Origin of the sequence: Yoonia sp. TsM2_T14_4 (genome assembly GCF_049602355.1) — a bacterium.
Classification (GTDB): Bacteria; Pseudomonadota; Alphaproteobacteria; order Rhodobacterales; family Rhodobacteraceae; genus Yoonia; species Yoonia vestfoldensis_A.
In genome coordinates this window covers 2,696,658-2,754,328 of the sequence record NZ_CP187137.1, presented here as the reverse complement: position 1 = coordinate 2,754,328, position 57,671 = coordinate 2,696,658, and the positions used below count along the sequence as shown (strand labels likewise).

Annotated in this window: 53 protein-coding genes (2 of these 53 cut by a window edge); 24 read left to right on the top strand and 29 right to left on the bottom strand. The window is 59.1% G+C overall.

The features are described from left to right. On the top strand, positions 1-267 hold the 3' portion of the coding sequence (locus tag ACPF9B_RS13685) for an SCP2 sterol-binding domain-containing protein (RefSeq protein WP_424178075.1). The gene continues 21 nt to the left of window position 1, outside the view; 267 of the gene's 288 nt are visible here — the last part of the coding sequence; its start codon lies off the left edge, out of view; the stop codon is at positions 265-267. A 25-nt stretch (positions 268-292) separates the two neighbouring features. On the opposite strand, the gene ACPF9B_RS13680 is transcribed toward ACPF9B_RS13685, so the two are convergent. The 4 genes from ACPF9B_RS13680 to ACPF9B_RS13665 are packed head-to-tail and all read right to left on the bottom strand — an operon-like array spanning position 293 to position 5,027. Then, entirely contained in the window at positions 293-1,000 is a 708-nt protein-coding gene (locus ACPF9B_RS13680; protein WP_424178073.1) for an HAD family hydrolase, read from the bottom strand. Next, positions 997-1,896, bottom strand: a complete 900-nt coding sequence (locus ACPF9B_RS13675; RefSeq protein WP_424178071.1) for a D-amino acid aminotransferase — start codon at positions 1,894-1,896, stop codon at positions 997-999. Before ACPF9B_RS13675 ends, ACPF9B_RS13680 begins: the two co-directional genes overlap by 4 nt. Positions 1,897-1,899: 3 nt before the next feature. Continuing rightward, on the bottom strand, positions 1,900-2,772 hold the full coding sequence (locus ACPF9B_RS13670; RefSeq protein ID WP_424178069.1) for a ribokinase: 873 nt from the start codon (positions 2,770-2,772) through the stop codon (positions 1,900-1,902). Beyond that, positions 2,772-5,027, bottom strand: a complete 2,256-nt coding sequence (locus tag ACPF9B_RS13665) for an NADP-dependent malic enzyme (RefSeq protein ID WP_424178067.1) — start codon at positions 5,025-5,027, stop codon at positions 2,772-2,774. The genes ACPF9B_RS13670 and ACPF9B_RS13665 overlap by 1 nt, the downstream gene beginning before the upstream one ends. A 121-nt stretch (positions 5,028-5,148) precedes the next feature. Here ACPF9B_RS13665 and mutS point away from each other — a divergent pair, with 121 nt between their 5' ends. Beyond that, the gene (gene mutS / locus ACPF9B_RS13660; protein WP_424178065.1) at positions 5,149-7,764 is read left to right on the top strand and encodes a DNA mismatch repair protein MutS; all 2,616 of its coding nucleotides are present in this window, start codon (positions 5,149-5,151) and stop codon (positions 7,762-7,764) included. A 9-nt stretch (positions 7,765-7,773) separates the two neighbouring features. Here mutS and ACPF9B_RS13655 read toward each other — a convergent pair whose 3' ends face one another. Together ACPF9B_RS13655 and hrcA are read right to left on the bottom strand one after the other, a co-directional pair. Next, complete coding sequence (locus ACPF9B_RS13655) at positions 7,774-8,328, bottom strand: nucleotide exchange factor GrpE (protein WP_007206308.1); 555 nt, start codon at positions 8,326-8,328, stop codon at positions 7,774-7,776. Positions 8,329-8,340: 12 nt separating this feature from the next. Then, a complete protein-coding gene (gene hrcA, locus ACPF9B_RS13650; RefSeq protein ID WP_040483278.1) occupies positions 8,341-9,405 on the bottom strand; it encodes a heat-inducible transcriptional repressor HrcA in 1,065 nt (354 codons plus the stop codon). Between the two features lie 115 nt (positions 9,406-9,520). Here hrcA and rph point away from each other — a divergent pair, with 115 nt between their 5' ends. The 3 genes from rph to hemW are packed head-to-tail and all read left to right on the top strand — an operon-like array spanning position 9,521 to position 11,977. Next, entirely contained in the window at positions 9,521-10,228 is a 708-nt protein-coding gene (gene rph / locus ACPF9B_RS13645; protein ID WP_007206310.1) for a ribonuclease PH, read from the top strand. Next, complete coding sequence (gene rdgB / locus ACPF9B_RS13640) at positions 10,228-10,836, top strand: RdgB/HAM1 family non-canonical purine NTP pyrophosphatase (protein ID WP_007206311.1); 609 nt, start codon at positions 10,228-10,230, stop codon at positions 10,834-10,836. Before rph ends, rdgB begins: the two co-directional genes overlap by 1 nt. After that, complete coding sequence (gene hemW / locus ACPF9B_RS13635) at positions 10,829-11,977, top strand: radical SAM family heme chaperone HemW (RefSeq protein WP_424178061.1); 1,149 nt, start codon at positions 10,829-10,831, stop codon at positions 11,975-11,977. The genes rdgB and hemW overlap by 8 nt, the downstream gene beginning before the upstream one ends. Here hemW and ACPF9B_RS13630 read toward each other — a convergent pair. From ACPF9B_RS13630 to hemJ, 7 genes are all read right to left on the bottom strand, one after another. Next, positions 11,974-12,861: a ParB/RepB/Spo0J family partition protein gene (locus ACPF9B_RS13630; RefSeq protein WP_424178059.1), complete on the bottom strand. Its 888-nt coding sequence runs from the start codon at positions 12,859-12,861 to the stop codon at positions 11,974-11,976. The genes hemW and ACPF9B_RS13630 overlap by 4 nt on opposite strands. Before the next feature lie 4 nt (positions 12,862-12,865). Continuing rightward, positions 12,866-13,663 carry a ParA family protein gene (locus ACPF9B_RS13625; protein ID WP_424178057.1) on the bottom strand — a complete coding sequence of 266 codons (798 nt, stop codon included), beginning with the start codon at positions 13,661-13,663 and terminating at the stop codon, positions 12,866-12,868. Further along, positions 13,653-14,267, bottom strand: coding sequence for a 16S rRNA (guanine(527)-N(7))-methyltransferase RsmG (gene rsmG, locus ACPF9B_RS13620; protein WP_424178055.1), 615 nt, complete (start codon positions 14,265-14,267; stop codon positions 13,653-13,655). Before rsmG ends, ACPF9B_RS13625 begins: the two co-directional genes overlap by 11 nt. A gap of 4 nt (positions 14,268-14,271) precedes the next feature. Beyond that, a complete protein-coding gene (gene mnmG, locus ACPF9B_RS13615; RefSeq protein WP_424178053.1) occupies positions 14,272-16,143 on the bottom strand; it encodes a tRNA uridine-5-carboxymethylaminomethyl(34) synthesis enzyme MnmG in 1,872 nt (623 codons plus the stop codon). Between the two features lie 12 nt (positions 16,144-16,155). Further along, complete coding sequence (gene mnmE / locus ACPF9B_RS13610; protein WP_424178051.1) at positions 16,156-17,436, bottom strand: tRNA uridine-5-carboxymethylaminomethyl(34) synthesis GTPase MnmE; 1,281 nt, start codon at positions 17,434-17,436, stop codon at positions 16,156-16,158. Positions 17,437-17,466: 30 nt separating this feature from the next. Then, entirely contained in the window at positions 17,467-18,738 is a 1,272-nt protein-coding gene (rho, locus tag ACPF9B_RS13605; RefSeq protein ID WP_040482961.1) for a transcription termination factor Rho, read from the bottom strand. 116 nt (positions 18,739-18,854) lie between these two features. Beyond that, complete coding sequence (gene hemJ, locus ACPF9B_RS13600) at positions 18,855-19,304, bottom strand: protoporphyrinogen oxidase HemJ (protein WP_424178048.1); 450 nt, start codon at positions 19,302-19,304, stop codon at positions 18,855-18,857. Positions 19,305-19,713: 409 nt separating this feature from the next. On the opposite strand from hemJ, the gene ACPF9B_RS13595 reads away from it, so the two are divergent. From ACPF9B_RS13595 to dnaQ, 4 genes are read left to right on the top strand one after another with little or no spacing between them, the layout of a single operon-like run. After that, the gene (locus ACPF9B_RS13595) at positions 19,714-20,313 is read left to right on the top strand and encodes a Maf family protein (RefSeq protein ID WP_424178046.1); all 600 of its coding nucleotides are present in this window, start codon (positions 19,714-19,716) and stop codon (positions 20,311-20,313) included. Beyond that, a complete protein-coding gene (locus ACPF9B_RS13590; RefSeq protein WP_424178044.1) occupies positions 20,310-21,137 on the top strand; it encodes a shikimate dehydrogenase in 828 nt (275 codons plus the stop codon). Before ACPF9B_RS13595 ends, ACPF9B_RS13590 begins: the two co-directional genes overlap by 4 nt. Beyond that, positions 21,134-21,712, top strand: a complete 579-nt coding sequence (coaE, locus tag ACPF9B_RS13585; protein WP_424178042.1) for a dephospho-CoA kinase — start codon at positions 21,134-21,136, stop codon at positions 21,710-21,712. Before ACPF9B_RS13590 ends, coaE begins: the two co-directional genes overlap by 4 nt. Positions 21,713-21,715: 3 nt before the next feature. Further along, positions 21,716-22,402, top strand: a complete 687-nt coding sequence (dnaQ, locus tag ACPF9B_RS13580) for a DNA polymerase III subunit epsilon (protein ID WP_424178040.1) — start codon at positions 21,716-21,718, stop codon at positions 22,400-22,402. Here dnaQ and secB read toward each other — a convergent pair. Both secB and ACPF9B_RS13570 read right to left on the bottom strand, forming a co-directional pair. Further along, a complete protein-coding gene (gene secB / locus ACPF9B_RS13575) occupies positions 22,399-22,905 on the bottom strand; it encodes a protein-export chaperone SecB (RefSeq protein WP_424178038.1) in 507 nt (168 codons plus the stop codon). The genes dnaQ and secB overlap by 4 nt on opposite strands. Positions 22,906-22,963: 58 nt before the next feature. Then, positions 22,964-23,443: an FxsA family protein gene (locus ACPF9B_RS13570; RefSeq protein ID WP_424178036.1), complete on the bottom strand. Its 480-nt coding sequence runs from the start codon at positions 23,441-23,443 to the stop codon at positions 22,964-22,966. A gap of 111 nt (positions 23,444-23,554) precedes the next feature. Between ACPF9B_RS13570 and ACPF9B_RS13565 the strand changes: the two genes are divergently transcribed. The 3 genes from ACPF9B_RS13565 to ACPF9B_RS13555 are packed head-to-tail and all read left to right on the top strand — an operon-like array spanning position 23,555 to position 25,800. Further along, complete coding sequence (locus tag ACPF9B_RS13565) at positions 23,555-24,214, top strand: Tim44/TimA family putative adaptor protein (RefSeq protein WP_040482962.1); 660 nt, start codon at positions 23,555-23,557, stop codon at positions 24,212-24,214. A 42-nt stretch (positions 24,215-24,256) separates the two neighbouring features. Continuing rightward, positions 24,257-25,216 carry a murein transglycosylase A gene (locus ACPF9B_RS13560; RefSeq protein WP_424178033.1) on the top strand — a complete coding sequence of 320 codons (960 nt, stop codon included), beginning with the start codon at positions 24,257-24,259 and terminating at the stop codon, positions 25,214-25,216. Continuing rightward, positions 25,216-25,800, top strand: coding sequence for a Smr/MutS family protein (locus ACPF9B_RS13555; protein WP_424178031.1), 585 nt, complete (start codon positions 25,216-25,218; stop codon positions 25,798-25,800). The genes ACPF9B_RS13560 and ACPF9B_RS13555 overlap by 1 nt, the downstream gene beginning before the upstream one ends. On the opposite strand, the gene ACPF9B_RS13550 is transcribed toward ACPF9B_RS13555, so the two are convergent. From ACPF9B_RS13550 to hslV, 4 genes are all read right to left on the bottom strand, one after another. Then, positions 25,783-27,018 (bottom strand): MFS transporter, encoded by a 1,236-nt coding sequence (locus ACPF9B_RS13550; RefSeq protein WP_424178029.1) that lies wholly within the window; start codon positions 27,016-27,018, stop codon positions 25,783-25,785. The genes ACPF9B_RS13555 and ACPF9B_RS13550 overlap by 18 nt on opposite strands. 62 nt (positions 27,019-27,080) lie before the next feature. Next, the gene (gene hslU / locus ACPF9B_RS13545; protein ID WP_007206330.1) at positions 27,081-28,379 is read right to left on the bottom strand and encodes an ATP-dependent protease ATPase subunit HslU; all 1,299 of its coding nucleotides are present in this window, start codon (positions 28,377-28,379) and stop codon (positions 27,081-27,083) included. Further along, positions 28,376-29,455: a hypothetical protein gene (locus ACPF9B_RS13540; protein ID WP_424178026.1), complete on the bottom strand. Its 1,080-nt coding sequence runs from the start codon at positions 29,453-29,455 to the stop codon at positions 28,376-28,378. The genes hslU and ACPF9B_RS13540 overlap by 4 nt, the downstream gene beginning before the upstream one ends. Further along, positions 29,452-30,006, bottom strand: a complete 555-nt coding sequence (hslV, locus tag ACPF9B_RS13535) for an ATP-dependent protease subunit HslV (protein WP_040483280.1) — start codon at positions 30,004-30,006, stop codon at positions 29,452-29,454. The genes ACPF9B_RS13540 and hslV overlap by 4 nt, the downstream gene beginning before the upstream one ends. Positions 30,007-30,107: 101 nt before the next feature. On the opposite strand from hslV, the gene ACPF9B_RS13530 reads away from it, so the two are divergent. Beyond that, positions 30,108-31,025, top strand: coding sequence for a hypothetical protein (locus ACPF9B_RS13530; RefSeq protein ID WP_424178024.1), 918 nt, complete (start codon positions 30,108-30,110; stop codon positions 31,023-31,025). A 3-nt stretch (positions 31,026-31,028) separates the two neighbouring features. Here the strand turns inward: ACPF9B_RS13530 and trxA are convergent, their stop codons facing one another. The 8 genes from trxA to regB form a co-directional block, all read right to left on the bottom strand. Beyond that, positions 31,029-31,349 (bottom strand): thioredoxin, encoded by a 321-nt coding sequence (gene trxA / locus ACPF9B_RS13525; RefSeq protein WP_007206334.1) that lies wholly within the window; start codon positions 31,347-31,349, stop codon positions 31,029-31,031. A 59-nt stretch (positions 31,350-31,408) separates the two neighbouring features. Next, complete coding sequence (addA, locus tag ACPF9B_RS13520) at positions 31,409-34,750, bottom strand: double-strand break repair helicase AddA (protein ID WP_424178021.1); 3,342 nt, start codon at positions 34,748-34,750, stop codon at positions 31,409-31,411. Next, positions 34,747-37,671, bottom strand: a complete 2,925-nt coding sequence (addB, locus tag ACPF9B_RS13515) for a double-strand break repair protein AddB (protein ID WP_424178019.1) — start codon at positions 37,669-37,671, stop codon at positions 34,747-34,749. Before addB ends, addA begins: the two co-directional genes overlap by 4 nt. Next, positions 37,664-38,335 (bottom strand): nucleotidyltransferase family protein, encoded by a 672-nt coding sequence (locus ACPF9B_RS13510; protein WP_424178017.1) that lies wholly within the window; start codon positions 38,333-38,335, stop codon positions 37,664-37,666. The genes addB and ACPF9B_RS13510 overlap by 8 nt, the downstream gene beginning before the upstream one ends. Further along, complete coding sequence (locus tag ACPF9B_RS13505) at positions 38,332-39,300, bottom strand: aminoglycoside phosphotransferase family protein (RefSeq protein WP_424178015.1); 969 nt, start codon at positions 39,298-39,300, stop codon at positions 38,332-38,334. The genes ACPF9B_RS13510 and ACPF9B_RS13505 overlap by 4 nt, the downstream gene beginning before the upstream one ends. Then, positions 39,293-39,757, bottom strand: coding sequence for a tRNA (adenosine(37)-N6)-threonylcarbamoyltransferase complex ATPase subunit type 1 TsaE (tsaE, locus tag ACPF9B_RS13500; RefSeq protein WP_007206339.1), 465 nt, complete (start codon positions 39,755-39,757; stop codon positions 39,293-39,295). Before tsaE ends, ACPF9B_RS13505 begins: the two co-directional genes overlap by 8 nt. A 41-nt stretch (positions 39,758-39,798) precedes the next feature. Next, on the bottom strand, positions 39,799-41,352 hold the full coding sequence (locus tag ACPF9B_RS13495; protein WP_424178013.1) for a PAS-domain containing protein: 1,554 nt from the start codon (positions 41,350-41,352) through the stop codon (positions 39,799-39,801). Positions 41,353-41,425: 73 nt separating this feature from the next. Further along, positions 41,426-42,829 (bottom strand): sensor histidine kinase RegB, encoded by a 1,404-nt coding sequence (regB, locus tag ACPF9B_RS13490; protein ID WP_040483281.1) that lies wholly within the window; start codon positions 42,827-42,829, stop codon positions 41,426-41,428. A 143-nt stretch (positions 42,830-42,972) separates the two neighbouring features. On the opposite strand from regB, the gene ACPF9B_RS13485 reads away from it, so the two are divergent. Beyond that, positions 42,973-43,524 (top strand): ActR/PrrA/RegA family redox response regulator transcription factor, encoded by a 552-nt coding sequence (locus ACPF9B_RS13485; protein ID WP_040482963.1) that lies wholly within the window; start codon positions 42,973-42,975, stop codon positions 43,522-43,524. A gap of 55 nt (positions 43,525-43,579) precedes the next feature. Further along, positions 43,580-44,035, top strand: coding sequence for a copper chaperone PCu(A)C (locus tag ACPF9B_RS13480; protein ID WP_424178010.1), 456 nt, complete (start codon positions 43,580-43,582; stop codon positions 44,033-44,035). Here ACPF9B_RS13480 and ppsR read toward each other — a convergent pair. Together ppsR and ACPF9B_RS13470 are read right to left on the bottom strand one after the other, a co-directional pair. Beyond that, positions 44,029-45,456 carry a transcriptional regulator PpsR gene (gene ppsR / locus ACPF9B_RS13475; RefSeq protein ID WP_424178008.1) on the bottom strand — a complete coding sequence of 476 codons (1,428 nt, stop codon included), beginning with the start codon at positions 45,454-45,456 and terminating at the stop codon, positions 44,029-44,031. The genes ACPF9B_RS13480 and ppsR overlap by 7 nt on opposite strands. A gap of 35 nt (positions 45,457-45,491) precedes the next feature. Beyond that, entirely contained in the window at positions 45,492-46,292 is an 801-nt protein-coding gene (locus ACPF9B_RS13470; protein WP_424178006.1) for a cobalamin B12-binding domain-containing protein, read from the bottom strand. A gap of 265 nt (positions 46,293-46,557) precedes the next feature. On the opposite strand from ACPF9B_RS13470, the gene bchF reads away from it, so the two are divergent. The 9 genes in view from bchF to puhB are tightly spaced (at most 54 nt apart) and all read left to right on the top strand, a layout consistent with a single transcriptional unit that may run on beyond the window. Further along, positions 46,558-47,070 carry a 2-vinyl bacteriochlorophyllide hydratase gene (bchF, locus tag ACPF9B_RS13465; RefSeq protein WP_424178004.1) on the top strand — a complete coding sequence of 171 codons (513 nt, stop codon included), beginning with the start codon at positions 46,558-46,560 and terminating at the stop codon, positions 47,068-47,070. Then, positions 47,067-48,347: a ferredoxin:protochlorophyllide reductase (ATP-dependent) subunit N gene (locus ACPF9B_RS13460; RefSeq protein ID WP_424178002.1), complete on the top strand. Its 1,281-nt coding sequence runs from the start codon at positions 47,067-47,069 to the stop codon at positions 48,345-48,347. Before bchF ends, ACPF9B_RS13460 begins: the two co-directional genes overlap by 4 nt. A gap of 46 nt (positions 48,348-48,393) precedes the next feature. Continuing rightward, positions 48,394-49,917, top strand: a complete 1,524-nt coding sequence (bchB, locus tag ACPF9B_RS13455) for a ferredoxin:protochlorophyllide reductase (ATP-dependent) subunit B (protein ID WP_424178000.1) — start codon at positions 48,394-48,396, stop codon at positions 49,915-49,917. Then, positions 49,907-53,449: a magnesium chelatase subunit H gene (locus ACPF9B_RS13450; RefSeq protein ID WP_424177998.1), complete on the top strand. Its 3,543-nt coding sequence runs from the start codon at positions 49,907-49,909 to the stop codon at positions 53,447-53,449. The genes bchB and ACPF9B_RS13450 overlap by 11 nt, the downstream gene beginning before the upstream one ends. 37 nt (positions 53,450-53,486) lie before the next feature. Beyond that, positions 53,487-54,383 carry a ferredoxin:protochlorophyllide reductase (ATP-dependent) iron-sulfur ATP-binding protein gene (gene bchL, locus ACPF9B_RS13445; protein WP_424177996.1) on the top strand — a complete coding sequence of 299 codons (897 nt, stop codon included), beginning with the start codon at positions 53,487-53,489 and terminating at the stop codon, positions 54,381-54,383. Next, on the top strand, positions 54,383-55,075 hold the full coding sequence (gene bchM, locus ACPF9B_RS13440; RefSeq protein WP_007206351.1) for a magnesium protoporphyrin IX methyltransferase: 693 nt from the start codon (positions 54,383-54,385) through the stop codon (positions 55,073-55,075). Before bchL ends, bchM begins: the two co-directional genes overlap by 1 nt. After that, positions 55,072-56,502, top strand: a complete 1,431-nt coding sequence (locus tag ACPF9B_RS13435) for a PucC family protein (RefSeq protein ID WP_424177994.1) — start codon at positions 55,072-55,074, stop codon at positions 56,500-56,502. Before bchM ends, ACPF9B_RS13435 begins: the two co-directional genes overlap by 4 nt. 18 nt (positions 56,503-56,520) lie before the next feature. Then, the gene (puhA, locus tag ACPF9B_RS13430; protein ID WP_007206353.1) at positions 56,521-57,294 is read left to right on the top strand and encodes a photosynthetic reaction center subunit H; all 774 of its coding nucleotides are present in this window, start codon (positions 56,521-56,523) and stop codon (positions 57,292-57,294) included. Positions 57,295-57,348: 54 nt separating this feature from the next. Then, a protein-coding gene (gene puhB / locus ACPF9B_RS13425; RefSeq protein ID WP_007206354.1) for a photosynthetic complex putative assembly protein PuhB crosses the window boundary here: on the top strand, positions 57,349-57,671 show its 5' portion. Its footprint extends 319 nt past the window's final position; 323 of the gene's 642 nt are visible here — the first part of the coding sequence; its start codon is at positions 57,349-57,351; its stop codon lies beyond the right edge, outside the window.

Sequence of the window (57,671 nt, the reverse complement as noted above, 5' to 3'; positions counted from 1 at the left end):
GCCTTGCTGCAACGGGGCGTCGATCACGCGCCGTTGCAGGGGTCGCTGAAATTCGATTGCGGGGCTGACGGGGTCGTCGTGCTGGAAAACAACACGACATCGAACACCGACCGCCCCGCCAATTGCACCATCCGCATCACGCTGGACAATCTGGCGAAGCTCGTCAAAGGCAAGCTGAACCCGATGACAGGGGTCGTCACCGGCAAGCTGAAAGTGTCCGGCGACGCACGCATTGCGCTGAAACTGGGCGAGTTGCTGAAGGGCTAAAGCGGCAATTTTTTCAAATGTTTCTCTAAACGCTTGAAAGCCTGACGGCGGCCAGTTTCTCATAGAACGGCATGGCGTCGCGGCACAGCTGCGCTGCCTCGCCAGCGAGTTCCGGCAAATCCCCCTCTGCCCCGGCAAAGCCTGTGCTTTGATGCACGGCGTTATACCAGTGGCTGGCCCATATCCCGTCTTCGGCCTTGGGGCCTGCGGGCCAGTTCAGCATCGCGGGATCGAACGCGAGATCAATCGCGGTACAGAGTTTACGCAGCATGCCTTCGGGATCGGCGCGGATATCGGCGCTGTCGATCACAACGCCGCCCAGACGGTCATAAAGCGCGGCTTGCTGCGGGTAGCCGATATCCTCCAGCGTCATGTGATCCATCTTGGCACCATAGCTCGCAATCACCCGTGCGGGATGGCGGATCAAATGCACGTTCACACATTGCGACGCCCAGTCGAGCGGGAAACCCGCGATCATGTGATGCGGCATATGTTTCATGTAGAAATGCGGCTTATGGGCCGAAATAGTGTCTAAACAGCGCCGCCCGACCTCAGCAGGGTTGGTTTCATGCTCAGCGATGATTGCGTTCTTCATCGGATGGTCAGCCCCCGTCGCCGCCAGATAGGGTGCATAGAACGGTTCATCCCAGATCGCGCAATCAGCGCGGTTGCCAAATGCATACATCATCGCGGTGGACAAGTTCCGCGGGCCGGACCACATAGCGATCCTCATGATGTGGCGACCAGATCTTTGTAGAGCGCGCGCAAACGGGTCGTGACGGGGCCAAGTTCGCCGGTGCCGATAACACGCCCGTCAATCATGCTGACGGGGGTTTGCGCGCCGAAGGTGCCGGTCAGAAACGCCTCATCCGCGCTGTAGGTGTCGACAAGGCTGAAATTGCGTTCAAAAACAGGGATGTCATTGGCGCGACACAGGTCGATGACCTTTTGGCGGGTGATTCCGTTCATGCAATAATCGCCCGTGCTGGTCCAGACCTGCCCCTTTTTCACGATAAAGAAGTTGCAGGCATTGGTCGTGTTCACGAACCCATGCACATCGAGCATCAGCGCCTCGTCCGCGCCCGCCTTTTGCGCGGCGATGCAAGCAAGGATGCAGTTCAGCTTGGAATGGCTGTTCAATTTGGGGTCTTGGGTCATCGGCAAACCACGCATGTGCGGGACGGTGGTCAGCGTGATCGGGCGGGGTATTTTCGGGCGCGAATGTTCCATGATGATGACAAACGTCGGCCCCTGCTGCGACAGGTTCGGGTGTTGGAAAGGCCGCGTTTTCACCCCCCGCGTGACCATCATGCGCGCATGGGCGTCGGTGGTCATGCGATTGGCTTTTTGCGTGTCTAACAAAGCAGAAATGACACCTTTTCGGTCCAACCCGACATCCAGATCAATGGCTTTCGCAGCCTCGAACAGCCGGTCGTTATGGTCGTCTAGAAAGGCCCATTTGCCGTCATAAAGCCGCAACCCTTCCCACACACCATCGCCCAGCATGAAACCGCTGTCATAGACACTGATAACTGCCTGCGCCTTGGGGACGATGCGACCGTCAACATAGATCAGGATCGCGTCGTTACGGGCGTCTTGTTCGGCCTGATGGGTGGTGACGTCGGACATGGTTCAACCTCTGGACTGGAATGCCTGCACTTCGGACAGATCGGGGATCACATCGGCTGTGCCATGGCGCATGACCATCAACGCAGCCGCGCGCATCGCCTGCCCGATCGCCTGCGCCATCGGCATGCCACGATCCAGGCCCGCAAGGACATAACCGGTAAACGTATCGCCTGCACCGGTGGTATCGACAGGATCGACCTTGATCGCAGGGAAATGCTGGTGGCCAGCAGTCCCATACCAATCGGCGCCATTTGCGCCCAAGGTTACGATCACATCAGCCACGTCCAGATCGGCGGGCGTCTTGCCCGTGGCTTGGCGCAGCTGGTCGGCCTCGACTGCGTTCAGGATCAAGAAATCAAGATAGGGCAGCACTGCCAACACCCTGTCCGCATCAAAAGGTGCTGCGGCATAGGCAACGCGCAACGCCATCTTGCGACCCAGACTGGCGGCGGTTCGTTGCAGGTTGGTTTCGTTCTGGATTACCAGCCAATCACCTGTCTGCGCTTCGGCCATCGCGTTTTGCAAGGTGGTCTGCGGGATTTCGGCATTCGCCCCCGGATGCAGCAGGATCGCGTTTTCGCCCGCAGGGTCCACCATGATGACCGCCTGCGCAGTTTCAGTGTCTAACACGGCGATATTACGGGTATCCACGCCATATTCCAGTAGACGTTCTACCGCCCATAGCCCGTCATTTCCCACCGCGCCGATGTGATGCACGCGCGCCGCGGCGCGGGCAGCGGCGACGGACATATTCGCCCCTTTGCCACCAAGGAACATCTGGCGGCCTGTCGTGCTTATCGTCTCGCCGGGCGCGGGAATATGCGGCACAGCATAAACGACATCGGCATTGATCGACCCAAGGTTCCAGATGGCCATCAATCAATCCCGCAGGCGGCGATCACAGCCATGTTCAAAATATCGTTCACAGTGGACACCGTGGAACAGATCTGCACCGGCTTGCCCACGCCTGACAGGATCGGGCCGATCACGGTCGCGCCGGCCATTTCCTGCATCAATTTTACGGAAATTGACGCAGAATGTCGCGCTGGCACCACAAGCACATTGGCGGGGCCAGTCAGGCGCGAAAATGGGTAGTTTTCCTGCGCCCGTGGATTCAGCGCAACATCCACGGTCATTTCGCCTTCGTATTCGAAATCGACGCAGCGGTTGTCCAGAACAACGGGGGCCTTGCGCATCTTTTCAGCACGCTCGGACACAGGCGACCCAAAGGTGGAAAATGACAAAAACGCCACGCGCGGTTCCAACCCCAGATCGCGGGCCACGGATGCGCCGCGTTCGGCAATATCGGCCAAATCGTTTTCATCCGGCCATTCATGAACCAGCGTATCGGTGATCAGCACGATCCGCCCCTTGTGCAGCACGGCAGTCACACCGACAGCACCATCATGCGGCTGTGCGTCGAAAACATGGTTGATCAGTTCCAGCACATGGGCCGATTTCCGGGTCGCCCCTGTCACCATGCCATCGGCATGCCCATGCGCCAGCATCAGCGCGGCAAAAACATGCCGGTCGCGCGCGGCAAGCCGGTGAATATCCTGCGCATCGAACCCGTTACGCTGCAGGCGTTTGTAAAGAAACGCCTTATAGGTTTCCAGATGGGTGGTGTTGGCGGCGTTCACCACGTCGATTTCATCGACAGCCTCGGCCAGACCTTCGGCGGTCAGCTTGGCGCGGACATCGTCGGACCGGCCCACGACCAGCGCCTTGCCCATGCCGGCGCGCTGGTACAGTACGGCGGCGCGCAACACGCGCGGATCATCACCTTCGGCAAAAACCACTGTCGATTGCGCGGCACGCGCCCGTGCGTTCAGGCTGCGCAGGATTGATGCTGTCGGGTCCATGCGGGATTTCAACGAAAGCTCATAGGCGTCCATATCCACGATGGGCCGCCGCGCGACGCCGGTTTTCATGCCAGCCCGCGCAACAGCGGTCGGAATCCGGTGGATCAGGCGGGGATCAAAGGGTGTGGGGATGATGTAATCACGCCCAAACGAAAGTTTCTTGCCATAGGCCATGGCGACCTCGTCCGGCACATCCTCGCGCGCCAATGCGGCCAAGGCTTCGGCGCAGGCGATCTTCATCTCGTCGTTGATGGCGCGGGCGTGAATATCGAGCGCACCACGGAACAGATAGGGAAAGCCCAGCACATTGTTGACCTGATTGGGGTAATCGCTGCGACCCGTGGCGACGATGGCGTCAGGGCGGACGGCATGCGCCTCCTCGGGAGTAATCTCGGGATCGGGATTCGCCATTGCGAAAATCACGGGGTTCGGGGCCATGCTGGCGACCATGTCCTGCGTGACGGCCCCTTTGGCGCTGACGCCAAGGAAAACATCGGCATCTTTCATCGCATCGGCAAGGCTGCGGGCATCCGTTACCACGGCGTGGGCAGATTTCCACTGGTTCATGCCCTCGGTGCGGCCTTGATAGATCACGCCCTTGGTATCGGCCATGATACAGTTGTCATGCCGCGCGCCCATCGATTTGAGCAGTTCCAGACAAGCGATCCCTGCTGCCCCCGCACCATTCAGCACGATTTTGACATCTTCGATCTTTTTGCCTGACAGATAGAGCGCGTTCAAAAGGCCCGCAGCACAGATCACAGCAGTGCCGTGCTGGTCGTCGTGGAACACCGGGATGTCCATTTCTTCCTTCAGCCGCTGTTCGATGATGAAACATTCAGGGGCTTTGATGTCTTCCAGATTGATCCCGCCAAAGGTCGGCCCCATCAGGCGAACAGCGTTGCAGAACGCATCGGGGTCTTCGGTGTCCAGTTCAATATCGATGGAATTGACGTCGGCAAAGCGTTTGAACAGGACGGATTTGCCCTCCATCACCGGCTTGGACGCCAACGCACCCAAATTGCCAAGGCCCAGCACAGCCGTACCGTTCGAGATCACAGCGACCAGATTGCCCTTGTTGGTATAATCATAGGCAGTGGCCGGGTTGGCAAAGATTTCCTCGCACGGGATCGCCACTCCGGGGGAATAGGCCAGCGACAGGTCACGCTGCGTGGTCATCGGCACCGTGGCCTGAATTTCCCATTTGCCGGGTGTCGGCTGCATGTGAAATTGCAACGCATCTTCGCGGGTAAGTTTGTTCTTGGCCATGTGGTTCCCCCTCTGTCCGCCATTCATAGCGGGTTCCGCCCGACACCCGCAACGGGTACATTTCGGGGTTTCGCCGCAAGGGTGCGCTGGGTAGTGTGCAGCGACGGTGCGCGGGGGCAAAATGAACACGACAGCCACACCCATGATGGCCCAATACCATGAAATCAAGGCACAGCATCCTGATGCCTTGCTGTTCTATCGCATGGGCGATTTCTATGAGATGTTTTTCGACGATGCCGTCGCCGCCGCAGACGCGCTGGATATCGCGCTGACCAAACGCGGCAAGCATGAGGATGAGGACATCCCGATGTGTGGCGTGCCTTATCATGCTGCCGAAGGGTATTTCCTCACGCTGATCCGCAAGGGATTTCGTGTCGCTGTCTGCGAACAGATGGAAAGCCCGGCCGAGGCCAAGAAACGCGGCCACAAGTCGGTGGTCCGGCGCGAGGTCGTGCGCCTTGTCACGCCCGGGACATTGACCGAAGATTCCTTGCTCGATGCGCGGCGGCACAATTATCTGGTGGCGTTTCATGTGGTGCGTGACCAAGGCGCGCTAGCCTGGGTCGACATTTCGACAGGGGCGTTTCATGTGATGCCTTGCGCGGGGGCGAAACTGGGGCCGGAACTGGCACGTTTGACCCCGCGCGAAGTGATCGTAGTCGACAGCGCACAAGGTGATTGGTCAACGTTAGTGTCTGAATCTAACGCTGTGTTGACGACATTGGGAGCGTCAGCTTTTGACAGCACCGCAGGCGAAAAACGGCTTTGCGCGTTGTTCAAGGTCGGATCGTTGGATGCTTTTGGTGCGTTTGAACGCGCCGAGATCGCGGCGATGTCTGCCGTGGCAGAATATCTGGAGATCACGCAGCGCGGCAACCTACCGCTGCTGCGCCCACCCGTGCGTGAAACCCAGAAATCCGCGATGCAGATCGACGCTGCGACACGGCGGTCGCTGGAATTGACCCATGCACTGGCGGGAGGACGGCAAGGGTCGCTGCTGGCCTGTATCGACCGGACGGTGACGGCGGGTGGGGCGCGGCTGCTGGAACGGCGACTTGCATCGCCCAGCTGCGATCTGAGGATCATTACCGAACGACAGGATGCAGTGGCCTTTATGCTGGACCAGACACGGTTATGTGATGATATCCGCAGCGATTTGCGCGGCACGCACGATCTGGACCGCGCTTTGTCGCGGCTGGCGCTGGACCGGGGCGGGCCGCGCGACATGGCGGCGATCCGCAACACGATTGCACAGGCGGCGCGACTGCCAGTGCATCCAGACATGCCACCGCTGCTGGCCAATGTGGCGCGAGATTTGGCTGGGCATGACGTGTTAGTCGCGCTTCTGGATGCCGCATTGATCGCCGAACCGCCACTGCTGGCGCGCGATGGCGGGTTTATCGCCGCAGGCTATGACGCGGAACTGGACGAGGCGCGCAAGCTGCGCGACGAAGGCCGGTCCGTGATCGCGGGGATGCAGGCCGATTTCATCGTACAGACGGGGATCTCCTCGCTCAAGATCAAGCATAACAATGTTCTGGGCTATTTTATCGAGACCACCGCGACCCATGCGGAAAAGATGCTGACCCCACCGTTGAACGACACCTTCATCCACCGCCAGACCACCGCCAACCAAGTGCGTTTCACAACGGTAGAGCTGTCAGAGATCGAAACCCGCATCCTGAACGCAGGCGGGCATGCATTGGAGATTGAAAAGCGGCTCTATTCCAGCCTGAAAGACGCTATTCTGGCGCAGGCAGGGCCACTTGGTGCGCTGGCACGCGCCCTGGCGGAGGTGGATCTGGCAAGCGCGCTCGCGCATCTGGCACGCACCGAAAACTGGGTGCGGCCAAAGCTAGACGACAGCCGCGCCTTTGCGATCACCGGCGGGCGGCATCCGGTGGTGGAAATGGCCCTGCAAAAGCAGGGTGCGCCATTTGTCGCCAATGATTGCACGCTGACAGATGCAAGGGTCTGGTTGCTGACCGGACCAAACATGGCGGGTAAATCGACCTTTCTGCGGCAGAATGCGCTGTTGGCGATCCTCGCGCAGATGGGCGGATTTGTACCTGCCCAGGCTGCACATATCGGCATCGTCAGCCAGATTTTCAGCCGTGTAGGCGCATCGGACGATCTGGCGCGCGGGCGGTCCACCTTTATGGTCGAAATGGTGGAAACGGCAGCGATTCTGAACCAAGCCGACGACCGGGCGCTGGTTATACTAGATGAAATCGGGCGCGGTACGGCGACCTATGACGGGTTGTCGATTGCTTGGGCGACGCTGGAACATCTGCATGATGTGAACCGCTGCCGCGCGCTGTTCGCTACGCATTACCATGAGATGTCGGCGCTGTCAGCCAAGCTGGATGGCGTGGAAAACGCCACCGTCACGGTCAAGGAATGGGACGGCGACGTGATTTTCCTGCACGAGGTAAAGCGCGGTACGGCGGATCGCAGCTATGGTGTGCAAGTGGCACGGCTGGCGGGGTTGCCGCAGGTCGTGGTGGACCGCGCCAAGGTGGTGCTGGAAGCATTGGAAAAAGGCGAACGAGAGGGCGGGCGCAAGGCATTCGTGGACGATCTGCCATTGTTTGCGGCGATGCCCGCGCCGCCGCCCGTGAAACACCAAGTGTCAGAGGTTGAGGCGCGGTTGAAAGGCGTGATGCCGGATGAACTGACGCCAAAGGATGCCTTGGCGCTGATTTATGAATTGCGCGGGATGGTAGGGTCGGGGTGAAACCCCGACCTACGATGCCGGTGTTGACGATACGCCGACTTGTGCAGGGCGCAGCAGACGGTCGTGCAACATGAATCCTTCGGCAGCGACCTGAATGATGTCGCCGGCCTTGGTGCCAGGCAACGGAGCCTCGAACATCGCCTGATGCAGTTGCGGATCGAAACGGTCGCCGACTTGCGGCACAATTGGATCGATCCCGTGCTTTTTAAAGACGGAGATCAACTCGCGCATTGTGAGTTCGACACCTTCGAGCAGCGCTTTGTTGATGTCCTGTTCAGCCTCATCGGCGGACATCAGCGCGCGGCGCAAGTTATCGTAGATCGGCAGCATGTCGCGGGCGAAACGGGCGCTGCCGTAGTTTTCAGCCTCGCGCCGGTCGCGGTCGGCGCGTTTGCGGGTGTTTTCCGCATCAGCCAATGCGCGCATGAATTTATCACGAAATTCGTCACGCTCGGCGCGCAGCGCTTCTAACTCTTCGATGCCAGCCTCGGGGGCTTGATCCATCATATCGCCTTCGGCGGCCATTTCATCGAGGCTTTGGTATGCGGCGTCTTTGTCGGCCATGTCTGTCTTCCTTCAGGAACGGTCGGCAATCATTTTGCCCACCAACTGTGCAGTATAATTCACGATTGGCACGATCCGGCCATAATTGAGCCGAGTCGGGCCAATGACGCCCACGGCGCCAATGATCTTGCGGTCGGCGTTCATATAAGGGGAAACGACCAGAGATGAACCCGTCAAAGAGAACAATTTGTTCTCGGACCCGATAAAAATCCGCACACCATCGCCATCCTGAGCGAGATCAAGAAACTGGGCGATGTCACGCTTGCGTTCCAGATCATCGAAGAGCGATCGGATGCGCTCCAAATCGCCTTCGTTTTCGTTATCAGTCAACAGGTTGCCACGCCCCCGCACAATCAGCCGTTCGGTGGATTCGCCTTCGTTTTCCCATAAAGCAAGGCCGCTTTGCACCAGTTCGGCGGCAAGGGTGTCAATCTCGCGACGGCGGGCCTTGATTTCGCGTAAAATCACCTGCCCCAGCTCGGACAGGGTATGCCCTTCGGCAATCGCATTCAGGAAATTCGCCGCCTCGCGCATGGATGACGGGGTTTGGCCGGGGGGGGGCGTGAAAATTCGGTTTTCGACATGACCATCGGCAAAGACCAGCACCACCAGTGCGCGGTCCTTGTTGAGGGACACGAATTCGATATGCTTGATTGCGGCCTCGTGTTTCGGTGTCAAGACAAGGCTGGCGCCATGTGTCACACCCGACAGCGCCTGCCCAACCTGATCCAGCATCGTCACGACATCGCTGTCAGCGGATTGCATCGTCTGGTCGATGGCTTGCCTGTCCTTGCCATCCAGGTCACCGATCTCCAGCAAGCCATCGACGAACATCCGAAGGCCAAGCTGGGTAGGCACACGGCCTGCACTGACATGAGGGCTGCCCAAAAGGCCGAGATATTCAAGATCTTGCATCACGTTGCGGATCGTGGCGGCGCTGACCTTTTCGGACAGCGTGCGTGTCAGGCTGCGCGAGCCGACCGGCGCACCGCTTTCCAGATAGCCTTCGACGACGCGCCGAAAGACTTCGCGCGAACGGTCGTTCATCTGGGTGATGTTCGGGGTTTGGTCTGACACTTTGTCCTCTTTCAGGGCGCCGGCAGTAAAGGCCAAGTTCTGCGATCCGTCAATCGGGGTTGGATTTCAGATCTTTGCATACTATGCCCGCATGGCAAGCAACAGGAGTATTCCCATGCGTCCATCCGGCCGTCAGATCAATGAAATGCGCAACGTGACAATCGAGACTAATGTCACGATGCATGCCGAAGGGTCCTGCCTGATCAAATGCGGCAATACCCATGTGCTGTGTACCGCGACGATCGACGACCGCGTGCCACCGTTCTTGAAGAATTCCGGTCTAGGCTGGGTGACTGCTGAATACGGGATGTTGCCGCGCGCGACAAATACACGGATGCGGCGCGAAGCAAAAGAAGGCCAATCCGGCCGGACACAAGAGATCCAGCGCCTGATCGGGCGGTCATTGCGCGCCGGCGTGGACCGTGTGGCCTTGGGTGAACGGCAAATCATCGTGGATTGCGATGTCATTCAGGCGGATGGTGGCACGCGCTGTGCGTCGATCACCGGCGGATGGGTCGCGCTGAAACTGGCGGTGCTGAAGTTGATGAAAACGGGGCAGATCATCAGTGATCCGCTGGTCGATCCGGTGGCGGCGATTTCCTGCGGCATCTATGCTGGGCAGGAAGTGTTAGACCTCGATTATCCCGAAGACAGCGAAGCAGGAGTCGATGGCAATTTTGTCATGACCGGCGGGCGGTTGGTCGAAGTGCAGATGTCAGCGGAAGGGGCGACCTTTAGCCGTGCGCAGATGGACGGGCTGCTGGGCTTGGCCGAGAAAGGTGTGGCTGAATTGACGGCCCTGCAACTGGCCGCGGTACGCTAATGCGCAGGTTTGCGGGCGATCGTCTGTTGGTCGCGACCCATAATCAGGGCAAGCTGGACGAAATTGCCGATCTTCTGTCACCGTTTGGCGTGATGCTGTCCAGCAACGCCGATCACGGGTTGCCGGAACCAGAGGAGACCGAGACGACCTTTGTCGGCAACGCGCGGATCAAGGCGCATGCGGCGGCACAGGCCACTGGCTTGCCCGCCCTTTCCGACGACAGCGGGATCACGATTGACGGGCTGGGCGGCGCGCCGGGGGTCTATACGGCGGATTGGGCCGAAACGCCGCAAGGGCGCGACTTTGGCATGGCGATGAACCGCGCATGGGCGGAGCTGGAGGCGGCAAGAGCCCCGTTTCCGCGTCTGGCGCAGTTTCGCTGCACACTGGTGCTGGCCTGGCCGGATGGCCATGATGAGGTGTTCGAAGGTGTCATGGCAGGGCAGATCGTTTGGCCGATGCGGGGCGATCAGGGGCATGGCTATGACCCTATCTTTCAACCCGAAGGTTATGCCCAGACATTTGGCGAAATGGACCGCTGGGAGAAGAATAAGATCAGCCATCGCGCCGATGCTTTCGCCAAGTTGATTGCAGGCTGTTTTGGCTGAGGATTGGGAACACGGAGGCTTCGGCCTTTATATCCATTGGCCATTTTGTCAGGCCAAATGCCCCTATTGCGATTTCAATTCGCATGTTGTGACGCAGATCGACCACAAGGCGTGGGAATCTGCTTATCTGAGCGAAATCAGTAGGTTGGGTGCCGAGACGGAGGGCCGTATCCTACGGTCAGTGTTCTTTGGGGGCGGCACACCCAGCATGATGGACCCCGCGGTTGTCGATGCGGTTCTAACGCGGGTGCGCGCGACTTGGCCGATGGCCAATGATATCGAGATCACGCTGGAAGCGAACCCGACCTCGGTTGAGGCCGAGCGGTTCGCCGGATATCGTGCCGCAGGTGTGAACCGTGTCTCTATGGGGATACAGGCGCTCAATGATCCCGATCTGAAAGCATTGGGGCGTTTGCACGGGCGAGATGAGGCCTTGCGGGCTTTTGAAATCGCACGGGGCGTATTTGATCGGGTGAGTTTTGATTTGATCTATGCGCGGCAGGGGCAAACATTGGCGGCGTGGGAAGCTGAATTGGCTGAGGCATTGAGCCTCGCCGTGGATCATCTGTCGTTGTATCAGCTGACGATCGAGGATGGGACGGCCTTTGGTGATCGTTATGCCGCTGGCAAGCTGCGGGGATTGCCAGATGATGATGCAGCGGCGGATATGTATGCGCTGACACAAGAGGTTTGCACGGCGCATGGGTTTGCAGGCTATGAAGTATCCAACCACGCGCGGGCCGGATGTGAAAGCATCCATAATCAGATTTATTGGCGCTATGGTGATTACGCAGGGATCGGACCAGGTGCGCATGGGCGGCTGACACTGGGTGGTCACCGCCATGCGACCGAGGCAGAGCTATCGCCGCTGGCGTGGTTGTCTCAGGTCCGCAAGACCGGCAATGGCGACCTGACACGCAGCATGCTGGATGATGCGGCACAGGCGACGGAACGCCTGTTGATGGGAATGCGATTGACCGAAGGTGTGATGTTGGAACGGCTTGATATCGCAGCTTTATCAAGCAAGATCAGTTATCTATCTGACATAGGCATGGTAGAAATTGAACAGGGCAGATTGCGTGCGACAGCGGCGGGCCGGCCCGTGCTGAATGCTGTCTTGCGGGTTTTGCTAGAGGATTAATTCCCAGCCAAGGCGCGCAGAAGATCGTCGAGTTGATCAAGTGATTTGTAGCTGATCGAGATCTTACCGCCTTCATCCCCCGCCTTGTGATCAATCGTGACCTTCATGCGCAACGTCGCTGAAAGTTCATTCTCGATCTGGATCGTGTCAGGGTCTTTGGGCACTGGCGCACCCGTTACTGAGCGACGTTTTAGTGCCGGGCCTTTCTTGGCGAGGTTTTCAGCCTCGCGCACCGAGAGTTTCCGCTGGATATATTCGCGCGCGAGCATCACCGCCTGCGGATGGCCGACAAGCGTGCGGGCATGACCAGCCGTCAGCGCGCCGGAGACAAGGTAGCCTTGCACCTCTTCGGGCAGCGATAGAAGCCTGAGAAGATTGGCAATATGGCTGCGGCTTTTGCCCAGAGCGGTCGCCATCTGGTCTTGGGTATGGCCAAATTTGTCCATCAGCTGACGATAGCTGGCAGCCTCGTCAACCGCATTGAGATCGGCCCGCTGGATGTTTTCGATAATCGCTACTTCGAGAACTTCTGTATCGGTGTAATCGCGCACCAGCACAGGAACGTCATGCAGTTTAGCTATCTGAGCGGCACGCCAGCGGCGCTCACCTGCGACAATCTCGTAGCTGTCAGGGTCTTGTGGCGACAACCGGACGATCAGAGGCTGGATGATCCCCTTTTCAGCAATGGATGCTGCCAATTCGCGCAACGCGTCTTCGGCGAAGGTGCGGCGGGGCTGGTCAGGGTTGGGGCGGATGCGTTCGACCGGGACGATCATGTCAGGTCGTGGGGGGCTGGTCGTGGATGCTTCAGGCTGGCCGACATCGGACATCAGGGCAGACAGGCCCCTTCCCAGACCGCGCGGATTTTTGGTGCTGCGTGCCATGATGCTAGGCCCTTTGTTTCTTTGATTTCTTGATAACTTCGCGGGCCAATGCGCGGTAGGCGATACTGCCTTTGGACGACGAATCATAGGTGAGTACCGGCATGGCAAAAGACGGAGCCTCACTGAGGCGGACGTTGCGCGGGATCACTGTCTTGAACACCATGTCACCCATGTTATCGCGCGCGTCTTGTTCCACTTGCAGCGACAGGTTGTTCCGACCGTCATACATTGTAAGCACAATCCCTTCGATCCGAAGATCAGGGTTAGCGGACTGGCGGACGTCACGGACAGTCAAAATGAGTTGCGATAGACCTTCGAGGGCGAAGAATTCGCTTTGCAGCGGAACAAGGATGGAGTGGGCAGCGACCATCGCATTCACCGTCAATATGTTGAGTGACGGTGGACAATCAATCAATATATAGTCGTATCCGGTGACAGATTGAAGCGCATTGCGCAGCAGAAAACTGCGTTTCTTGTTGTCGAGCAGTTCCATATCAGCAGAGCTGAGGTCTGTTGTCGCCGGGACGATCATCAAACCGGCAACATTTGTAGGCTGCGTCGCCTCCAACACTGTCGAATCACCAGACAGGACGTCGTATGTTGTGATGTCGCGATGATCTGTCGCAACCCCAAGACCTGTAGAGGCGTTTCCCTGCGGATCAAGGTCGATCAACAGGACACGTTTTTTCAGCTCTGCCAACGCCGCGCCCAGGTTGATCGTGGTGGTTGTTTTGCCCACCCCACCCTTTTGATTCGCGATAGCGATGATTTTTGGCCCAGCTTCTGCGATATCAAGCGGCACGGCATATCCTTTGAATCAAGAGCAGTCGCGCCTCAGGATCAGTCAAACTAGGCTGCTCTTCAAGCTCAAAGCGCCAATTCTGACGCGCCTCGGCAATTTCTGTGCTGGCCTGCCTGCCTTTGTGCATGATCGCGAGGCCAGCGGGGTGAATGTGCTGCATAATAAGCGGTAACAGAAACGAAACGCTGCCCAAGGCGCGCACCGAAACAACATCTGCGCCAGCTGGCGGGACCTCTTCGATACGATCTGCAAGCACACGCGCCGTCAGGCCCAGCTCTCGAATGGCGGTTCGCAAAAAAGCCACTTTGCGCTGGTCGCTTTCGATCAAAACAAACTGCGCATCCGGATGGCGCACCTTGCCAAGGATCGCAGCAACGATACCCGGAAATCCACCACCACTACCAATATCCAGCCAGAGGTGAAAATCATCAGGCGCATGGCGGTAGACCTGCACGGAGTCAACAACGTGACGATCCCATATCATAGCATGAGAACTGGGGCTGATCAGATTAATCTTGGGTGTCCATTTTAGAACAAGCGCCGCGAAGGCCTGCAAATCTGCCAATGTTTCACGTGAAACATCGATGCCTCCAACGTCCACCATTTCGTCAGGTCCCAGTCGCTGCTAGCGCATGTCGCTTGATTGCGCCAATCAACAGCATCAGTGCGGCTGGCGTCATCCCTTCGATCCGGCCCGCCTGCGCAATGGAGACTGGCCGGGTTTTTTGCAGCTTGGTGACCAATTCCGTCGATAACCCGCGCACACCCAGATAATCGAGGCCGTCCGGGATCAACTGCGCCTCGTCCCGCTCCAAGGCTGAAACGTCCTTTTCCTGGCGCAAAATGTAATGCGCATAAAGCGCATCTTTCTTGACCTGCTCCTGTATCTCCGGCGCAATATCTGATGTTTCTGGCGAAATTTGCATAAGTTGTGCAAAGCCAAAGTCCGCTAGCGCCAAAGCTTCCAATGCAGTTTTGCGTGGACCATCGGGATTCAGTTGAGCGCCAGCTGCAGTAATATCGCGTGCGGACAGATAGATTTTTCCGAGCCGTGACTTTGCATCGGTAATCTTGTCCATCTTGGCACTGAACACAGACCACCGTAGCTCGCCAATACAACCTATTGCGCGTCCGCGCGCTGTCAGGCGTTGATCCGCATTATCCGCACGCAGCGACAGCCGGAATTCTGCCCGTGAGGTGAACATGCGGTAAGGTTCAGATACACCGCGAGTGATCAAATCATCAATCATCACCCCGATATAAGATTCCCGCCTGCTGAACAGAACGGGCTCTTTATCAAGAGCCGCCGCGGCGGCATTCAGCCCTGAAACCAGTCCTTGTGCCGCAGCTTCCTCATATCCTGTCGTGCCGTTAATCTGCCCGGCAAGGTACAACCCCGGCACATCACGTAATTCCAACGTTTGCCGTAGGGAGCGTGGATCGACATAATCGTATTCTATGGCGTAGCCTGGCTGCAAGATGATGGCGTTTTCTAGCCCATGGATGGACCTGACATAATCCAGCTGCACATCTTCGGGCAGTGATGTCGATATCCCGTTCGGATAAATTGTGTGATCGTTCAAGCCTTCGGGTTCCAGAAAGATCTGATGCGATGTTTTGTCGGCAAAACGCACAACTTTATCCTCGATCGAAGGACAATAGCGCGGCCCAACCCCGTCTATATGGCCGCCATACATTGCCGACCGTCCAAGGTTTGCACGAATAATATCGTGTGTTTGCTCATTCGTGTGGGTAATCCCACAATTGACCTGCTGCGCAAAGACAGATTTCGACAGAAAGGAAAACAACACCGGATCATCGTCAGACGGCTGACTTTCCAAAATATCCCAGCGAATGGTCCGCCCGTCCAGGCGTGGCGGTGTACCCGTTTTTAACCGTCCCATCGGCAAACCAAAGCCATCCAGCCGTTCGGCCATATGCACAGACGGATCATCGCCCATACGCCCACCGGGGCGGGACACCTCACCGATGTGAATAACGCCACGCAGAAAGGTGCCCGTCGTCAGGATGACGTTTTTTGATGTTACCATCTGGCCGTCGCGCAGATAAATACCGGCGACGCGGTCTCCGTCGATCACCAAATCAGTGGCTTCACCTTCCAGAATTGTCAGATTGGGTTGCGCGGCCAGCACCGCCTGCATCGTGTCACGATAAATCACCCGATCCGTTTGCGCGCGCGGACCCTGAACGGCCGGGCCCTTTTTACGGTTCAGCAAGCGGAACTGAATCCCCGCGCGATCAGCAACCTGGCCCATCGCGCCATCAAGCGCATCAATCTCACGGACAAGATGACCCTTGCCCAATCCACCGATCGCAGGGTTGCACGACATGACGCCAATTGACCGACGCGTCAATGTCACCAGCACCGTCCGTGCACCCATGCGCGCAGCGGCATGTGCAGCTTCGCTACCTGCATGGCCACCACCGATAACGATGACGTCATAGTCATAATGTTTCACGTGAAACACTCCTCATTTGCCGATGCAAAAACTGGAAAATATCTCGTCCAGCACCTGCTCTACATCAACGCGGCCGACAAGGCTATCCACTGCGCGGATGGCTGTCCGCAAATCCTCGGCGATCAGGTCCAGCATACCGTGTTCGGCATCCAGCCACGCCCCGGCATCATCCAGTGATGTCACAGCGCGGAGCAAGGCGACCCGATGCCGCTCCCGCATCGCCAACCCAACGGACGCAACACGCCTGCCCAATTCCCCTGAAATCAGTGCAATCAGCGCCTCAACACCCGTCCCCGACAGCCCGGAAACGGCAAGCCCACCACCGGCCCCTGTATCGGCCTTAGCCCGAACATAGATATCGCCCGCCGCCAGATCATGTGATGGCACCGGCGCATCCAGCAGCATATGAACGCGCATATCTGCCTGTTCCGCACGCGCACGCGCACGCGCAACGCCCAAGCTTTCAACAAGGTCATCAGTGTCCCGCAGGCCCGCCGTATCCAGCAGCGTCACAGGGATACCGTCAAGATCCAGGCGCACCTCGATCACATCACGCGTTGTGCCGGCAATTTCGGATGTGATTGCCACATCACGCCGTGCCAACCGGTTCATCAGGGTAGATTTTCCAACATTCGGCGCCCCGACAATCGCCACCTCAAACCCGTCGCGCAACCGCTCAGCCATGCGTACACCGGCAGCCTCGCGGGCCATCTCGCTGCGCACAGCCTGCAACAAGTCGCGCACTTCCGGCACGACATCGACCGGCACATCCTCGTCTACAAAATCAATCGTTGCCTCAAGCAACGCCGCCGCACGGATCAACCTTTTCCGCCAGCTATCTGCAATCTCGCCCAAAGCTCCGGAAAATACGCGTACAGCTTGTCTTCGCTGGCTTTCCGTTTCAGCGTCAATGAGATCAGCCAACCCTTCAACTTGCGCAAGATCCAGGCGTCCATTTGTCAGCGCGCGGCGCGTAAATTCACCAGCCTCTGCAGGTCGCATCGCCGGATCATCGCCAAGAATACGCAGCACAGCCGAAACAACGGCAGGACTGCCATGCAAATGCAGCTCAACCACGTCTTCACCGGTAAAGCTTTTGCCATCCGCAAACCGTAGCACGAACGCTTCGTCAACCAGATCACCTGCACGGTCGCGCAAAGCACGCAATCCGCGCGCCACCGGCACGTCTCCCATCAACCTCGCGGTAGATGCAAACGCCTCTGGTCCGGAAATGCGTATAACTGCAACGCCTGCCCGTCCCCGGGCAGTGGCAAGTGCAAAAATCGTATCCATATCTCTAACTCATTGTCTTAAAACAATAAGTTAAGTGTTCATCGAGTCAAAAAAGTCTGAATTCGTCTTTGTCTGCTTCAACTTCCCGATCAGGAATTCGATCGCATCTGTTGTCCCCATCGGGTTCAGAATACGGCGCAGCACGTAGGTCTTGGCAAGGTCTGATTTCTCGACCAGCAATTCCTCTTTCCGCGTCCCGGACTTCAGAATATCCATCGCTGGGAACACGCGCTTATCAGCAACCTTGCGGTCCAGAACAATCTCGCTGTTGCCAGTGCCTTTGAACTCTTCAAAAATCACTTCGTCCATCCGGCTGCCAGTATCAATCAGGGCCGTTGCGATGATGGTCAGCGAACCGCCTTCTTCGATGTTGCGTGCCGCACCAAAGAACCGCTTGGGCCGCTGCAATGCATTGGCATCCACGCCACCCGTCAGCACCTTACCAGACGACGGCACCGTCGTGTTGAACGCGCGACCCAGCCGTGTGATCGAATCCAGCAGGATCACCACATCACGCTTGTGCTCTACCAACCGTTTGGCCTTCTCGATCACCATTTCAGCCACAGCAACGTGGCGCGTCGCTGGTTCATCGAACGTCGACGACACGACCTCACCCTTCACCGACCGCTGCATATCGGTCACCTCTTCAGGGCGCTCATCGATCAGCAAAACGATCAGGTAACATTCCGGGTGATTTTTCTCGATCGAATTGGCGATGTTTTGCAACAGCACCGTCTTGCCTGTCCGCGGTGGTGCAACAATCAACGATCGCTGTCCTTTCCCGATCGGCGCGACAAGGTCGATGATCCGCGCAGACCTGTCCTTGACCGTCGGATCAGCGATTTCCATCGTCAACCGTTCTTCGGGGTACAACGGGGTCAGGTTATCAAACGCAACTTTGTGACGCGCCCGTTCCGGATCTTCAAAATTGATCCGCTCGACCGATGTCAAAGCGAAATACCGCTCATTATCGTTCGGTTCCTTCATCACGCCTTCCACCGTATCACCGGTTCGCAGCGAATACTGCCGGATCATATCAGGCGAAACATAGATATCATCCGGTCCTGGTAGGTAATTCGCCTCTGGCGAGCGCAGAAAACCAAATCCGTCCTGCAAGACTTCCAGCACACCATCACCGCCGATAACCCATTCATCATCCGCACGTTCTTTTAGGATTGCGAACATCATGTCGCCCTTGCGCATGGTCGAGGCGTTCTCAATCTCCAGCTCTTCTGCCATCGACAAAAGGTCTTTCGGGCTCTGGGCCTTCAGATCGGCAAGGTTCAAACGGTCTTGTTGCATGCGAAAATCCAGTGCTGGCATCAAAACCAGCGATATAGGGACGGAGGGGGAAATTAATGACCCGGACGGATCACAAGCATCTGGTAATAGCGGATGCCTGCAGAGTCAACGTGCCTTCAAAATGGTCGCACGATCACAGCCGTCACGATCACGACCATCAAAACCGTCGGCACCTCATTGAACAACCGATACGTCCGTCCAGAGCGTGTGTTTTGCCCTGCAGCGAATTCCTTGCGGCGCTTTGCCATCCAGCCATGCGCCGCCGTCATCGCCAGTACAGAAACAATCTTGATCCATGACCAAGCAGCACCCCAATCGAAGACGCCCATGGACAGCAGCACAAGCCCTGCCAGCCATGCTACGATCATCGCCGGATTCATGATCAACCGTAGCAGCTTTTCTTCCATGACCTGAAACGTCTGATCAAGCTCTGATCCCACCGCTGACCTCTCAGCGTGATAAACAAAAAGCCGAGGTAGATAGAATAAACCAGCCATCCAGGCGATCACAGCCATGATGTGCAGCGCTTTGATCCAAGGATACAGGCTGAAATACAGGTCGGGCATCGGATACTCGCTTTGACTGGGTCAGACCTCTTAAATAATTATATATATAGAAAGAAAAGATGATGTTGAATTTAGTGCATCATTTTCCTGTGGTTTCTTTTTTCATCCGCAGACTTATCAACAGCACCACACGCTTGAAAATAAACATCGCTGATAATCCATATTAAAAAAAATATGTTCGTAACCAGCATGTTACGAGACTTTTTTCACCGCGCTATCAAACCGACATGTGCCTTGACAGCTGCTCACTCAACGATTCGTCCACAGCCAGTACTTATACTTTCCCACGGTGGAAAAGACTGGTTGGTCGCGCGAACAAGCCTAGGTTCTTCCACAGCCTGGCGGTAACAGGGTTTTCAAGCTCGGTTTCCGGCCCCATTATGACCACGTTTTCCATCGGGTTATCCACATGCAAGACAAGATTATCCTCGCGTCGGGTTCAGCGATCCGTGCAGAACTACTCCGTAAAGCCGATGTTGCCTTCACAGTGCAGATCGCACGGATAGACGAAGACGCCGTGCGCGCATCCTTGCAAGCTGACAACGCGTCGCCGCGCGACATCGCGGATACTTTGGCTGAACTCAAGGCGCAAAAGGTGGCCTCGAAACACCCTGATACGCTGGTTATCGGGTGTGACCAGATCCTTGCTCTTGATCAGGATATTCTAACCAAGCCGGACACAAAGGCCCAGGCATTGGATCAGCTACGCACGTTGCGCGGGCGCAAGCATCAGCTGCTCTCAGCCGCTGTTATCTATGGCGATGGCAAGCCGCTTTGGCGCCATGTCGGGACCGTGCGCCTTCACATGCGTGACGCCTCCGATGACTATCTCGCCGCCTATGTCGACCGAAACTGGGACAGTATCCGGCATGCTGTCGGTGCCTATAAGCTCGAAGAAGAAGGCGTGCGTCTTTTTACACGCATCGAAGGAGATTATTTCAATGTTCTTGGCCTGCCTTTGCTTGAACTCTTGTCATATCTGACGTTTCGCGGAACATTGCAGACATGACAGATTTTCCCCGCGCCGGTGTGATCGGCAACCCGATCAGCCATTCCCTCTCGCCTAAGCTGCACGGCCATTGGCTGCGGCGCTACGGTATCAACGGCAGCTACGATGCCCTGCAGGTCACCGAAGATGGCTTAGAGCGTACGCTACGGTCTCTGCCGGCCCAAGGTTATGTCGGCGTGAACGTCACACTCCCCCACAAAGTTGCGGTCTTGCAGATCGCTGACCAATTGACTGACCGTGCCACGCTGATCGGTGCGGCAAATACACTGACTTTCAAAGATGATGGAAGAATTTTTGCAGATAATACAGATGGTTACGGGTTCTTAGAAAACCTGCGTCAAGGTGCGCCCGGCTGGGATGCCAAGACCGGACCGGCAGTTGTCTTTGGCGCCGGTGGCGCCGCCCGTGCCGTGCTCGTTTCCCTGATCGAGGCTGGCGTGCCCGAAATCATCCTTACCAACCGTACCCGCCCAAAGGCTGAATCCCTGCGCGCCGATTTTGGTGCGCGGATCAGGATCGTTGATTGGGTACAGGCAGGCTCTGTCCTGTCTGATGCCGCCACGGTGGTGAACACGACCTCGCTTGGGATGAAAGGTGGGCAGGAATTCCGCGTGCCGCTGGATGGTTTGCGCTCCGGCACCGTTGTCACCGATATCGTTTATACGCCGCTGCGCACCAAATTCCTTGATGCCGCCGCTGAAAAAGGCTGCGTGACTGTAGACGGTCTGGGCATGTTGTTGCATCAGGGCGTGCCCGGGTTTGAACGCTGGTTCGGCAAACGGCCAGAGGTGGATGACGACTTGCGTCGTGCCGTCCTGTCATGACGCATCACCTTGGCCTGACAGGGTCGATCGGCATGGGCAAATCCACGACAGCCCAGATGTTCCGCGATGCTGCTGTGCCGGTCTGGGATGCTGACGCTAGCGTGCATACACTATACGCACAGGGCGGCGCGGCTGTTCCCCTTCTTGGCGATGTCTTTCCTGATGCCATCATCGATGGTGCAGTGTCACGCGATAAACTAAAACACATTATCGCGAATAACCCTTCAGGCTTGGCTAAAATAGAACATATTGTCCATCCGTTGGTCGCGGCAGACCGGCGCGCCTTTGTGGCAAATTACGATGCCCCGCTTTTGGTTTTCGACATTCCATTGCTGTTCGAAACAGGTGCGGATAGCTGGCTGTCCTCTGTTCTTGTCGTAACTGTGCCGCCCGCGGTGCAGCGCGGCCGTGTGCTGGCCCGTCCGGGCATGACGCCACAGCATCTTGACCAGATCCTGCAACGCCAGATGCCCGATGCTGAAAAACGCGCCCGCGCCGATCACGTGATCGAGACGCTGACGCTGGACGGCACCCGCGCCGCCGTGCAAGAACTGATCGGCAAGCTGACGGGATAAGACATGCGCGAAATCGTTCTGGACACCGAAACCACCGGCTTTGAACCGGGCGAAGGCGACCGCATCGTAGAAATCGGCGCTGTCGAACTGATCGGCCATATGCCCACGGGCAGGACCTATCACCAATATATCAACCCCCAGCGGACCATGCCTGCCGAAGCCTTTGCCGTGCATGGCTTGGGTGATGATTTTTTGGCCGATAAACCGTTGTTCAAGGATATCGCCGACGATTTCCTGACCTTCATCGGCGATGCGAAACTGGTGATCCACAACGCCGCCTTTGATATGAAATTCCTGAATGCCGAACTTGGTTGGCTCCATAAACCTGCCTTGCCGATGAATCGCGCAGTTGACACGCTGATGATCGCGCGGCGCAAGTTTCCGGGCTCGCCTGCGTCGCTTGATGCGCTGTGCCGCCGGTTTGGCATCGACAATGCAGCGCGGACCCTGCACGGCGCGTTGCTCGACAGTGAAATTTTGGCCGAGGTTTATCTGGAACTGATCGGTGGCCGTCAGCCCGATTTCGCACTGGCCCAAGGCAGCGCAGATAGCACGCAAAAAAATGGGGCTGCATGGCGCGCGGGTCCGCGTCCCGCACCCTTGGCATCGCGCCTAACGGCCGAAGAAACCGCCGCCCATACAGCCTTTGTCAATGCGATGGGCGACGACGCAGTCTGGAAACGCGCTTAGTTGACGACCTTCTTATCGGCCTCGGCACGACGCGCCAATTCGGAACGGTAAAGCGCAATGAAATCAATGGTTTCTAGGTTCAGCGCAGGGAAACCGCCGTCGCGGGTCACGTCGCTGACAATCCGGCGCAGGAACGGAAAGGTGATGCGCGGGCATTCGATCAGCAGATAGGGATGCATCTGTTCTTCTGGCACACCTTCGACGTGGAACACGCCGGCATATTCGATTTCCAGAACGAACAAGGGTTCGCCTGCGGCCTTTGTCTTGCTCGTGATGTTCAGCTTGGTGATCACTTCGAACTGGTGGTCCGCTGTGCGCTTGCGGGCGTCCAGATTGACCTGCACTTGCACTTCGGGCTGTGCATCACCCTTGACACCCTTTTGCGCCAGAATGTTTTCGAATGACATATCGCGGATATACTGCGCCAGAACACGGCTGCTGATCTGCTGGGGCTGGGGCGCTGCACCGGCGGCTGGCGCGGCGTTGTCGGGTGTATCAGTCATGGAAACCTGCTTTGGTTGCTATTGGGTTGCCTGTTCCTAACAGCCCCTGCGCGCAGGCTCAATGCCGGGTCCATTTCGATGGCGGATGTGTCGGGTGTTTTTCGGGTGGAATTTCCTGAAATTCGCCGTCGATGATTGTATCATTGGGTCGCGGCGTGCCAGCGGAATGTGGGCGCGTCTCGAATTTCGCAAACCTGATACGTGCCTTGATCCAATGGAACGCCGCCTGCCGCACGGCAGGCAGCAGCAAGGACAGCCCGATCACATCCGTGAAAAACCCCGGCGTCAGCAACAACGCCCCCGCGAACAGGATCATCGCACCATTGGCCAATGGTTCTGTCGGGTCCTTCAGATCGGAAAACGACCGTTGCAGGTTTCCCAGCTCGCGCAGCCCCTGATGGCGCACCAGATATGACCCCGCCAGCGCCGTTGCCAGCACGATCAGCAGGGTCCACCAGATCCCGATCAGGCCACCGACCTGAACGAACAGGGTAATCTCGATCATCGGGACAGCGATGAATGCAAATAATAGCCACATGACGCGGGCCTTTCACAACTTGTTGGTGGTACGGTGGACTTGACCGCACCCGTGACCTACATAAGAAGCCAAGCGGCATGTTTCCATGCTTTGTTCTGACACGAGGTCCTGATGAACTCTCCGATTATTCAGCTTTTGGTGCTTGCGGGCATCGCTGTTTTCCTGATCCTGCGTTTGCGTGGTGTCCTTGGGACCCGCGAAGGGTTCGAAAAACCCGCCGTGACCCGGCAGGAAACCACCCCCCGCCGCAAGCACGATTTCGACGTCATCGAAGGCGGGCCGGATCTTGATATCACTGACCATGTCCAAGCAGATTCCGCCGCCGCCAAGGCGTTGGCCGCGATGAAACGCGTCGATCCCGATTTCAACGTCACCGAATTTCTGGGTGGTGCGCGCGGGGCCTATGAAATGATCCTGATGGCGTTTGAAAACAGCGATCTGGACAGCATCGTCCCATTCATCTCGCATGATGTCTATGAGGCGTTTGCCAGCGTTGTGGATGATCGCCAGCGGCAGGGCCTGACAGTGACCGCCAGTTTTATCGGGATCAGTGATATGACTTTGGCCCATGCAGAATTTGACGAGGCGACCAAAGAGGGCGAGGTGTCCGTCCGCTTCAAAAGCGAGATGACATCTGTCGTGCGTAATGCCGAAGGCGAAGTCGTCGAGGGTAGCACGAAGGAAATCAAGCGGTTGGTCGATACATGGACTTTCGCGCGCAAGATGGACGCGGGCGATCCGAACTGGAAACTGGTCGCCACCGGCGAATGACTTGCTGGATTTTGGCAGCCTAGTGACACGACAGGCGGTGGGATGGCCAAGGCGACATATCATATCTGTGATTTCGACGATTTGAACGGATGGGCGGCCGATGATCATCGCGCCGCCCTTGACGTTTTTTGTAAAACCGCAGACCGGATCACTGACCCGTGGTGGCAGGCGGCCTGTCATCTGGCACCCACAAGCACTGATCCGCGCGGTTTCTTTGAGCTGTATTTCCGGCCCGTCATGGTCACCGATGGCCAGCCGATGTTGTTCACCGGCTATTTTGAACCTGAATTGTCAGGATCGCGCATGGCTGATGCCACCTTCCGATATCCTGTCCATGCCCTGCCGCCCCATCTGACCAAAGGTGCAACACGACGCCAGATCGAGGAACAAAACTTGGCCAAGGGCCATGAGATTGTCTGGCTTGCCGATCCGGTCGATGCGTTCTTTTTGCAGGTGCAGGGGTCTGGCCGCATCAGGTTGCAGGATGGCTCTGTCCTGCGTCTTGGTTTCGCGGCAAAGAACGGACTGCCTTACACGTCGGTCGGAAAGCAATTGGTCGCGCGCGGAGTTGTGTCAGCGGACAAGGTGTCGGCTGCCTTTATCCAGGACTGGGTCAGGCAAAACCCTGATGCGGGCCGCGAATTGCTGTGGATGAATGAGAGCTATGTGTTTTTTCGCGAACTGGCCAATCTGGCCGCTGATGATGGCCCGATAGGCGCGATGAAACGTTCTGTCACCGCAGGGCGCAGCATTGCGGTTGATCCCGATCATCTGCCGTTGGGTGCGCCGGTCTGGATCGAAAAAGACGCGCCCGACCCGATGATGCGGCTGATGGTTGCCCAAGATACCGGATCGGCGATCAAGGGTGCGCAGCGCGCGGATATCTTTTTTGGGACCGGTGCTGTCGCAGGCGCTATTGCCGGGGGCGTCAAACACAATGGTCGCATGATCGTGCTGCTGCCGGTCGCTGTTGCGGATCGCCTGGTCGCGGGGGTTACCTGATGCGCAGGCCCCGCCATCTGTCATCTGAGGAACGCGCGTTGTGGGATCGTGTCAAAGGTACGACCAAGCCCATGTCCCCCGATGCGAAACCCGATCCTGCCCCGCTGCCCCCCGTGCGCAAGACACCTGTCATGCCGCGTGATCCTCTACCCGATTTTCAGGTTGGCCAAAAGGCAGATGCCCACCGGCCCAACGACCTGCTGCCCAGCATCACACACCGTCTGGTCAACGCGCCAGTCAACATGGACAGCAAATCATTTGGCAAGATGAAACGCGGCAAGCTGGTACCAGAGGCGCGGATCGACCTGCATGGCATGACCATGGCGCAGGCGCATCCGGAATTGCTGGCCTTCATATTGGGTTCGCATGCGCTGGGGCGCAGGCTGGTGCTGGTGATCACCGGCAAGGGTAAAGACCGCGACGACGGCGGCCCGATCCCCACGCGCAACGGCGTGTTGCGCCATCAGGTGCCACAATGGATGGCCCTGCCACCCTTGGCGCGTACGATCCTCCAAGTGACACCCGCGCATCTGAAACACGGTGGGCACGGGGCCTATTACGTTTACCTACGCCGCGGCCGCTAAGGCGATCCGCGCTTGCCTGACAGGTATGATCATGATCAGCGAGGCAAGGGCGAACAACGCGGCATAACCCAATTGCTGCACTTCGAACCCAACGCCGATATCGATCAGCCAGCCGCTTAACCCCGGCCCGATGGCGGACCCCAGCACCATCAGCGCTGTCGCCACTGATTTGATTGCGCCGATGTGGCGTGTACCGTAAAGTTCGGCCCAACAAGCGTTCAGGATCGTGGCCTGCCCGCCACCCGCCAGCCCCATCAGAATGACAGCAATCGCCGTCCACCACAGCGACGGCGCGTACCAGTGCAACACAAAGGCCACGACCAACGGCAGAAGGTAGACCGGCAACAGCCGCACCGCGCCGAACCGGTCCACTGCCCAGCCATAGATGATGGTGGATACCAGCAGCGCCGCCGTGCCTAGCGGAAAAACCGCGACCAAAGACAGATGCGACCAGCCTTTGATTTCTGCGAAATGCGCTTGATGAAACCAGAAGGCCGTGCCGAACCCCGAAAACGACATGACCGCAGGCGTCATGGCCCAGAACATCGGGTGGCGCAGTGCCTCCGCTCTTGTCCAGAAACGTCCGTTCATGCCGAACGACTGGTTGCTTTCCGCCACGGATTGCGGCGTGCGTTCCAGATGCAGCAGACGGAACAGAACCGCACTTGCCAGCACGCAGAATACTGCGCTGCCGACGAACAGCATCCGCCAATCTATCAAGGATTTCAACCAGACCATCGTCAGTGGCAGCGCCGCCTCGCCCAGCATGAACCCAAAGGCAGCGATGGCCAGCGCGCGACCGCGCGTGGCGACGAACCAGCGCGCCATGGACACGACGGCGACATGGCTGGTCATGCCTTGGCTGGTGAAACGCAGTGCGAAGATGACGAAGGGCAGCAGTACGACCGCTGGATTGAACGCCATCGCCAGACAGGCCAGCGCCAGCATCCACACCACGAAGATCCCGAGCGTGCGCACGCGAAACCGGTCGGCAAGGCCCCCCGCAAACACCATGAGCGCCGCCGACGCCCCAGTGCCAACCATATAGATCAGGCCCCATTCGCCGTTGGTCAGGCCGTAATCGGCCCGGATCTCACCCCCGAAGATCGAGATGAAAAAGGTTTGCCCGAAGCTTGACAGAAACGACAGCAGCGCCCCGGTCGCAAGGAACGGGGCGTTGTCGCGGACAAAGGTCAGGTAGCTGCGCAAACCGGTCATGCCGTATTCATGATCCGGTCACGCCGCGGGGGCCAGCGCAAAGTGATAGCGCTAACTGAAACTCATAGCACGTAGCGGCTGACATCCACCGAACGCGACAATTCCCCCAGATGTTTTTCCACGAAATCGGCGTCGACGGCGATTTCTTCACCGCCACGGTCGGGCGCGTTAAATGACAAATCCTCGAACACGCGTTCCATGACGGTATAAAGCCTGCGTGCGCCGATGTTTTCCACGGCTTCGTTGACGTCAGCGGCGATCTTGGCCAGTGCCTTGATCCCATCTTCGGTGAAAGTAACGGTCACCTGTTCGGTCTGCATCAGCGCGGAATATTGCAAGGTTAGCGCATTGTCGGTTTCCGTCAGGATGCGCACGAAATCGCCTTCTGTCAGGGCGCGCAATTCCACGCGGATCGGCAAACGGCCTTGCAATTCGGGCAACAGGTCGGACGGTTTTGCAACATGGAACGCGCCGGATGCGATGAACAGGATATGGTCGGTCTTGATCGGCCCATGTTTGGTCGACACGGTCGTCCCTTCGATCAGCGGCAGCAGGTCGCGCTGCACGCCTTCGCGCGACACATCGGCACCGCGCGCGTCGGCACGGGCGCAGACCTTGTCGATCTCGTCCAGAAACACGATGCCGGATTGTTCGACCGCTTCCAATGCGGCCTTGGTGACGGTTTCATCGTCGAGCAGTTTGTCCGCCTCGTCCGCGATCAGCGCGTCATAGCTGTCGGCAACCGTCATGCGTTTCTTGACGGTACGTCCGCCCATCGCCTTGCCGAATAGATCGCCCAAGTTCATCATGCCGCCCGGCTGTCCGGGAATCTCGAATCCGCCCATCGGGTTGGTAGTGTCGGTCAGCTCCAGTTCGATCACGGTGCTGTCCAATTCGCCTGACTTCAGCTTGCGGCGAAACATCTCGCGCGTGCCTTCGCGTGCGTCAGTGCCGGCGACGGCGGTGATTACACGTTCCTCGGCAGCTTCGCGGGCCTTGGTGCGCACGTCTTCGCGCATATGTTCGCGGGTGTCCAGAATGGCGGTATCGACCAGATCTCGGATGATCTGTTCCACGTCGCGGCCGACATAGCCGACCTCGGTGAATTTGGTCGCCTCGACCTTGATGAACGGTGCGCGCGCCAGTTTCGCCAAGCGGCGCGAGATTTCGGTTTTCCCGACACCGGTGGGACCGATCATCAGGATATTCTTGGGGTACACCTCGTCGCGCAGGTCATCGCCCAATTGTTTGCGCCGCCAACGGTTGCGCAATGCGACAGCAACGGCGCGCTTGGCCTCGGCCTGTCCAATGATGAAACGGTCCAATTCGGATACAATTTCGCGGGGGGTCAGGTCTGTCATGTCAGTCCTTGGCTAAAAGAAGGGGGAAGTTTGTGCAGCGGCACGAAGCCCGGCATCAGCCGCAAGATGCGGGCGCGGATACGTTCCCAGAACGCACCCAGCAGCAGCAGGATAATTCCGAGCATCAGCACGGTCAGCGCCGCGCCGTCACCGTCCAGCACCGTGCCTGCCAGCACGACGATATACCCGATGGCGGCAATCAGGAATGACCGCCGGTCAATGACGATAGCCACGATGGCGAACAGTGTCAGGACAGCCACCAGAATGATGTTGGACCCTGAGGTATCTTGATCCAGCAGAGACAAAGCCACCGTGTTCACCAATGCCGGCGCCGCCACGACATGCAGCCAGAATCCGTTGGCCGACCGGCGCGTGACACGGTGTGGATCGCTCATGTCGAATGCCATCGCTACGGCAAAAACAAGCAGACCCAGCGCCAGTGTGATCCATGCAAAAGGCCCACCCGCCGACAACAAGAATAGGTCACTGATCCCTGCGATCCGTCCACCCCTACTGGCGGCGAAAATGATCGCAACGACGAACAGCCCGACCGCGATCATCGCCATGGCAAACGGTACGCGGAACCGCCACCAATAGGCCGCAAGCGCGAGGGTGGCGAGCAATAGTGGAAACGGCACGCTAGCATAATCGCCTTGCGCGATCATGAAAGGTTCCGACATCACGGCGAACAACCCGAATGCTGCATTGGCGGCAAACATCACCGACAGCGCGATGGCGGGTGCCACCATGCGCCGTTTGCGAATGAAATACTCCGACAGCAGCCACAAAAATGCGGTCCCCGCCAGTGACACGCCCAAAGCGTAATCCTGCAAATTCACGATCCGGTCACCAAGCGCGAGCGTGACCACACCCCACCAGCCTGACGATAGGATCAGCAGGCCGATCACGATGAAAACCTCGTTAAATCCTTTGAACAATTCGAAAGGTTCGTCACCGGCGCGCAACGCCGCGCGTGCGCCACGGCGGCTGTCGGCAAGGCTGATCAGCCCTGCGGCTTGCCTTTCCGACAAAAGCCCGCTGCCGACGGCAGCTTTCAGATCGTCGCGGTCGATCATCCGATACTTTCTACCGTCAGTTTGCCATTGGTATAAACACAGATATCCGCCGCAATCGCCATGGCGCGGCGGGCGATCTCCTCTGCGGATAGGTCGCTGTCCATTAATGCGCGCCCCGCGGCCAAGGCGTAATTGCCGCCTGACCCGATGGCGGTGACATCATGTTCGGGTTCCAGAACATCACCCGCGCCGGTGATGACCAACAGGTCTTTGCCGTCGCTGACGATCAGCATCGCTTCGAGCTTTTGCAGGTATTTGTCGGTGCGCCAGTCCTTGGCCAGCTCGACCGAGGCGCGCGCCAACTGGCCGGGCGTCGCCTCCAGCTTTTTTTCCAGCCGTTCCAGCAGGGTGAATGCATCGGCGGTTGATCCGGCAAAGCCACAGATCACATCCTGCCCGCCCGGTGACAGGCGGCGCACCTTGCGCGCGGTGCCCTTGATCACGGTCTGCCCAAGCGAGACCTGCCCGTCACCCGCGATCACCACCTTGCCATCCTTGCGCACCCCGATGATCGTGGTGCCGTGCCAGCCGGGAAAGTTGTCTTGTGCCATCGTCACCATCTCCATATCGGTTGTGGTTATATGGCGGCAGCGCACGGGGCAAACAACCCCGCCATCTTGCCGTCGTTACAACCCAAGGCTAGCGTCATCGCATGAGTATCACCAGTAAAGTTACGTTTTACCTGCACCCCAAGCTGCGCAAGCAAGCCAAAGAGGGGAACCACAATTTCATCGCGTTGATTGGCAAAGTGCTGACCAATGCCGGACTTACCGTCGCCTTTGACAGTGACGATACCCTTGCGCGTCTGCGTGCGCTGGTGCGGCCGGGGCGCGGGATCTTTCTGATGGACCCGCCTGTCAACAACCGCAGCCTGACACTGCGCCAGACCTATATCACCCCGTTCTGGCATATCGAAAAACAGGCGGAACGCTGGGACTGGCCTGTCGCGCATACGCCCTTCGATCCGGCAATGGTCGATCCCAAAAAGGCTGCCAATTTTCAACGGTTCTGGCAAAACCGCCTGTTCGGTGACACGATCCATGTGCCGCGCAAGGACGGTTTTGTCTTTGTGCCGTTGCAAGGGCGCTTGATGGAACAGCGGTCGTTCCAGTACTGCAGCCCGATCGACATGATCCGCACCGTCCTGCGGCATGATCCTGTCCGCCCTGTTATCGCCACGCTGCACCCGTCTGAAACCTATCAGCGCGATGAAGAACGTGCGCTGGAACAGCTACTGGGCGAAAATGACCGGCTTTATATCCGTAAGGGCGACCCTGACAGGTACCTGCGCACCTGCGATTACATCGTTTCGCAGAATTCCGGCGTCGCACTTCAGGGGTTCTTTTTCAATAAGCCTGCGATCCTGTTCGGACGGTCCGATTTTCACCATATCGCGCTGAATGTGGCCGACACCGAAGCACAGGCCGCGTTTGGTGCCGTGACCCGACACGCGCCCGATTTTGCAGCCTATCTCTATTGGTTCTTGCAAATGCAGGCGATCAACGCAGGCAGGCCAGAGGCGCAAGACCGGATTGCACAGGTCTTGCGCGGCCATGGCTGGCCTGTCTAGGGGTTAGATCGACTCTTCGATCCAGCCCTGGATCGCGGCCTTGGGGGCAGCGCCCGCCTTGTTGGCGACGACCTGACCGTTCTTGAACACGAACAGCGCGGGAATGCCGCGCACGCCCATCTGTGCAGGCGAGTTGGGGTTGTCGTCCACGTTGACTTTGACGATTTTCACCTTGCCGGCCATTTCGTTGGATAATTCTTCCAAAGCGGGGCCGATCTGTTTGCAAGGGCCACACCATTCCGCCCAGAAATCTACGACGACGGGGATATCGGACTGGCGCACTTCGGCGTCAAAGGTTGCGTCTGTTACTGCTACGGTGGCCATTGGGATGCTCCTTGGCGAAATTCATTGGAAGGCGAAGGTATGAACGCAGGCCGGAATGGTCAAGCCGTGGCAAGACCTGTCATCGTTTCGTGAAGCAGCGTCTCAGGCAAATCCATCAATTGCGCCTTTGCTGTCCACAAGATTGCGACCGTGATCTGGCGGTCCGGGAACACCTGCCGCAGCGCCGCGCAATAGACGGCCTGCTGGCGCAACACGCCGAGCGGCGTATGCGCGGGCTGGTCCGGCACGATCCGGTTGGTCTTGTAATCTACCGCCAACACGGTCGTCGGGGTCAGGATCAGACGGTCAATTGTGCCATGGATGCGGCCAAGATCTGGCAGATCGGCGGTAATCGGCACTTCTGTCAGAGCATCGTCGTCCCATAGATGCGCAAGCGCGGGCTGGTCCAGCAGCTGGATCACGCTGTCCGTCAGGGCAGTGTCGGTCGGTACCAAGGCATATCCCAGCGCCGCCCTGTCGGCAGGGGTGGCGCGCGGCAGATGTTCCAGCAGCAGGTGGATCAGCGTGCCGCGTTCCTTGGCATCCGCGTCGTCCTCCGCGATATCGCCTGGCAGCACTTTGGCGCCCAGCAATTCTGAAGGAGAAATCGTCTTGGCGCGCGCAATGTCAGGCAGTGGGCCAAACTCTGGCACGATCACGTCGGGTGCAGTAACCGCGTCCTTTGGCACCAGATCGAGCCCGTTCCAATCCAGATGTGCCACGCGCTGCACCTGCAGATCGCCCGACATCGCGGCTCCGGCCTGCCGTTTCTTCATCCCTGCGGCGACGATGTTGTACCAGCTTTCCATCCCTTCGCCGACATCACCAGAGGCCCCGATGATCAGCCATTTTTCCGCCCGCGTCATCGCGACATACAGCAGGCGCAGGCGTTCTTCGTCCTGTTTGGCCAAGACAGCATCGCGCAGCGTGACCATCGACGCGGGCGTTGCGGCGCTGATTGTTTTCCAGATCACACAATCGGGCGCGGGCAGGATTTCGCCTTTTAAGTCCTTTTTTCGCGTCATTGTTTCGGGCAAGATCACGATGGGTGCTTCCAGCCCCTTGGCGCCATGGACGGTCATCACCCGGATCTTGTCGCCCTGGCTGTCCATCTGGCGTTTGACCTCCAGATCATCGGTCTGCATCCACGTCAGGAACCCGGTCAGGCTGGGCACGCCAGTCTGTTCATAGGCCAACGCCTGCGACAACAGCGCGTCGATGCCATCCTCGGCCTCTGGCCCCAACCGCGCGAGCAGCTTGCGCCGCCCGTCGTGGCGGGTCAGGATGCGGGCGATCAGGTCATAGGGGCGCAGGAAATCGGCCTTGCCACGCAGGTCGTTCAAGACCGCAAGTGTTTCATGATGCGCCGATTTGCGCAGGGCTTCCCACAGGAATTTCTTGTCACCGCGATGGTGCGCCAGCGTGAAAAGATCCTGTTCCGACCAGCCGAACAGGGGCGAGCGCAAGGCAGCGGCCAGCGACAGATCATCCTCGGCCAGTGCCAGAAACGATAAAAGCGCCGCCAGATCCTTGACCGCCAGTTCGGCGCCCACGCGCAAACGGTCGGCACCGGCGATGTTCAGCCCTGCGGCCTTGCAGGCGCGGATAATCTCGGCGAACAGGTCCGACCGGCGCTGCACAAGGATCAGGACATCCCCCGCCGTGATCCTGCGGCGTTTGTAGGTGCCGGTATTGCCGTCTTCCACAGGGATGGTTTCATGCGCGATCATATGACTGATCTGGTCCGCAATGCGCTGGGCCATCTGCACATGATGGTCGGCATCGCCGGGCTGATCAACGGGTTGATACCAGGGGCGGTTATCCTCGATCTTGGCGGCTTCGATTACGGGCCACAGATCGACACGCCCCGGCATCCGGTCCTTGAACGCGATATGGGTCAGCGCGTCATCCATCCCTGCGGCCTGATCGCCGGTGAACGTGGCATCAACGACTGACAGGACCGCCTGCGACGACCGGAATGAATGGTCAAGCGATGTAGCCTCGAAAGGTTTGCCAATCGCTTTGTGCGCTGCGCGAAAATGCGCCTTCATCTTGTCAAAGGCGGCAGGATCGGCCCCTTGGAACGAATAGATCGATTGTTTTTTGTCGCCCACGACGAACACCGTGCGTTCGCGGTTGGGCCGCGACCCCGCGCCGGTCGCAAATTCCTGTGTCAGCGTTTCGACCACATCCCATTGGGCGGGGCTGGTGTCCTGCGCTTCGTCCACCAGCACATGATCAATGCCACCATCCAGCCGGAATAAGACCCATTGCGCCACTGCCGGATCGGTCAGCAGTGCGCGCGCCTTGCTGATCAGATCGTCGAAATCAAGTGACCCCATCGCCAGCTTGCGCGCCTCGTACGCGGGCACGAAAGCGCGGCCAAAAGCATAAAGCGCAAGGGTCCGATCCAAGGCGGCCAGCGCCATCCGGTCCTGGCGCGCGCCTGCGACCAGTTCCATCAGGATGTCGATATCCGCGATGAGTTCGGGGTGGGCTTCGCGCAGGGCCTTGGTGGGAAAGCTGCCGATCTTGGGGCCAAAGGGGTCTTTGGCACTGTCCCCGAACAAAAACACGCCTTCCAGCAGTTGCAGGTCCGACAGCCGTGCTGTGCCATCGGCAGCGACCGCGCGCAGTTTTTCGGCAGCCTTGCGATCTGTGACGCTGCCGGTGGCACAGATCTGCTGCAACTGGCGTAGCGCGGCGATGGCATCGGCATCCAGAACCCGCAAAACCAGCGTTTGCACTGTCATCGCCGGATCAAGGTGGAGTGTCCTGCAGATGTCGGATCGTTGCGTATCTTTTAGGAAAGCGTCCTTGTGGCGCGCGACCTCGGCTGTCAGTTTGGCCAGACTATCGCCGCTGAAATGATGCAGCATCTTGTGTACGACACCTGATGCATCGCCTTGCACCAACTGGTCCATCACATCAGCGCGCAGCAATTGCGCGGCGCGGTCTTCCATTTCGCGAAACTGGGGGCTGACCCCGGCTTCTAGCGGGAAACGGCGCAGCACACCGGCGCAGAACGAATGGATTGTCTGAATTTTCAAACCACCCGGCGTTTCGATCGCACGGGCGAACAAGGTACGCGCAGCGCGCAGCTGGTCTGCGTCGATGGATCGGTCCACGCCAAGGCCCCGCAGATCGGCGCGCAGGGAATCATCCTGCATCATCGCCCACGCACCCAACCGCTTGAACAGGCGGTTCTGCATTTCGGCGGCGGCGGCCTTGGTATAGGTCAGGCACAGGATGTTTTGCGGCGACACATCCTCTAGCAGCAAACGCGCGACGCGGTCGGTCAACACGCGGGTCTTGCCGGACCCCGCATTGGCAGCCAGCCATGTGGATATCTGCGGATTGGCGGCATCGACCTGCCGCTGGGTTGCAGCGTCACGGATCATGTCAGCACCTGCGGTTGCGCGGGATCGCTGCTGTCCCATTCGCCAAAGCGGGACAGATGGTCATAGCTGCCCACGTCTTTCTTGGAAAATAACGCATAGCGAGCGGTATAGCCGCTGTCAGCCCGCCGCCAATGTTCGAAAAGTGCTGTCAGTTCGGCCATGGTCGTGTCGGTCGGATTGTCACTGATCGGTGCAAGGACGGTCTTTGCATCGGGCTTGATGCTGACAAATTGTGCATCGTCAACCTGCACCGGACCAACACCTTCAAAACCACCGCGTTCTACCATCGCCACCTCTAGCAACAGTTGTTTGTCGAACTTTTCCTGCTGCGGTTTGGTTGGCATGGTGCCGGTCTTGTAATCATACAGGATCGCCGTGCCGCTGGGCGTCAGGTCGATCCGGTCGGCCTTGCAGGTCAGTGTCACCTCGACATCAGGGATCAAAAGCTTGCCTTCTTGCTCGACCAGACGTGTGTCTGACAGGGCATGTCGGCCCACCTCGGCCTTGCAGAATGCATCTGCAGCCAGCGCAAAGCGTGCCATCCATTGCGCGCGATGCGTGGGCCATGGGCATTTTTCGGTGAAATGCCGCGTGGCGATAGCCAGCAAGGCGTCCAGATCATCAGGCGCATGGTTTTGCCTGACAAATTCCTCAAGTATGCCGTGGATGATCACCCCGCGTAGCGGGGCATCGGCGCTGGGCGTCAGCGGGTCCAGCGGGTCCAGCCGCAGCACTTTGCGCGCATAGATCGCATAGGGGTCGCGGATCAGCGTCTTGATCTGCGTGACGGAAAACTGGTTTGGCCGTGCCGCGACAGGCGGGCAGGGCGCTGGGCGTTTCACTTTTGCGACATCAGCCCCGGGGGCGGACAGTTTTGCCGCCATCGCCAGCCACGCCGCACCGCGCGCTTGCATATGGTCCAAGGCCTCTGGCCCGTTCTGGTCTGGCAAACCGCCCAAAAGGTTCGTAAGGCGGTTGACCCAGCGCGACTGGATGGTTTCGGCGTCAGATGACCGTTTGGCGCGGGTAATCCAGACCTCGCGCCCGGCCACGGCCTGCTGGTAATCATGCGCCGACAGCCCCACGCGGCGTTCTGGCAGCAACAGCCCCGCCTGCGCGCGCATCATCCGGTTTAACCAGGGGTCGGGGGCGGGCGCCTCTGGCCAGACGCCATCATTCATGCCGCCAAGGATGGTCAGATCAGCGCCTTGTACGCGCGCCTCTAGCGTGCCCCAGATCAAGATCTGTGGATGGCCTGCATCACGGTCGCGCACCACGCCCGCCGACAGGATCTTGCCGAACAAAGCCGCATAATCGCGGGGCGACATGACGCCACCGGCACCGGCATGGGTGCGCAGATCGGTGCAGATGCGCTGTGCCTCACGGCCTGCCGCTTCGTCCCAAAGACCGCCGGCACCGGGCAGGGCGGGACCGGCGCAAAACGATTCTGCCAACGTCAGATGCGCGTCCAGATGGTCGGTCAGATGTTTGTCGCCCACGGTATCAAGGCCTGTGACCAGCTCCGCCACCCATTGCGCCCAAGGCTGGCGATCTGCGCGTGTGCTTGCCCATCCTAGCAGCGTGTCCGCCGTCGGGAACGGTGGCCCATACTTGCGCAGGTCCAGTTCCAGATCATGCGTCAGGCGCAGGTGATCACCGCGGTCGGCGTTGTCCGAATGGCACAGCGGGTGCTTGAGCAGGGTCAGCAACGCCTCGCCCGTCAATTGCGTGCCGAACAGGTCTGCCACATGCCGCAAAAACCGCCCCGGTGGCGACAGTTGCAAGGGCGTGCCTGCGCTGTCGTCAGGTTTGATGTCCCACCGGTCCAAGGCGGCGGTCACCTGCCGCGTCAGCATCCGGTCAGGCGAGATCAGCGCGGCGGTGATCCCGTCCTGCACCGCTTGGCGCAGGCGCAGCGCGATGGCCTCTGCTTCGGCGCGCGGGGATGCGGCCTCTAGCAAGGTTAGCCCTTCGGTCGCGGCGATCAGACAGCCCAGGTCGGGGCCTTCTTGCAACCACTGGTTTGTGACGGGTGCAGGCCGCAGCGACAGCGACACCAGGCGGTTGCGCGCGGGGCGTTGTGGCGCAAGGTCGGACCAGCGGGCCACATCGGCAGGGCCAAAACCGATCAGGTCCATCAACCGTTTGAACCGGTATTGCGGATGATCCTCATGCGTCAGCCCGTCATCCATCGCGGACCAGACGGTATCCGGCAGGTCGGTGTCATAGCCCGGTAGCACGATCGCCCCTTGCGGCAGTTTCGCCACCGCCTGCATGAACAGCGCCGTCGCCCCGCGCGACCCGGTGGACCCTGCCACGATCACGGGATGATCGGGGGGCGCGTCCGCCCAGCGCGCGGCCAGTGTTTCGATCACCAGCCTTTGGCGGGCCTCTGTATCGGGCTGGGTGGTGGTGTCGAAAAACTGTGCAATGATCGTCAGGAATTTCTGCGCGCGCGCCCAATGGCCAGACTGATCGCTGACATCAAGTTTGGCAATGGCATTGGGGCTGACCCCTTCACCCTGCATTTCATCCATCAAGCTGGCCAGACTGTCTGACAGATCATAAAGTGCCGCACGCGGGGCCAGATCGGGTTCGCTTTGCAGCAGCTGCGCAACCAGTTGCGACAGTTCCAGACGGCGCTGCAAAGGTGCTATGGCAGGTGGTACATCTTTCGAGATGGGGTCGCGGGCAAGGTCCGTTACCAGCCGGATGCGCGGCAACAGCAGTGCAGGCCCGTCATCGAACATCGCACGGATGCGACGCTGCATACGGGCGGTGTTGACGTAGATCTCCACCCGCGCGAAATCCTCTGGTGGCATATGCTGCGCGCGCGCCATCAGCCCCGTGACAAGGCCCTTGGCATAATCAACACCGCAGGGTTCGCAAAAAATGCGGGGGGTGGTGGTTGGGTCAAACATGCAGCATCGCCTCTGCCAGCGCGATGCTGGATGGTTGCCCGACATCGCACCATTGCCCGTCATAAACCACGCCATAAAGCCCGCCACGTGCGGCCATCGCATCCCAGATCAGGTTCAGCGAAAAGACATCCTGCAGGGCATCACCCAACGTCTCGGTACGGATGATCTGCACGCCGGTATATATTGCGTCTGGCGCGCGGTGCAGCCTGCCGTCCGCATCACGGGCGAAATCGCCCGCGCCTTTGTGCCCGTGGACGCGGTCGCGCGGCACGATCAGCAACAGCGCTTCCATCGCGTCGTGCCAGGCGGCGGTCAATTGCGCAATCGGGTTTGGCCCGCGCCAGACCGCGTCACTGTTCATCGTGATCACCGGACCTGTGCCCAGCAATGGCAGCGCGTGGCGTAAGCCGCCGCCGGTTTCACGCAGCTGGTCGGTTTCGTCGGAAAACATGATGTTCCTACCTGCCAGATGCGTGCGCAGCATGGGAGCATGGTAATGCAGGTTCACGACCTTTGCACCGATCTGTGGCAAGTCAGTCAGCGCCAGCGCATGGTCGATCAGCGGTTTGCCTGCGACCTGTACCAGCGGCTTGGGCCGGTCCTTGACCAGATCGCCCATGCGGGTGCCCAGCCCCGCCGCGAACAAAAGCACAGGAAACTTCATCGTTGCAACCTTGCCAGCAGGGCTGCGTCTGGTGCTGGCAGCATGTCAGATACTGCCGCGCGCAGATCGGATAGCGCGGGATGCGCGAGGTCTTTTTGCAACTGCGCCCAGACGCGCGGGATCATCGGGATGTAGCGGGTTTTGCCCATTTCGACAGCTAGCCGCGCAAAGACGCCCAGGATTCGCAGGTTCCGCTGCGCGCCCAAAGAGGCCAGTTGCGCGGGGAAATCCGCGCCTGCGCCGGTCTCTGCCATGAAATGCGCGACCATCGCGGCGCAGATATCATCCGGCACATCGCGCCTTGCGTCACGCAGCAGCGACGCCAGATCATAGCCCAAAGGTGCGACAAAGGCGTCCTGAAAATCCAGCAACCCGACGCGGGCAAGACCCACCAGTTCAGGCCGCCAGATCAGGTTTTCTGCATGGTAATCGCGCAGCGCCAATGTATCAGGCTGGGGGGCCAGCGCCTGCATCGTTTGGGTCACGGCGGCAACAAGATCAGGCAGGGTGCGCTGGGCGTAATGGGTGCCGGTGATCGCCACCATCTCTCCTGCAACCTGTGGTGTCAGCCGTGTCAGCGCAGGAGGTGGCAGCTTGGCCAGATGGATTAGCACATCGGTGCTGGCACGATAGACCGGCAGCGCCTCGGTCGGGTGTTGGTCGAGCCATTGCGCCACGCTGTCGCGGCCAAGGTCGGACAACAGCAGCAACCCCGCCTGGCTGTCCTGCGCCAGTATCGCGGGCGGGTGCAGCCCAGCACTGACCAGACAGTGCGCAATGTCGATAAAAGGCGCAATATTCTCGCCCGTCTCGGGTGGTGCGTCCATCAGGATCACGGTCTTGGTCCCGTCGGTCAGCCGCAGATAGCGCCGGCTGGACGCATCGGCTGCGATGACCTGCCGTGTCCAGCGTTCATGCCCGGTGCGTGACAGGAAACCGGTGATGGCAGGGTCACGGTCAGACATGCAGGTCTGCCAGACGATCCTGCCAAGCAAGCGGCGCGTCGAAGGTTACAAGGTGATCAGTCGCACGCGCCGCGAAAGTCAGGGTCAGCGCATCTAGCGGCGTATCATGCCCCAACCTGTCAGGCCATTCAATCAGGCAGATCGCGGTCTGGAACGCCTCGTCCAAACCAAGCTCCAGCACTTCGGACGGGTCGGTCAGGCGATACAGATCGCAATGCCAGATGTCGCCATCCGGTGCGTCATAGGTCTGGACCAGTGTGAAGGTTGGGGATGGCACATCCTCCATCCGGTTCAGGCGGGCGCGGATCACGCCGCGCGCAAAGGCAGATTTTCCCGCACCGATGGGACCCTGCAACAGGATCGTATCACCGGGGCGCAACAATGCGGCCATCGCTGCGGCAAAACGATTGGTCGCCGCTTCATCGGCAAGGCTGATCTGGCGGGCTGTGGCGGTCATGAACGGACTCTATGGTCTGTGCCACCACCTGCAAGTCCAAATCAGCGTTTCAGCGCGCGGATCGCGGGATCGGTCTGGGTCAGTTTGCGCAAAACAGGCAGGTGCCGCGGAGCCAGCGAGAAACGCACCATCGTCATGCCGCCGGCAATCGGTGTCGCCTGACAGCGCAGCATCCGGCCATCCGCCAAGAGCGCATCATCAGACCAAGTTTCGCGCGGTCCTGCCTGATGGATAAAGTGGTGCAAGTCGGTCCAGTCTGTGGTGGGCGCGCAATAGGCATGCCATCTGGCGATTTCGGATGTTGCAGCGCGATGTTCCAACCCTGGATCTGCCACCATCCCCCACAGCGATGCATACGCACGGTTATACATCACCAGCGTCCCGGCTACAGTGAACACTGCGATCCCGTCTGACAGCGCGTCCAGTACGGCCTGTCCTGTTTCAATATCGGACCGGAACCGGCGGGTCAGGGACAGATCGGCGGTGACATCCTCGAACAGAAAGGCAAAGGCGCCGTTGGGATGCGGCCGACCTGTCACGCGAAAGGCTTGCCCGTCAGGTAGGTTCCACATCTCTCGGTAGGTGCCGTTCTTGGCAGCCGCTTCAACGGCGGTGAATTGATCGCGCCAAGACGCATAATCTTTGGGTTCGGGCAGAATGCGGGTTTCGCGCAGCCGGTCAAGCACGGTATCAATTGTCGGGCGTGTGCTTAGAAATTCGAACCCCAGCCGTGTCATATCCAGCAGCGCGGGGTTGAATGTTACCAACCGGCGCTGTTTATCAAAAATCGCAAGCCCGATCGACAATTCAGCAAATGTCTTGCCAAGGGTCTGAACAAAATTCTGGCGGTCTTGGTCTGCGCGGACGGCGATGCTTGTGTCGGTGGCAAAATGTAGCGTTGACCCACCCTGTTGCACCGATAGCACGTCGAACCATTGGTTGGTCTCTTTGCCCGCCGTTGGAAAGGCAATCCGGCGGGTGCCATTTGTCGCGCCCGCCTCGAATGCCGATCTCTGCGCCACCATCTCGTCGTGTGTCATGTCGTGTTTTGCCCAGAAATCTGCATGGGCTTGATTAGACCATGTCACCTTTGCGTCGCCATCTGTGCGCCATATCAATTGCGGCGTATGCCGCAGCACATCGCGCAACAAAGCCAGTTCGCCGGCTTGCTGGCTGGTCGCGAAGGGGACTGGTGCTGCGCCATCCGCCTCGGTCGGTAACGCGCCGCAGACGGCCACGCGCAACTGGCCAAGCGGCCAGTCCACCTCGATCCACATGGTATCGTACTGACGATGCCCGATCCTGCACGGCTTTTGTTCGGTGGTGTCAAGATAACCGGCCAGACCAGGAAATTCCGGGTCAAGGACATGGATCATCGCATCACGTTCGGGAATCAGGTTGAACGGTGCGATCATCTGCTGGGCGTCCTGCGTCGTGTCGATCAACTGATCGCCATGAAACAGGAACACCGGCCCTGACGGCGCCATCACAGGCTCTGGATCAACCGCCGCCGCGCGGGTGGTTATGTGCCATTGCGATCGAAGTCCGACGACGATCGCCAGAACGGCGATGGTCAAGAGAATCAGCGACATCATGCAGCAATCCTTGCCAGTTCACGCCAAGACCCTCACCCAGCAAAGTTAATCGCCGGTTAAGTGTCAGGCAGAATCATGGCCAGGGTCTGATCGGTACATTCTGCCCCAGCGCAGTGGCATTACCCTTGGGATCGGATGCCAGCTTTTCGCGTGGCCAGACGACTTCAACGATCGCGCCACCCGTGGCCTGCCCTGTCCAGCTGGCATGGCCATGTCTGCGGCTGTTGGCAAAGGTCAGTTGTGCGCCGGATCGTTCAAGCAGCGTCTTGGCGATGAACAGTCCCAGCCCCATGCCTTCGTATCCGGGGCGGCGATAGCCGTCTTCGGCCAGCCTGCGCCGCCTTACATAAGGATCGCCGATGCGCCCGATCACAGATTGCGGAAAACCGCTGCCATCGTCTGATATGCGGATGCTGATCGCGCTGTCGGACCATGTCATTTCGATCCAGACTTCGCTTTGGGAAAAGTCGACGGCGTTCTGGATCAGGTTGCGCAGGCCGTGGATGATTTCGGGCCTGCGGTTGATAACCGGTTGGGTCTGGCTTGCGCCTTGCTCGGGGGCGATCTCAAACGTGACCATCTTGCCACGGCTCAGATGTGGCTCTGCCGCTTCGCGCACCACGGTTTCCAAGGGCGCCTGCCGCAAATGCAGGTCATCCTTGCCGACGCGTCCCATCGAATGCAGGATGTCGCGGCATCTGTCGGCTTGCGTCCGGATCAGGATGGCGTCCTCAAGCAGTTCGGGGTGGTTTTCCAATTCTTCCATCAGTTCGGTGCTGACCAGTTTTATCGTCGCCAGCGGCGTGCCCAGCTCATGCGCGGCGGCGGCGACGACACCGCCCAGATCTGTCAACTTCTGTTCGCGCGCCAGCGCCAACTGCGTGGCAAGCAGGGCTTCGCCCATGGCGTGCATCTCGGTTGTGACCTGGCGCGCATAGATCGCCAGAAAGACGACACCGATCACAAGGGCCAGCCAGAACCCGAACTGGAACAACATGGGCAAGGCCAACGGGCGCCCATCAGGCATGAGCAATGGCATGTGAGAATTGGTGATCAACGTGATCAGCAAGATCGCGACAACGCCCAGAAATACCGTGCTGCGCAAGTGCAAAACCGTCGCGGCGATCGTGACAGGGGCCAGCAACAACAGGGCGAAAGGATTGTTCATCCCCCCCGTCAGAAACAGCAGAACACCCAATTGCATCAGGTCAAAAAATAGCCACAGGGTGGCTTCGCGTTCGGACAATCGCTTGTTTTCGGGGCTGCTGTAGCGCGACAACAGGTTGGCAAGTACCGCGCTGGCGATGACCAGCCCAACCATCCCGTACTGAAAATCCAGTTGATAAATGTTCGCTGCGACAATCGCAGCAATCGCCTGCCCCAACGCCGCGAACCAGCGCAGCGTGACCAGTGTGCGCAAACGCACCCAGTTGCTGCGTTCCTGATCTTGAAACATCTGGAATTCGGAAATTGACATCGGCAGCGCCTTTGCAGCTGAAAGTGCCCTGATAATGCCTGGCCGCGCTGCGATCAATGCGACCAATCGACGATCGGCCTGCCACCGTTGACTGGCTGGCCGCGCGGCCTACTTAATAGGCGGTAAGATCAAGGATGACACGCATGACGACCGATCCGTTGGACCTTGGCGACGATAAATCGCTGCTTTTGGTAGATGATGACGAAGCTTTTCTGAAACGTCTGGCCAAGGCCATGGAAAAGCGCGGGTTCGAGGTTGAAATGGCTGGGTCCGTTGCCGCAGGCAAGGCGATTGCCACGGCCCGACCACCCGCCTATGCCGTCGTTGATCTGCGGCTCGAGGATGGCAACGGGCTGGATGTGGTCGAGGTCTTGCGCGCCCGCCGCCCAGAAAGCCGGATCGTCGTGCTGACCGGTTATGGTGCGATCGCAACGGCCGTCGCCGCGGTCAAGATCGGAGCGACAGATTATCTGGCAAAACCAGCGGATGCGACCGATGTGACCAATGCGTTGCTGGCTCTGACCGATACCCTGCCGCCGCCGCCCGAAAACCCGATGAGCGCAGATCGCGTGAGGTGGGAACATATCCAGCGGGTTTACGAACTTTGCGACCGTAACGTGTCTGAAACCGCGCGGCGGCTGTCGATGCACAGGCGCACTTTGCAGCGTATATTGGCCAAGCGCAGCCCACGCTAGCTGTCCTTGCGGGACGTGTTTTGTCGCGCTAAAGCTCTCGGAAAAGGAGAGCTTTATGAAGTATTTGACAATTGCCGCGCTGTTGCTGCCCACCCCCTTGATTGCGCATGACTATACTGTCGGTGGCTTGCAGATCATCCACCCCGCAGCCGGGGCCACGGCGCCTACGGCGCAGGCCGGTGCGGGATATTTCCAGATCGTGAACAAAGGCGACCAGCCCGACCGGCTGATCGGGGTGACTGCTGATTTCCCGCGTGTGATGATCCACACCACCCAGATGGACGGCGATATCGCGCGCATGGTGCATCTTGATGCCGTCGACATTCCCGCAGGCGAAACTGTGACCTTTGCGCCCGGTGGCTTGCATGTCATGTTCATGGGACTGAACGGCGATCCGTTCGAAACTGGTGAAAGCTTTGATGCCGTGCTTGTTTTTGAAACCGCAGGCGACGTGCCCGTGACGTTCCATGTCGAAGACATCAACGACCTGGCCGACCATAACAATCACTGATTGTCGTCGGGTTCCCGGATCAACAGATCAAACTTGCGCAGTTTGACGTAAAGCGACTGGCGCGACAGGCCCAACATTTCTGCGGCCGCAACGCGGTTGTTCATGGTCAGCGCCACCGCTGTTTCGATACACATCTTTTCGACGACATTCGTCGTTTCGGCCACGATTTCCTTGAGCGTGGCACTGCCCACCAGTTCAACGACAGATCGCATGCTTTCGTCGTTGCTGGGCAACATTGCGCCACGGCTGGTATCGGCGTGGTTCGAATCGCGCATTACGAAGGCAAAGACAGAATGGGTGCCTGCGTGCAGTTTGGTGACTGAAATTTCCACCGACCGGGGGCTGCCGTATTGCCCGGCGATCCGTGTGGCGTAAATCCGCATCCGGCCTGCGCGCGTGGCGTTTTCAGTCATCACCTTCAGATCGACACTGCCGCGCTGCAGATAATCACCAAGGCTGCGCCCGCGCACATTGATGTCATGGGCCACGTCTATCAGGTCGAGGAAAGCATCGTTCGCGGACAGCACATCACCATTTTCCGACGCAAAAACAATGGCTTCTGGCCCACTCAGATACAGGTCCTGCATATTGCGGGCAAGATTATCCGCCTTAAGACTACTGTCATCGTCAGGCACGATCCGGCAGAGTAAAATGCGTTCGCCTGCTGCACGGAACAATGTCGGCGCAAGCTGGACCGCCTTGGATTTGCCGCGCAATTCTATCTTCATGCCATCTGCACGCTCTGAAATCGCAAGCGTGGTTAACGCCTCAACAAGATCGCCGCGCTTGCGGCTCTCGAAACAGCTCATCAGCGGATCGCCGATCAGGTCGTCGCGCGATCTGTCCAGCAATGTCGTGGCGGCGGCATTTGCTTCGGTGATTTCACCGCTTTGGACAGATACAAACAGCACGGGTTCGGCCATGCTGCCCAGCAGCACACGAAACCGCGTGTCGAATTCGCGCTGCACCTCGTAATCGCGTTCCAGCGCGAGTTGCGCCTTGATCAATTGCTGCTGCATTTCGGAAATCGCACGCAGGTCACGGCCCAGCATCAACACGGCCCCATTGGGCGCGATCCGGTGAAAGCTATAACGGACAGGCGAATCCCAATCGCTGACGTCACGCGAATGGTTCAATTCGACCGGGCGGACATCGGCCCTGCCGTCCAGAAACTCCGCTAACCGGCTTTCGAATTTTGGCAGACTTTCGACAGCCAGCGAATCGCGGATATCCTTGCCCTCCCAATGTTCAAGCACCAGAAACGAACGATGGTTCGGGTTGACGATGACCGATAGCACTAGGCCTTCTTCGGAAATCACGATGGCCAGATCGGCCACATCAGCGATAATATCGCCCAATATTTCGGGTGCAATCAGGGGAATTGCGCCGCTTTTCCAGAATTTCGCACCACGCGAGGTCATCGTAAATTTCCTTCGGGCAGCGTCTTTGGCATGATCTAGACCTCGCGCGGCTGTCGCGCGAGGGTCAGATATTTTGTCGTCAGGCCGCAAAGCTCTAACGCCTCGCTTGGCACATTGGTTGCATGATCCGCGCCCGTCAAAGCCGTAACATCATATTGTTTTTCGACCTCGAGGATTGTCCCGCCGATCACGACAGGCATGGATGTCTTGGACGAACTGCGGATGACGTAGACAATACGCCGCAGCGATTCAAGACTTTCGCCCGAGGATGCTGAAATGAACACCGCGTCATAGCTGGTCTTGGCCAGTTTCTGTGCAAGCTCTTGCGAGTCCGCACCCAGCATCAGCCGGACCGATAATCCCTTGCGGCGCAATTGCCCGCTCAGCACCATGGCGCCCAAAGTGTGATATACGTCCTGTCCGACGATCAACATGATCGAGGGCGCCGCTGGATTGGCCGACTGGTCGCCTGCCCATTCGGGGCCAAGTTCACGCAGCATCGCCTGCAACCGCGACACGCCGATTGTCACAGCCGCAAAGCTAAGCCCGTCCGAGCACCAATCGTCACCAAGCTCACGTGCAAGCTGGGGAATATAAAAATCCGCGATATCATCACGGCCGATTCCTGCCAAAATCGCATCCTGCATCACTGCGATACACCCATCGCGGTTCACATCCAGCGCGGCGGCGCGCATTGCGGTTATGACTTTCCTGTCTAAATGTCGGGGGGCAAAGGGCACAAGCGTCAGCCCAGTGCCGGCAGCCTGTGGTATCGGGTCCGGAATCTGGCGAAGCGCGTTTGCCGCCATGACGTCTATGTTCCGGCGATCAGCCATGTCTGCTCCTGACCTTTGACCCGCATCAGCGCGCATCAATAGAGTTGGGCTATTGTCGGTCTTGCCGCCCATAATGTCAAAGTAAATTGACACAACGCAAAACAAGCTTCCAATTATATGTGATAAATTACTGTTTTATATGTTATTTAACGCCCCCGAAGGGGTTGGGTGGTGATCTGACACATCCTGCAAGATAAGTGTAAGTTAAAGTTGACACATGCCCCAGATCGCCCTTAATCTGGACGCAGTCATAACGGGAGGCCACATGTCAGTCACAAGCACCGCGCCGGGAAATACCGCCGTTCGGGGTCGCCCTGCGGCCCGCCGGCTTTATTCCGATGCAGAGCGTGCACGGCGTGACAGCACCCGCTGGACCCTGGTCCAGGGTATTCTTGCGCCGGTGCAGTTTTTGGTCTTCCTGATCTCGCTGGGGTTGGTGTTGCGCTATCTCGTGACGGGGGCCGGATATGACGCTGCGACACTCTCGATCGTGATCAAGACCGTCTTGCTGATCACCATCATGATCACCGGGGCGATCTGGGAAAAAGTTGTTTTCGGTCAATACCTTTTCGCCCCTGCCTTTTTCTGGGAAGATGTGTTCAGCTTTGGCGTGATCGCCCTGCATTGCTTGTACATGGTCGCACTGCTGACTGGCGCGATGGACCCCATGTCGCTGATGTATGTGGCCCTTGCCGCCTATGCCGCCTATGTCGTCAACGCCGGTCAATTCCTGTGGAAACTGCGCATGGCGCGCCTTGATGCAGGGGCTCGCGCATGAACGCCCTGACCCCCTCTAACGGCGGTTGCCGCACAGCGCCGGTCCTCAAGGAGCGTGGCCAGCGCGAAGTGTTCTGCGGCCTGACGGGAATCATCTGGCTGCACCGCAAAATGCAGGACGCGTTCTTTCTGGTCGTTGGATCGCGCACCTGCGCCCATTTGCTGCAATCGGCGGCGGGAGTGATGATTTTCGCCGAACCCCGATTCGGCACAGCGATCCTGGAAGAAACCGATCTGGCCGGCATGAAAGACGCGCAGGTCGAAATCGACCGCGAGGTCGCCCGCCTGCTGGAACGCCGCCCGGATATCCGGCAGCTGTTCCTTGTTGGGTCTTGCCCGTCCGAAGTGATCAAGATCGATCTGGCCAAGGCCGCTGAGCGCCTGTCGCAGATTCATGCGCCGCATGTGCGCGTGCTGAATTATTCCGGCTCCGGGATTGAGACGACCTTCACCGAAGGCGAAGACGCCTGCCTTGCGTGCATGGTCCCAGTACTGAAATCGACCGCGGCGCGCGAATTGCTTGTCGTCGGCGCACTCCCCGATGTGGTCGAAGACCAGATGCTGTCGCTGCTGGCTGATATGGGCATCGGCCCTGTCCGCCTGCTGCCCGCGCGTCGGATAGACGACACAACCGCCGTTGGTCCCAATACCGTTTTCGCACTGGTGCAGCCTTTCCTTGGCGAAACCCATGCCGCGTTAGAGCGGCGTGGCGCGCGCTATTTGCCCGCCCCTTTCCCCTTCGGTGACGAAGGCACCACAGCCTGGCTGCGCGCCATCGCCACAGAATTCTGCGTCAGTGAAGAAACCTTCGACGCCGTCACAGCCGCCCCCCGCGCCCGCGCGCGCAAGGCGATTGCACAAGCGGCAGAGGTATTGCGCGGCAAATCGGTATTCTTTTTCCCCGATAGCCAGCTTGAAATCCCGTTGGCCCGTTTCCTGACCCGCGAATGTGGCATGACTGCGATCGAGGTTGGCAGCCCCTACATCCATGATACCTTGCATGGTCCCGATCTCGACCTGCTGCCTGCTGGTCCACAGATTTCCGAAGGGCAGGACGTGGACAAACAACTTGACCGCGCCCGCGCCGCACGGCCTGATTTGACAATCTGCGGCCTTGGTCTCGCCAACCCGCTGGAGGCCGAGGGCCTGTCCACCAAATGGGCCATCGAGCTCGTCTTCACGCCCGTGCATTTCTACGAACAAGCAGGCGATCTGGCGGGTCTGTTCTCGCGCCCGCTGCGCCGCAAGGCTGTGCTTCATCTGGAGGCCGCCGAATGACACCTGCCCTCGCTTTGTTCAAAATACTCATCTCAGGACGGACCGAATGAAGCTGACCGTCTGGACATATGAGGGCCCGCCCCATGTCGGCGCGATGCGCGTCGCCACGGCTATGAAGGGTTTGCATTACGTCCTGCACGCCCCGCAGGGCGATACCTATGCTGACCTTCTGTTTACGATGATCGAACGGCGCAACCACCGCCCGCCGGTCAGCTACACCACCTTTCAGGCGCGCGATCTGGGCGCCGATACCGCCACCTTGTTCAAGAAATCCTGCCAGGATGCCGTCGACCGGTTCCAGCCCGAGGCGATCATCGTAGGTGCGTCCTGCACCGCCGAACTGATTCAGGATGATCCCGCAGGCCTGTCGGAAACGATGGGCCTGACGATCCCCGTGATCCCGCTCGAACTGCCCAGCTACAGCCGCAAGGAAAACTTTGGCGCGGATGAAACGTTTTACCAGATCGTCAAAGCCTTGGCCAAACCCAAAGACCGCACAGCGCGGGTGACATGTAATATCCTTGGGCCCACAGCCCTTGGATTTCGCGCCCGCGACGATGTCGAGGAACTGACCGGTCTTTTGTCTGACCTTGGTGTGCAGGTGAATGTCACAGCGCCATTGGGCGCGACGCCATCCGATATCGCTCGCCTGCCTGCAGCGCATTTCAACGTGCTGTTGTCGCCTGAAACGGGTGAAGCCGCCGCGCGCTGGCTGGAAAAAACCTATGGTCAGCCGTTCACGAAAATTGTCCCTATCGGCGTCGGTGCGACCCGCGATTTCATCGCAGAGGTCAGCGACATCATCGGCAAACCTGTGCTGATCGACGAAAGCCGTTTGCGCCTGCCGTGGTGGTCGCGGTCGGTGGACAGCACCTATCTGACCGGCAAGCGCGTGTTCATCTTTGGCGATGGCACCCATGTCGCTGCCCATGCCCGAATCGCGCGCGATGAAATGGGGTTCGAGGTGGTGGGCATCGGCTGCTACAACCGTGAAATGGCGCGGCCTGTCCGTGCTTTGGCCAAATCTTACGGCCTCGAAGCGCTGATCACCGACGATTATCTGGAGGTCGAGGCTGCGATCGAGGCGCTGAGCCCTGAAATGATCCTAGGCACGCAGATGGAACGCCATATCGGCAAGCGTCTGGGCATCCCCTGCGCCGTGATTTCCGCGCCCGTCCATGTACAGGATTTCCCCGCCCGCTATTCCCCGCAGGTCGGTTTCGAGGGTGCGAATGTCATCTTTGACACGCTGATCCATCCGCTGGTCATGGGTCTGGAAGAACATCTGCTGACGATGTTCCGCGACGATTTCGAATTTCACGACGACGCCGGCCCCAGCCATCACGGCGGCAAGGCAACAGCAAAGGTCGAGCCTGTGGCCGAAGAAGTGCACGCACCGCAGGACGATAATATCATCTGGCTCGCCGATGCCGAAAAAGAACTCAAAAAGATTCCGTTCTTCGTGCGTGGCAAGGCGCGCCGCAACACTGAAACCTATGCGACGCAAAAGGGTCTGCATCAGATCAGCCTTGATACGCTTTATGAAGCAAAGGCACATTATGCGCGATAATGTTGATCATAGCGCGTATCGCTTCGTCATCCTGACGCTGGATTCGCATTCCGCAGGCCCTGCGATGCGGGCCAGTGACAAGCTGACGGCGGCTTTTCCGGGGCTCGATATCATCATCCACGCCGCCGCCGAATGGGCCGAAAATCCCGCCGCGCTGATCGACGCCAAGCAATCCATCGCGACGGCCAATATCATCGTCACGAACCTGCTGTTCCTCGAGGCCCATACCGCCGCGATCCTGCCTGAGCTACTGGCGCGCCGCGCGGGCTGCGACGCGATGATCAACATCATCGCCGACAGCGATATCGTCAAACTGACGAAAATGGGCGATCTGGACATGTCCAAGCCCGCCAGTGGCCTGATGGGTCTGCTCAAGCGGCTGAAACCCACGGCCAAGGCCAGCAAATCCGGCGAAAGCCAGATGAAAACCCTGCGCCGCCTGCCCAAAATCCTGCGCCTGATCCCCGGCAAAAGCCAGGATCTGCGCAACTGGTTTTTGTCGATGCAATACTGGCTGGGCGGGTCGGACGACAATATCGAACAGATGGTCCGCATGCTGGTGTCGCGGTATGCCAAGGGGCAGGACTGGAAGCCGGTCAAGATCGCGGCGCCCATCGAATATCCTGATGTCGGCGTTTATCACCCCGACCTGCCCGGCCATCACATCAGCACCGATATCGCTGATTTGCCCAGCCCTGCCGCGCCGGTTGCTACTGTCGGCATCCTGATGCTGCGGTCCTATATCCTGTCGTCGGATTGCGCGCATTACGATGCGGTGATCCGCGCTTTCGAGGAAAAGGGGATGCGCGTCATCCCCGCCTTTGCGGGTGGCCTTGACGGACGTCCCGCCATCGAGCAATTCTTTCAGGGTAGGGTTGATGCGATGGTGTCGCTGACCGGCTTTTCGCTGATCGGTGGCCCTGCCTATAACGACAGTGATGCGGCTGTCTCGCTGCTGTCGAAACTGGATGTGCCTTACATCTCGGCCCAGCCCTTGGAATTCCAGACGCTTGGCCAGTGGGCCGGATCTGCGCAGGGCCTTGGCCCGATTGAAACCACGATGCTGGTCGCCTTGCCCGAAATCGACGGGGCGACCAACCCCACCGTTTTCGCCGGTCGCCACGGCCCTGACGGCTGCGACGGTTGCGCCCATAAATGCCAGCTGCAATCCCATTGCAAGGCGATGGCCCCCTGCCCTGAACGCATCGAAAGTCTGGCCGAAAAAACCCGCCGTCTGGCTGTCCTGCGTCGTAAGGATAACGCCGATAAAAAGGTCGCCATCGTCCTGTTCGGCTTTCCACCCAACGCAGGCGCTGTCGGCACGGCTGCTTATCTGGCAGTATTTGAAAGCCTGTTCAACACGCTGCACCGTATGCAATCCGAAGGTTACGCGCTGGAAGCCCCCGAAACGGTGGACCATCTGCGCGCGATGATCCTGCAAGGGAATTCCCAGCAATATGGTCAGCAGGCCAATGTTGCGGCCCATGTCGATGCAGATACCATCGTGCGTACGTCCAAGCATCTGCCCGAGGTCGAGGCCGCATGGGGCCCCGCCCCCGGCAAGGTGCAATCCGACGGGCGCGGTGTGTTCGTTCTTGGCCATCATTTCGGCAACGTCTTTGTCGGCGTCCAACCTGCCTTCGGCTATGAAGGCGACCCGATGCGCCTGCTGTTCGAACGCGGTTTCGCGCCGACCCATGCTTTTGTCACTTTCTACAGCTATCTGCGCGATACGTTCAGTGCCGATGTCGTGCTGCATTTCGGGATGCATGGCGCGCTGGAATTCATGCCGGGCAAACAGGCGGGCCTAGGCGCGCGCGACTGGCCGGACCGGTTGATCGGCGAGATGCCGAATGTCTATCTTTACGCCGCCAACAACCCGTCCGAGGCGTCGTTGGCCAAGCGCCGGTCAAACGCGATTACGATCACCCATCTGACGCCGCCTTTGACGACGGCGGGGCTTTACAAGGGCCTGATCGACCTCAAGGACAGCCTCAATCGCTGGCGCGAAATGCCGGCTGAGGATAACCAGCGTGACGATCTGGAACAACTGATCCGCGATCAGGCCAATGCGGTCGATATGAACGCGCGCAACATCGACACGCTCTGGCTGAAACTGCTGGAAACCGAAGGGTCGCTGATCACTGAAGGATTCCATGTCGTGGGCCAGCCGATGTCTGCCGCCGCCCGTGCTGATATGATCCGCCTGATGCCAGCAGGTGAAGCCGCCGACCGCGCCGCCGAACTGCTGAAAGAAGACCATGAACTGCCCGCGCTGATGCGTGCGCTGTCGGGCCATTTCATCGCCCCCGTGCCGGGTGGTGACCTGATCCGGTCGCCAAACATCGTACCGACAGGCCGCAATATACACGCCTTCGATCCGTTCCGCATGCCGACCGCCTTTGCGATTTCCGAAGGCCGCAAACAGGCTGATCTGCTGCTGGAAACCCACCCGACATTCCCGCGCACTGTGGCGCTGGTGCTGTGGGGGTCCGACAATATCAAGTCTGATGGCGGCCCCATCGGGCAGGCAATGGCCTTGATGGGCACTGTACCGCGGTTTGACAACTTTGGTCGTCTGGCCGGTGCTGACCTTGTGCCGCTGGAAAAACTCGGCCGCCCGCGCATTGACGTGGTGATGACGCTGTCGGGTATTTTCCGCGACCTGCTGCCCTTGCAAACCCGCATGTTGGCCGAGGCTGCGTTGAAATGCGCCCAAGCCGACGAACCGCTGGAGCAGAATTTCATCCGCGCCCATGCGCTGACCTATGCGCGTGAAATGAATTGCGACCTGGAAACCGCCGCGCTGCGTGTGTTTTCCAACGCTGAAGGCGCCTATGGGTCCAACGTCAACCAATTGGTCGATAGCTCTGCCTTTGATGACGAGGATGAACTGGCTGATGCCTATGAGGCCCGCAAGAGTTTCGCCTATGGCGTGAACGGCAAGGCCACGCAGAACCCCGGCCTGCTGCAAAAGGCGCTGAAGGATGTGGATCTGGCCTATCAGAACCTTGAATCCGTCGAACTGGGCGTCACCACCGTTGACCATTATTTCGACACGTTGGGCGGCATTTCCCGCGCCGTGAAACGTGCCAAGGGTGGCGTGTCTGCCCCGGTCTATATCGGCGACCAGACACGCGGGTCGGCCAAGGTGCGCACTTTGCAGGATCAGGTCGCATTAGAAACCCGCAGCCGCAGCCTGAACCCGAAATTCTATGAGGGTCTGCTGAAACACGGCCACGAAGGTGTCCGCCAGATCGAGGCCCATGTCACCAACACGATGGGCTGGTCCGCCACCACGGGTGAGGTCGAACCCTGGGTCTACCAGCGCCTGTCGGAAACGTTCGTGTTGGACGATGTCATGCGTGAACGGCTGGCGGCGCTGAACCCGCAAGCCTCGATGAGGATGGCCAACCGCCTTTTGGAAGCATCGGACCGCAAATATTGGGCACCCGATGCCGCAACGCTGGCGGCCCTGCAAAACGCAGCCGACGCCCTTGAAGATCGTATGGAAGGGATCGCCGCAGAATGACCCCTTTCACCATGAATATAACTGAAAGGAGGCTCCCATGAGCCCCAGAGACGAAATCCCAAACCTGCGCGGCCAAGATGGCGAAGGTTCGGTTCAGGTCCATCAGGATGACGAGACCAAGATCGAAGGCGCAAAGGTCTTTGCCGTTTACGGCAAGGGCGGCATCGGCAAATCGACGACATCGTCGAACCTGTCGGCGGCCTTTTCCAAGCTGGGCAAGCGCGTTCTGCAAATCGGTTGCGACCCCAAGCATGACAGCACTTTCACGCTGACCGGCACTTTGGTGCCGACGGTGATCGACATCCTAAAAGAGGTCGATTTCCACGCCGAAGAACTGCGCCCCGAAGATTTCATCTTTGAAGGTTACAACGGCGTCAAATGTGTCGAGGCTGGCGGCCCCCCCGCCGGTACCGGTTGCGGCGGCTATGTCGTTGGGCAGACGGTGAAACTGCTCAAGCAGCATCACCTGCTGGAAGACACCGATGTCGTGATCTTCGACGTGTTGGGCGATGTGGTGTGCGGTGGCTTTGCGGCCCCCTTGCAGCATGCCGACCGCGCGCTGATTGTCACCGCCAATGATTTCGACAGCATCTATGCGATGAACCGGATCATCGCGGCAGTGCAGGCCAAATCGGCCAATTACAAGGTGCGTCTGGCAGGCTGTGTCGCCAACCGGTCCAAGGCCACGGACGAGGTGGACCGCTATTGCGCCACGGTCGGTTTCAACCGCATCGCGCATATGCCTGATTTGGATGCGATCCGCCGCAGCCGTCTGAAAAAGAAAACCCTGTTCGAAATGCCCGATGACCAAGATGTCGTCATGGTGCGCGCCGAATACATCCGCCTTGCCGAAACGCTGTGGAACGGGACAGAGGCGCTGGCCCCCGCACCGCTGCCTGATCGTGAAATCTTTGAATTGCTCGGGTTTGATTGATGACGCAATACGCCGCCACACGTGACCGGGTCGAACATTATTTCGACCGCACCGCGACCAAGGTCTGGGAACGGTTGACGTCCGACGCGCCGGTGTCGGGCGTGCGGGCGACCGTGCGCGCTGGCCGCGACCGGATGCGCGCGCTGATGCTGGCGCAATTGCCCGACGATCTGCGCGGTGCGCGGATTTTGGATGCGGGTTGCGGCACGGGCGCGATGGCGGTTGAACTGGCGCAACGCGGGGCCGATGTGGTGGCGGTGGATATTTCGCCCGCACTGGTTGAAATCGGGGCAAAGCGGATGCCAGCCGGTCTGCCCGGCACGATCACCTGGGTCGCGGGCGATATGCTGGACGCGACCACCGGCGTGTTCGACCATGCCTTGGCGATGGATTCGTTGATCTATTACAGCGCGCCCGATATTGCCGCGCTGCTGGATCGGGCCTCGCCACGGATCAACGGCAAATTCGTCTTTACCCTTGCCCCGCGTACACCCGCGCTGATGCTGATGTGGCGGGCGGGCAAGCTGTTCCCCGCCGGGGACCGTAGCCCTGTAATGATCCCGCACACGACCGCAGGCGTCGCCGATGCCTTGCGTAAAGGCGGCGTCAAAGGGGCGCTGCGCGATATCGAACGGGTCAAATCGGGTTTCTACATCTCGAACGCGTTGGTCTTTGAAAGGGCGCGCAAATGATTTTCAAAGCGTCATCACTCAAGCGGATTTCGGTCAACCTGCTGCCTTTCAGCGATGCGGTCAGCGATGACCTGCCGCTGGGCCAGCTGTTGCGCCTGTCGCTATTCCAGGTGTCGGTGGGCATGGCGGCCGTGATGCTGCTGGGCACGCTAAACCGTGTGATGATCGTCGAGCTGAACATCGCCTCGACCCTTGTGGCGTTGATGATCGCGATTCCGGTGCTGGTGGCACCGTTCCGCGCGCTAGTGGGGTTTAAGTCCGACAATTACCGCTCCGCCATCGGGTGGAAACGGATTCCCTATCTTTGGTTCGGGACAATGTGGCAATTCGGCGGCTTGGCAATCATGCCGATGGCGCTGCTCGTGCTGTCTGGGGATCGCACGCTGGATGTGGATTGGGCGGGCTATGTCGGTGCGGGGCTTGCGTTTTTGCTGACCGGTGTCGGTATGCATATGACCCAGACCGCAGGGCTGGCGCTGGCGGCGGACCGCGCCACCGATGAAACGCGGCCACGTGTTGTGGCGTTGCTTTATGTAATGAACCTTGTCGGCATGGCGATTTCGGCGCTGATTATCGGCGCGCTTTTGCGTGATTACAGCGCTTTGCGCTTGGTCCAAGTCGTACAAGGCACTGCGGTTGCGACCTTAATTTTGAATATGATCGCGCTGTGGAAACAGGAACGCGTGAACCCGATGACCAAGGCGCAACGCGCCGAACCGACCCCAAGCTTTCGTGAAGCATGGGGCGATCTGGCCAAAGGTGGCGATGCAGGTCGGTTGTTGGCGGTCGTGTTTATCGGCACCATGGCGTTCAGCATGCAAGACGTGTTGCTGGAACCTTATGGCGGCGAAATCATGGGCCTGTCGGTTTCGGCCACAACATTGCTGACCGCGATGTGGGCCTGTGGCGCGCTGGTGGGTTTTGCGCTGGCGGCGCGTTGGCTGGCGGCATCGCTTGATCCGTTCCGCATGTGTGCGCGCGGTTTGCTGGCGGGCGTGCTTGCGTTTAGCCTTGTGATTTTCGCAGCACCCATCGGGTCATCTGCATTGTTTTATTTGGGCGCCGGTATGATCGGTTTCGGCAGCGGGTTGTTTGGGGTTAGCACGCTGACCGCCGCAATGACCATGCCGACGATCGGGCGCGCCGGTCGCGGTCTTGCCCTTGGTGCCTGGGGGGCTGCACAGGCCACCGGCGCAGGGCTATCCATCTTTATCGGGGGCACCTTGCGTGACCTTGTAAACCACGCCGCTGGGAACGGCATATTGGGAGAGGCGCTCGCCACGCCTGCCACGGGGTATTCGGTGGTTTATCACACCGAAATCGCCCTTTTGTTCATCACAATGATCGTGCTGGGGCCGCTTGTGCGGCTGCGGCCAATAACACAAGGGGGGTCTGCCAAGCTGGAATTGGCCGACTTCCCGACCTGATCTCGAAAGGACCACAACATGGTTGGAACTACATTCTTTGGCAACTTCGATCTGGCGAGCGCAGCAATCTGGCTTTTCTGGATCTTCTTTGCGGGTTTGATCTATTACCTGCAAACCGAAAACATGCGCGAAGGCTATCCGCTTCTGGACGAAGAAGGAAAGCCTGCCCCGAACCAAGGGCCGTACCCAGTCCCGTCCGACAAGACATTCCACCTGCGCGATGGTCGCGGTGAACTGGCCCTGCCAAGCGGCCAGCGCGGCGATCGTGACGATCTGGCGCTGGTGCAATCGTCGCGCGCTGCTGGATCGCCTTATATTCCAACTGGCGATCCGATGATGGATGGCGTTGGTCCGGCATCCTGGGCGCCACGCCGTGACGCGCCGGAACTGGATGCGCATGGTCACGTCAAGATCAAGCCGATGTCGATGCTGCCTGAGTTCAGGATCTCTGCTGGCACCGATCCGCGCGGCAACGTTGTCGTCGGCGGTGATGGCGAGGTTGTCGGCCGTGTGATCGACATGTGGGTCGATGTGCCAGAAGCGCTGGTGCGTTTCCTGACCGTCGATTTGAACCCCGAAGGCAGCGGCAAGACCCGCCTGATCCCGATGAATATGGCACGGATCAAAGGCGACCGTGTCGTTGTCCGGTCGCTGTACGCGCACAACTGGGACGGCGTGCCTGTGACCAAGTCACCGGATGTCGTCACCCTGCTCGAGGAAGAAAAGATCATGGGCTACTACGCTGGCGGGACGCTTTATGCCTCTGCCGACCGCCTAGAGCCACAAGTCTAACCGCTACTGGCCCCGGCTCGCCACCGGGGTCCGCCAACCCAAGGGAATACGAAAATGACCCACGACGATTTCGCCGCAGAACCGATCCCCGGACTGCCTGAAAGACTGCCCGCAGGTGAATATATTATCTGGCAGGGATCACCCGACCACAAAGCGCTAGCGCGTGAAGCCCTGTCGCTCCGCTGGGTGGCTGGGTACTTCGCGCTGCTGACGGTGTGGCGCATCGGTGCGTCCTCGGCGGATTATCCGCTGAATGTATCGGTCATGCACGGCGTGCCTTTCGTTGTTGCGGGCCTTGTGGCCTGCGGCCTGCTGTATCTGGTTGCCTATGTGCAGGCGCGCGCCACGATCTATACGCTGACCAACAAGCGCGTTGC

Coding starts and splice junctions, on each gene's coding strand:
- ACPF9B_RS13680 (WP_424178073.1), bottom strand. CDS start 1,000: ATGAGGATCGCTATGTGGTCCGGCCCGCGGAACTTGTCCACCGCGATG.
- ACPF9B_RS13675 (WP_424178071.1), bottom strand. CDS start 1,896: ATGTCCGACGTCACCACCCATCAGGCCGAACAAGACGCCCGTAACGAC.
- ACPF9B_RS13670 (WP_424178069.1), bottom strand. CDS start 2,772: ATGGCCATCTGGAACCTTGGGTCGATCAATGCCGATGTCGTTTATGCT.
- ACPF9B_RS13665 (WP_424178067.1), bottom strand. CDS start 5,027: ATGGCCAAGAACAAACTTACCCGCGAAGATGCGTTGCAATTTCACATG.
- mutS (WP_424178065.1), top strand. CDS start 5,149: ATGAACACGACAGCCACACCCATGATGGCCCAATACCATGAAATCAAG.
- ACPF9B_RS13655 (WP_007206308.1), bottom strand. CDS start 8,328: ATGGCCGACAAAGACGCCGCATACCAAAGCCTCGATGAAATGGCCGCC.
- rph (WP_007206310.1), top strand. CDS start 9,521: ATGCGTCCATCCGGCCGTCAGATCAATGAAATGCGCAACGTGACAATC.
- rdgB (WP_007206311.1), top strand. CDS start 10,228: ATGCGCAGGTTTGCGGGCGATCGTCTGTTGGTCGCGACCCATAATCAG.
- ACPF9B_RS13630 (WP_424178059.1), bottom strand. CDS start 12,861: ATGGCACGCAGCACCAAAAATCCGCGCGGTCTGGGAAGGGGCCTGTCT.
- rsmG (WP_424178055.1), bottom strand. CDS start 14,267: ATGGTGGACGTTGGAGGCATCGATGTTTCACGTGAAACATTGGCAGAT.
- mnmE (WP_424178051.1), bottom strand. CDS start 17,436: ATGGATACGATTTTTGCACTTGCCACTGCCCGGGGACGGGCAGGCGTT.
- rho (WP_040482961.1), bottom strand. CDS start 18,738: ATGCAACAAGACCGTTTGAACCTTGCCGATCTGAAGGCCCAGAGCCCG.
- hemJ (WP_424178048.1), bottom strand. CDS start 19,304: ATGCCCGACCTGTATTTCAGCCTGTATCCTTGGATCAAAGCGCTGCAC.
- ACPF9B_RS13595 (WP_424178046.1), top strand. CDS start 19,714: ATGCAAGACAAGATTATCCTCGCGTCGGGTTCAGCGATCCGTGCAGAA.
- ACPF9B_RS13590 (WP_424178044.1), top strand. CDS start 20,310: ATGACAGATTTTCCCCGCGCCGGTGTGATCGGCAACCCGATCAGCCAT.
- coaE (WP_424178042.1), top strand. CDS start 21,134: ATGACGCATCACCTTGGCCTGACAGGGTCGATCGGCATGGGCAAATCC.
- dnaQ (WP_424178040.1), top strand. CDS start 21,716: ATGCGCGAAATCGTTCTGGACACCGAAACCACCGGCTTTGAACCGGGC.
- secB (WP_424178038.1), bottom strand. CDS start 22,905: ATGACTGATACACCCGACAACGCCGCGCCAGCCGCCGGTGCAGCGCCC.
- ACPF9B_RS13570 (WP_424178036.1), bottom strand. CDS start 23,443: ATGTGGCTATTATTTGCATTCATCGCTGTCCCGATGATCGAGATTACC.
- ACPF9B_RS13565 (WP_040482962.1), top strand. CDS start 23,555: ATGAACTCTCCGATTATTCAGCTTTTGGTGCTTGCGGGCATCGCTGTT.
- ACPF9B_RS13560 (WP_424178033.1), top strand. CDS start 24,257: ATGGCCAAGGCGACATATCATATCTGTGATTTCGACGATTTGAACGGA.
- ACPF9B_RS13555 (WP_424178031.1), top strand. CDS start 25,216: ATGCGCAGGCCCCGCCATCTGTCATCTGAGGAACGCGCGTTGTGGGAT.
- ACPF9B_RS13550 (WP_424178029.1), bottom strand. CDS start 27,018: ATGACCGGTTTGCGCAGCTACCTGACCTTTGTCCGCGACAACGCCCCG.
- hslU (WP_007206330.1), bottom strand. CDS start 28,379: ATGACAGACCTGACCCCCCGCGAAATTGTATCCGAATTGGACCGTTTC.
- ACPF9B_RS13540 (WP_424178026.1), bottom strand. CDS start 29,455: ATGATCGACCGCGACGATCTGAAAGCTGCCGTCGGCAGCGGGCTTTTG.
- hslV (WP_040483280.1), bottom strand. CDS start 30,006: ATGGCACAAGACAACTTTCCCGGCTGGCACGGCACCACGATCATCGGG.
- ACPF9B_RS13530 (WP_424178024.1), top strand. CDS start 30,108: ATGAGTATCACCAGTAAAGTTACGTTTTACCTGCACCCCAAGCTGCGC.
- trxA (WP_007206334.1), bottom strand. CDS start 31,349: ATGGCCACCGTAGCAGTAACAGACGCAACCTTTGACGCCGAAGTGCGC.
- addA (WP_424178021.1), bottom strand. CDS start 34,750: ATGATCCGTGACGCTGCAACCCAGCGGCAGGTCGATGCCGCCAATCCG.
- addB (WP_424178019.1), bottom strand. CDS start 37,671: ATGTTTGACCCAACCACCACCCCCCGCATTTTTTGCGAACCCTGCGGT.
- ACPF9B_RS13510 (WP_424178017.1), bottom strand. CDS start 38,335: ATGAAGTTTCCTGTGCTTTTGTTCGCGGCGGGGCTGGGCACCCGCATG.
- ACPF9B_RS13505 (WP_424178015.1), bottom strand. CDS start 39,300: ATGTCTGACCGTGACCCTGCCATCACCGGTTTCCTGTCACGCACCGGG.
- tsaE (WP_007206339.1), bottom strand. CDS start 39,757: ATGACCGCCACAGCCCGCCAGATCAGCCTTGCCGATGAAGCGGCGACC.
- ACPF9B_RS13495 (WP_424178013.1), bottom strand. CDS start 41,352: ATGATGTCGCTGATTCTCTTGACCATCGCCGTTCTGGCGATCGTCGTC.
- regB (WP_040483281.1), bottom strand. CDS start 42,829: ATGTCAATTTCCGAATTCCAGATGTTTCAAGATCAGGAACGCAGCAAC.
- ACPF9B_RS13485 (WP_040482963.1), top strand. CDS start 42,973: ATGACGACCGATCCGTTGGACCTTGGCGACGATAAATCGCTGCTTTTG.
- ACPF9B_RS13480 (WP_424178010.1), top strand. CDS start 43,580: ATGAAGTATTTGACAATTGCCGCGCTGTTGCTGCCCACCCCCTTGATT.
- ppsR (WP_424178008.1), bottom strand. CDS start 45,456: ATGACCTCGCGTGGTGCGAAATTCTGGAAAAGCGGCGCAATTCCCCTG.
- ACPF9B_RS13470 (WP_424178006.1), bottom strand. CDS start 46,292: ATGGCTGATCGCCGGAACATAGACGTCATGGCGGCAAACGCGCTTCGC.
- bchF (WP_424178004.1), top strand. CDS start 46,558: ATGTCAGTCACAAGCACCGCGCCGGGAAATACCGCCGTTCGGGGTCGC.
- ACPF9B_RS13460 (WP_424178002.1), top strand. CDS start 47,067: ATGAACGCCCTGACCCCCTCTAACGGCGGTTGCCGCACAGCGCCGGTC.
- bchB (WP_424178000.1), top strand. CDS start 48,394: ATGAAGCTGACCGTCTGGACATATGAGGGCCCGCCCCATGTCGGCGCG.
- ACPF9B_RS13450 (WP_424177998.1), top strand. CDS start 49,907: ATGCGCGATAATGTTGATCATAGCGCGTATCGCTTCGTCATCCTGACG.
- bchL (WP_424177996.1), top strand. CDS start 53,487: ATGAGCCCCAGAGACGAAATCCCAAACCTGCGCGGCCAAGATGGCGAA.
- bchM (WP_007206351.1), top strand. CDS start 54,383: ATGACGCAATACGCCGCCACACGTGACCGGGTCGAACATTATTTCGAC.
- ACPF9B_RS13435 (WP_424177994.1), top strand. CDS start 55,072: ATGATTTTCAAAGCGTCATCACTCAAGCGGATTTCGGTCAACCTGCTG.
- puhA (WP_007206353.1), top strand. CDS start 56,521: ATGGTTGGAACTACATTCTTTGGCAACTTCGATCTGGCGAGCGCAGCA.